Source organism: Candidatus Eisenbacteria bacterium (assembly GCA_016235265.1).
Classification (GTDB): domain Bacteria; phylum Eisenbacteria; class RBG-16-71-46; order RBG-16-71-46; family JACRLI01; genus JACRLI01.
In genome coordinates, this window is record JACRLI010000004.1 from 1 (window position 1) to 57,671 (window position 57,671).

At 71.1% G+C, this 57,671-nt stretch carries 44 protein-coding genes (1 of these 44 running past the window's edge); 12 read left to right on the top strand and 32 right to left on the bottom strand.

Annotated elements, in window-relative coordinates; translation table 11 throughout:
- The first annotated feature begins 294 nt into the window (after positions 1-294).
- The 9 genes from HZB25_02030 (at position 295) to HZB25_02070 (ending at position 11,025) form a co-directional block, all read left to right on the top strand.
- Complete coding sequence (locus tag HZB25_02030) at positions 295-1,548, top strand: NAD(P)/FAD-dependent oxidoreductase (GenBank protein MBI5835999.1); 1,254 nt, start codon at positions 295-297, stop codon at positions 1,546-1,548.
- A gap of 97 nt (positions 1,549-1,645) precedes the next feature.
- A complete protein-coding gene (locus HZB25_02035) occupies positions 1,646-2,335 on the top strand; it encodes a PTS sugar transporter subunit IIA (GenBank protein MBI5836000.1) in 690 nt (229 codons plus the stop codon).
- Complete coding sequence (locus HZB25_02040; GenBank protein ID MBI5836001.1) at positions 2,332-4,332, top strand: oxidoreductase; 2,001 nt, start codon at positions 2,332-2,334, stop codon at positions 4,330-4,332. The genes HZB25_02035 and HZB25_02040 overlap by 4 nt, the downstream gene beginning before the upstream one ends.
- Positions 4,329-5,237 carry an NADH-quinone oxidoreductase subunit H gene (locus tag HZB25_02045; GenBank protein ID MBI5836002.1) on the top strand — a complete coding sequence of 303 codons (909 nt, stop codon included), beginning with the start codon at positions 4,329-4,331 and terminating at the stop codon, positions 5,235-5,237. The genes HZB25_02040 and HZB25_02045 overlap by 4 nt, the downstream gene beginning before the upstream one ends.
- Position 5,238: 1 nt before the next feature.
- A complete protein-coding gene (locus HZB25_02050) occupies positions 5,239-5,901 on the top strand; it encodes a hydrogenase (GenBank protein ID MBI5836003.1) in 663 nt (220 codons plus the stop codon).
- A gap of 1 nt (position 5,902) precedes the next feature.
- Entirely contained in the window at positions 5,903-7,342 is a 1,440-nt protein-coding gene (locus HZB25_02055; protein MBI5836004.1) for a hypothetical protein, read from the top strand.
- Positions 7,339-8,826 (top strand): hydrogenase, encoded by a 1,488-nt coding sequence (locus tag HZB25_02060; protein ID MBI5836005.1) that lies wholly within the window; start codon positions 7,339-7,341, stop codon positions 8,824-8,826. The genes HZB25_02055 and HZB25_02060 overlap by 4 nt, the downstream gene beginning before the upstream one ends.
- A gap of 13 nt (positions 8,827-8,839) precedes the next feature.
- Complete coding sequence (gene nuoB / locus HZB25_02065) at positions 8,840-9,667, top strand: NADH-quinone oxidoreductase subunit NuoB (GenBank protein ID MBI5836006.1); 828 nt, start codon at positions 8,840-8,842, stop codon at positions 9,665-9,667.
- 26 nt (positions 9,668-9,693) lie between these two features.
- Positions 9,694-11,025, top strand: coding sequence for a tetratricopeptide repeat protein (locus HZB25_02070; GenBank protein ID MBI5836007.1), 1,332 nt, complete (start codon positions 9,694-9,696; stop codon positions 11,023-11,025).
- On the opposite strand, the gene HZB25_02075 is transcribed toward HZB25_02070, so the two are convergent.
- Complete coding sequence (locus HZB25_02075; protein ID MBI5836008.1) at positions 11,011-13,782, bottom strand: choice-of-anchor D domain-containing protein; 2,772 nt, start codon at positions 13,780-13,782, stop codon at positions 11,011-11,013. The genes HZB25_02070 and HZB25_02075 overlap by 15 nt on opposite strands.
- Positions 13,783-13,818: 36 nt before the next feature.
- On the opposite strand from HZB25_02075, the gene HZB25_02080 reads away from it, so the two are divergent.
- Complete coding sequence (locus HZB25_02080) at positions 13,819-14,766, top strand: DMT family transporter (protein MBI5836009.1); 948 nt, start codon at positions 13,819-13,821, stop codon at positions 14,764-14,766.
- Positions 14,767-14,840: 74 nt separating this feature from the next.
- Here HZB25_02080 and HZB25_02085 read toward each other — a convergent pair whose 3' ends face one another.
- The 25 genes from HZB25_02085 to rsmI all read right to left on the bottom strand — a co-directional run bounded on the left by HZB25_02085 (position 14,841) and on the right by rsmI (position 50,290).
- Entirely contained in the window at positions 14,841-17,000 is a 2,160-nt protein-coding gene (locus HZB25_02085; GenBank protein ID MBI5836010.1) for a hypothetical protein, read from the bottom strand.
- A complete protein-coding gene (locus HZB25_02090; GenBank protein MBI5836011.1) occupies positions 16,997-17,362 on the bottom strand; it encodes an STAS domain-containing protein in 366 nt (121 codons plus the stop codon). Before HZB25_02090 ends, HZB25_02085 begins: the two co-directional genes overlap by 4 nt.
- The gene (locus HZB25_02095; protein MBI5836012.1) at positions 17,359-17,865 is read right to left on the bottom strand and encodes a DUF4388 domain-containing protein; all 507 of its coding nucleotides are present in this window, start codon (positions 17,863-17,865) and stop codon (positions 17,359-17,361) included. The genes HZB25_02090 and HZB25_02095 overlap by 4 nt, the downstream gene beginning before the upstream one ends.
- Positions 17,862-18,788 carry a CDP-alcohol phosphatidyltransferase family protein gene (locus HZB25_02100; protein MBI5836013.1) on the bottom strand — a complete coding sequence of 309 codons (927 nt, stop codon included), beginning with the start codon at positions 18,786-18,788 and terminating at the stop codon, positions 17,862-17,864. Before HZB25_02100 ends, HZB25_02095 begins: the two co-directional genes overlap by 4 nt.
- A gap of 139 nt (positions 18,789-18,927) precedes the next feature.
- Positions 18,928-19,647 (bottom strand): glycosyltransferase family 2 protein, encoded by a 720-nt coding sequence (locus HZB25_02105; protein MBI5836014.1) that lies wholly within the window; start codon positions 19,645-19,647, stop codon positions 18,928-18,930.
- Positions 19,648-19,824: 177 nt separating this feature from the next.
- Positions 19,825-22,791, bottom strand: coding sequence for a pyruvate, phosphate dikinase (locus tag HZB25_02110; protein ID MBI5836015.1), 2,967 nt, complete (start codon positions 22,789-22,791; stop codon positions 19,825-19,827).
- A gap of 130 nt (positions 22,792-22,921) precedes the next feature.
- Positions 22,922-23,533 carry a hypothetical protein gene (locus HZB25_02115; GenBank protein MBI5836016.1) on the bottom strand — a complete coding sequence of 204 codons (612 nt, stop codon included), beginning with the start codon at positions 23,531-23,533 and terminating at the stop codon, positions 22,922-22,924.
- 32 nt (positions 23,534-23,565) lie between these two features.
- Positions 23,566-25,443, bottom strand: a complete 1,878-nt coding sequence (locus tag HZB25_02120) for a S8 family serine peptidase (GenBank protein MBI5836017.1) — start codon at positions 25,441-25,443, stop codon at positions 23,566-23,568.
- A gap of 254 nt (positions 25,444-25,697) precedes the next feature.
- Positions 25,698-26,684 (bottom strand): asparaginase, encoded by a 987-nt coding sequence (locus HZB25_02125; GenBank protein MBI5836018.1) that lies wholly within the window; start codon positions 26,682-26,684, stop codon positions 25,698-25,700.
- Between the two features lie 53 nt (positions 26,685-26,737).
- Positions 26,738-28,081, bottom strand: a complete 1,344-nt coding sequence (locus HZB25_02130; protein ID MBI5836019.1) for an acetyl ornithine aminotransferase family protein — start codon at positions 28,079-28,081, stop codon at positions 26,738-26,740.
- A 182-nt stretch (positions 28,082-28,263) separates the two neighbouring features.
- Positions 28,264-29,742, bottom strand: a complete 1,479-nt coding sequence (locus HZB25_02135; GenBank protein ID MBI5836020.1) for an aldehyde dehydrogenase family protein — start codon at positions 29,740-29,742, stop codon at positions 28,264-28,266.
- A 126-nt stretch (positions 29,743-29,868) separates the two neighbouring features.
- Positions 29,869-30,831: a hypothetical protein gene (locus HZB25_02140; GenBank protein MBI5836021.1), complete on the bottom strand. Its 963-nt coding sequence runs from the start codon at positions 30,829-30,831 to the stop codon at positions 29,869-29,871.
- Positions 30,832-30,834: 3 nt separating this feature from the next.
- Positions 30,835-33,330, bottom strand: coding sequence for a hypothetical protein (locus HZB25_02145; GenBank protein MBI5836022.1), 2,496 nt, complete (start codon positions 33,328-33,330; stop codon positions 30,835-30,837).
- Positions 33,331-33,351: 21 nt separating this feature from the next.
- The gene (locus tag HZB25_02150) at positions 33,352-34,920 is read right to left on the bottom strand and encodes a hypothetical protein (protein ID MBI5836023.1); all 1,569 of its coding nucleotides are present in this window, start codon (positions 34,918-34,920) and stop codon (positions 33,352-33,354) included.
- A gap of 442 nt (positions 34,921-35,362) precedes the next feature.
- Entirely contained in the window at positions 35,363-39,418 is a 4,056-nt protein-coding gene (locus HZB25_02155) for a T9SS type A sorting domain-containing protein (GenBank protein ID MBI5836024.1), read from the bottom strand.
- Positions 39,419-40,054: 636 nt separating this feature from the next.
- Positions 40,055-41,632: an ATP-binding cassette domain-containing protein gene (locus HZB25_02160; GenBank protein ID MBI5836025.1), complete on the bottom strand. Its 1,578-nt coding sequence runs from the start codon at positions 41,630-41,632 to the stop codon at positions 40,055-40,057.
- A 15-nt stretch (positions 41,633-41,647) separates the two neighbouring features.
- Positions 41,648-42,907, bottom strand: coding sequence for a nickel pincer cofactor biosynthesis protein LarC (gene larC / locus HZB25_02165; GenBank protein MBI5836026.1), 1,260 nt, complete (start codon positions 42,905-42,907; stop codon positions 41,648-41,650).
- Entirely contained in the window at positions 42,904-43,713 is an 810-nt protein-coding gene (gene larB / locus HZB25_02170) for a nickel pincer cofactor biosynthesis protein LarB (GenBank protein MBI5836027.1), read from the bottom strand. Before larB ends, larC begins: the two co-directional genes overlap by 4 nt.
- Positions 43,710-44,774, bottom strand: a complete 1,065-nt coding sequence (dusB, locus tag HZB25_02175) for a tRNA dihydrouridine synthase DusB (protein MBI5836028.1) — start codon at positions 44,772-44,774, stop codon at positions 43,710-43,712. The genes larB and dusB overlap by 4 nt, the downstream gene beginning before the upstream one ends.
- Positions 44,771-45,448 carry an MtnX-like HAD-IB family phosphatase gene (locus tag HZB25_02180; protein MBI5836029.1) on the bottom strand — a complete coding sequence of 226 codons (678 nt, stop codon included), beginning with the start codon at positions 45,446-45,448 and terminating at the stop codon, positions 44,771-44,773. Before HZB25_02180 ends, dusB begins: the two co-directional genes overlap by 4 nt.
- A complete protein-coding gene (locus HZB25_02185) occupies positions 45,445-47,049 on the bottom strand; it encodes a S41 family peptidase (GenBank protein MBI5836030.1) in 1,605 nt (534 codons plus the stop codon). The genes HZB25_02180 and HZB25_02185 overlap by 4 nt, the downstream gene beginning before the upstream one ends.
- A 13-nt stretch (positions 47,050-47,062) precedes the next feature.
- Positions 47,063-47,716 carry a dTMP kinase gene (locus HZB25_02190; GenBank protein MBI5836031.1) on the bottom strand — a complete coding sequence of 218 codons (654 nt, stop codon included), beginning with the start codon at positions 47,714-47,716 and terminating at the stop codon, positions 47,063-47,065.
- Positions 47,717-47,750: 34 nt separating this feature from the next.
- Entirely contained in the window at positions 47,751-48,917 is a 1,167-nt protein-coding gene (locus tag HZB25_02195) for an inositol-3-phosphate synthase (GenBank protein ID MBI5836032.1), read from the bottom strand.
- A gap of 30 nt (positions 48,918-48,947) precedes the next feature.
- On the bottom strand, positions 48,948-49,550 hold the full coding sequence (locus HZB25_02200) for a CDP-alcohol phosphatidyltransferase family protein (protein ID MBI5836033.1): 603 nt from the start codon (positions 49,548-49,550) through the stop codon (positions 48,948-48,950).
- Entirely contained in the window at positions 49,547-50,290 is a 744-nt protein-coding gene (rsmI, locus tag HZB25_02205; protein MBI5836034.1) for a 16S rRNA (cytidine(1402)-2'-O)-methyltransferase, read from the bottom strand. The genes HZB25_02200 and rsmI overlap by 4 nt, the downstream gene beginning before the upstream one ends.
- Before the next feature lie 170 nt (positions 50,291-50,460).
- Between rsmI and HZB25_02210 the strand changes: the two genes are divergently transcribed.
- The gene (locus HZB25_02210; GenBank protein ID MBI5836035.1) at positions 50,461-51,156 is read left to right on the top strand and encodes a zinc metallopeptidase; all 696 of its coding nucleotides are present in this window, start codon (positions 50,461-50,463) and stop codon (positions 51,154-51,156) included.
- Positions 51,157-51,321: 165 nt separating this feature from the next.
- Here HZB25_02210 and HZB25_02215 read toward each other — a convergent pair whose 3' ends face one another.
- The 5 genes from HZB25_02215 to HZB25_02235 form a co-directional block, all read right to left on the bottom strand.
- Complete coding sequence (locus HZB25_02215) at positions 51,322-51,603, bottom strand: integration host factor subunit beta (GenBank protein ID MBI5836036.1); 282 nt, start codon at positions 51,601-51,603, stop codon at positions 51,322-51,324.
- 565 nt (positions 51,604-52,168) lie between these two features.
- Positions 52,169-52,675, bottom strand: coding sequence for a hypothetical protein (locus tag HZB25_02220; protein MBI5836037.1), 507 nt, complete (start codon positions 52,673-52,675; stop codon positions 52,169-52,171).
- Positions 52,676-52,712: 37 nt separating this feature from the next.
- Positions 52,713-53,354, bottom strand: coding sequence for a hypothetical protein (locus HZB25_02225; protein ID MBI5836038.1), 642 nt, complete (start codon positions 53,352-53,354; stop codon positions 52,713-52,715).
- Positions 53,351-54,811 carry a sigma-54-dependent Fis family transcriptional regulator gene (locus HZB25_02230; GenBank protein ID MBI5836039.1) on the bottom strand — a complete coding sequence of 487 codons (1,461 nt, stop codon included), beginning with the start codon at positions 54,809-54,811 and terminating at the stop codon, positions 53,351-53,353. Before HZB25_02230 ends, HZB25_02225 begins: the two co-directional genes overlap by 4 nt.
- Position 54,812: 1 nt before the next feature.
- Positions 54,813-56,153, bottom strand: coding sequence for a hypothetical protein (locus HZB25_02235; protein MBI5836040.1), 1,341 nt, complete (start codon positions 56,151-56,153; stop codon positions 54,813-54,815).
- A 394-nt stretch (positions 56,154-56,547) separates the two neighbouring features.
- Between HZB25_02235 and HZB25_02240 the strand changes: the two genes are divergently transcribed.
- A complete protein-coding gene (locus HZB25_02240) occupies positions 56,548-57,162 on the top strand; it encodes a TIGR04282 family arsenosugar biosynthesis glycosyltransferase (GenBank protein ID MBI5836041.1) in 615 nt (204 codons plus the stop codon).
- A gap of 270 nt (positions 57,163-57,432) precedes the next feature.
- On the opposite strand, the gene HZB25_02245 is transcribed toward HZB25_02240, so the two are convergent.
- Positions 57,433-57,671 carry the 3' portion of a PEP-CTERM sorting domain-containing protein gene (locus HZB25_02245; protein MBI5836042.1) on the bottom strand. Its footprint extends 316 nt past the window's final position, so the window shows 239 of its 555 coding nt (coding positions 317-555); the start codon falls outside the window, past its right edge — the gene reads right to left on this strand; its stop codon occupies positions 57,433-57,435.

The following is a 57,671-nucleotide window of genomic DNA, read 5'->3' on the forward strand; positions in this document are numbered from 1 at the left end:
GCGGGGGGAGAAGGAGCGTTGGCAGTGCAAACACAGGTAGCGCTGGACGGGGCGTGGCTGGCAGTGTCTGGGGTGGAAGAAGCCGATCTTCTTGAATCGCCAGCCGCTTGTGTGGCAATGGAATGGGCAGGACGGGTTGGGGCAGTGGGGCGGACGGAAGGTGGCCATGCAGGGCCTACCCTGCAGGGTTCATGCTAGACACATTCTTCGAAGCACAACCGAAGCCGGAGGGGCGCGCCGCGGCGCGCCCCTTTCCGCGCCCGCCCCGCGCTTCCGCCCTGCTAGAATCCTCCCATGTCGAATTCCCGCGGAGTCGTGGTGATCGGTGCCGGCGCCGCCGGCCTGATGTGCGCCATCACTGCCGCGCGCCGCGGCGCCGGCGTGACCCTGCTGGAGGGCATGCCCAAACCGGGTGCCAAGATCCTCGCCTCCGGCGGCAGCCGCTGCAATCTCACCCACGACGAGGTGTTCCCGGAAGACTACAACGGCGGCTCGCGCCGCGTGGTGGCGCGGCTCCTGCGCGAATTCGACGCCCGCGCCACGCGCGAGTTCTTCGAGCGCCTGGGTGTGCCCACCAAGCTGGAGCCCACCGGCAAGATTTTCCCCGTCTCCGACTCCGCCGTGACCGTGCGTGACGCGCTGTTGCGCGAGGCCGCCGACGCCGGCGTGGAACTGCGCTGCGGCGCACGCGTGGCCGCGCTGGAGAAGGCCGCCGACGGCGGCTTCGGGATCCGCATGGAGGACGGCGCCGCGCTGTCCACACCGCGCGTGGCGCTGGCCACCGGCGGTCTCTCCTACCCCGCCACCGGCAGCCGCGGCGACGGGCTGGCGTGGGCCACGGCACTTGGCCACACGCTGGTGCCCGCCGTGCCTGCGCTGGTCCCGCTCACCTCGCGCGATCCCGACGCCCGGGCGCTCTCCGGGCTCACCGTGGAAGCGGAATTGATCCTGCGCCGCGGCGAAGAGGGCCGCGAACTGGCCCGCGCCCGCGGCTCGTTCCTGTTCACGCACTTCGGCTACAGCGGCCCCGCCGCGCTGGACCTGAGCCGCCACTACCTCCGCGCCCGAGCCGGGGGCCCCGCCGCGGTGACGGCCGCGTGGCTCCCGGGCGCCACGTTCGAGCAGGCCGACACCGACCTGCAGGCAGCGAGAGAGAGCGAGCCGCGCCGCGCCGTGGAAAACCTCCTCGCCGGCATGCTCCCCCGCCGCCTGGCCGAAACCCTGACCGCCCGCGCGGGCCTCGCGCGCAGCGGACTGTCGCACTCCGTGCTGCTCTCCGAGCTGCGCCGCGAGCAACGCCAGGCCCTCGCCCGCCTCCTCACCGCCTGGCCCCTGGACGTGGACGGCACGCTGGGCTACGAGAAGGCCGAGGCCACCGCCGGCGGCGTGGCGCTCTCCGAAGTGAACCCGTCCACGATGGAATCCCGCAAGTGCCCCGGGCTGTTCCTGTGCGGGGAGGTGCTGGACGTGGACGGACGCCTGGGCGGCTACAACTTCCAGTGGGCATGGTCGAGCGGCTTCGTGGCGGGCCGGGGCGTCGCCACCTAGGGCGGGCATGAACGCCCGCTGCACCTTGCCCGATCTCCCGCCCTGCGCTAGTGTGGCGGCATCATTTCACCGCACTCCAGCCACAGGACGTATAGCGTTGGAACTCTCGCTGGCCGATGCGGCCCGCATGCTGGCCCTGCCTGAACATACACTCTACTGGTGGGCGCGACGGGGGGAAGCCCCGGCGTACCTGGTGGGCGACCGCTACCGGTTCAACGAGGTCGAACTGCTCGAGTGGGCCGCACGGCGCAGCCTCCCGGCGCGCCCCGCGGCCGGGCCGCGCGACCCCGACGCCGTCCAGTTGAAGCCCGCGCTGGAGCGCGGCGGTATTCACCGCGCCGTGCCCGGCGGTGACCGGGCCGCGGTGCTGCGCGCGGTGGTGGACCGTCTCCCGCTGCCGGATGACTCGCAGCGGCCCCTGCTCCTGGAACTCCTGCTCAGCCGCGAAGACCTGGGCGCCACCGCCATCGGCGGCGGCATCGCACTCCCACACCCGCGCCAGCCGGTGCTGCTGGGGCGCGGCGAGCCGCGCGCGGCGCTGGCGCTGCTGGAGCGGCAGGTGGACTTCGGAGCCCCGGACGGCGAACCGGTGCGCGCCCTGCTGGTGCTGATCTGCGCCAGCGTGCGCGCCCACCTGGCGCTGCTGCGTTCGGCGGCGCGCGCGTTCAGTGACGCCCCGTTGCGCTCCCTGGTGCTGGCGTCGGCGGGCGACGAGGAACTGCTCCAGCGGCTCGCCCAGGTGGAATCCGCCGACGGCGCCCCGCCGGTGCCGGAGGCCGCGCCGTGAACCTCTTCCTCGCCGCCCTGGCCTGCCTGGCCGCCGGGACCGTGCTGCCCGCGCTGCTCTACACGCGCCCCCGGACGGCGCTGGCCGTGGCGCTGGCGTGCGCGTGGGGCGGGGCCCTCCTGGGCCTGCCCCCGGCGGTGGCGGCGATGCTGGGCGCGCCCGCGCTCCAGGTCCCCGTCGGCTGGACCACGCCGCTGGGCGTGTTCACCATGGGGCTGGACCCGCTCTCGGGCTTCTTCCTCGTGCCGGTGCTGGTGGTCACCGCGCTGGCGGCGCTGGCCGGCCACCACCGCCTGACGAGTGACATCGGCAGCCGGCGGGCGGTGATGGCCGCGTGCTTCTTCAACGCCCTCACCGCGTCCATGGCCCTGGTGCTGGTGGCGCGCGACGCGGTGTTCTTCCTGGTGGGCTGGGAGCTGATGTCGCTCACCTCCTACTTCCTGGTCACCTACGAGGACGACTCCGCCGAAGTGCAGCGCGCGGGCTTCGTGTACCTGGTCGCGGCGCACGTGGGCGCGGCCTTCCTGCTGGTCTTCTTTACGCTGCTCGCCGGTCGCGCCGGCTCATTCCTGTTCGACGCCTTCGCCGCGGCCGGCCCCTCGGTGCGGGAGCCGCTGCTGCTGCTTTCGCTGGCGCTGCTGGGATTCGGCACCAAGGCGGGGATCGCGCCGCTGCACGTGTGGCTGCCGCGCGCGCACCCGGCGGCTCCGGGGCACGTCTCGGCGGTGATGTCGGGCATCATGATCAAGATGGGCATCTACGGTCTGCTGCGGGCTCTCTCGTTCCTGGGCCCGCCCTCGCCCGGGTGGGGCTACGTGTTCCTGGCGCTCGGGGCGGTCTCGGCGATCGGCGGGGTGGTGTTCGCGCTGGCGCAGCAGGACCTCAAGCGCATGCTGGCGTACAGCAGCGTGGAGAACGTCGGCATCGTGTGCCTGGCCATCGGCGCCGCGCTGCTGGGGCGCGCCTACGGCAACGCCGCGCTGGCGGCGCTGGGCTTCGCGGGGGCGCTGCTGCACGTGTGGAACCACGCGGCGTTCAAGTCGCTGCTGTTCCTGGCGGCGGGCGAGACGGTGCATGCCACCGGCGAGCGCGACTTGAACAAGCTGGGCGGGCTGATGCGCCCGATGCCCTGGACGGGCGCGCTGTTCCTGGCCGGTTCGGTGGCCATCTGCGGCCTGCCGCCGTTCAACGGGTTCGTGAGCGAGTGGCTGATGTACTGGGGATTCTTCGCCGCGGGCCCGGCGCTGCCGGGGCAGCCGGCGGCGGTGTGCCTGGGCGCGGCGGTGGCGCTGGCGATGGTGGGCGCGCTGGCGGTGGCCTGCTTCGGCCGCGCGTTCGGCGTGGCGTTCCTGGGGCACCCGCGCTCCCGCACCCCCCTGCACCCGCACGAGGCCGACGCCGGCTCGCGCGCGGCCATGCTGGCCCTGGGGGCTGCCTGCGCGGCGCTCGGTGCGTTCCCGGCCCCGGCCTTGCGCGCCTGCCGGGCGGCGGTCGAGGGGCTCACACCGGGCCTGCCGTCGGCGCTGCCGGTGCTGGACGCGGCCGGCACCACCGCCGCGCGCGTGGGGGTGTTCGCCCTGGCGCTGGTGTGCGCGGCGGCGGCGCTGTTCGTGATGCGCGACCTGCTGCTGCGCGGGCGCGCCGTCTCGCGCGGCCCCACGTGGGGCTGCGGCTACGAGCGGCCCGCGCCGCGGATGCAGTACTCCGGAAGCTCGTTCGTGCAGCCGTTGCTGGAGCTGTTCCGCGACGTGGTGCCGCGACGGGTGAGCCGCGAGCCGGTGGAGGGGCTGTTCCCGGGCCGGGCCAGCCTCACGTCGCACCCGGTGGACCCCGCGGAACACCGCCTGTTCCGCCCCGCGTTCACCTCCCTGCCGGAGCTGCTGGCGCGATTCCGCTGGATGCAGCGGGTGCCGGTGCAGGCGCAGCTGCTCTACATCCTGGTGGGGTTGATCGCCCTGCTGGCGCTGGGACTCGGGGGCGTGCCGTGGGCACGCTGAGCGCGCTGGCCCAGCTGGGGCTGCTGCTGGCGCTGGCCCCGCTCACGCAGGGCGTGGCGCAGCGGGTGAAGTCGTGGATGGCCGGCCGCCGCGGCCCCGCGCTGCTGCAGCCGTACCGGGACTTGTTGCGGCTGTTCCGCAAGGGAGCGGTGTACAGCACCACCGCCACGTGGATCAGTCAAATGGCGCCGCCGGTGATCATGGCCGCAACGCTGGGGGCGTTCCTGTTCGTGCCGCTGGGCGCGCCGCGCGCGCCGCTGGCCTTCCCGGGCGACCTGGTGCTGTTCGCCTACCTGCTGGCGCTGGCGCGGTTCGCGCTCATCGCGCTGGCCATGGACGCCGGCTCGAGTTTCGAGGGCATGGGCGCCAGCCGCGAGGCGTGGATCGCCGCCATGGCCGAGCCGGCGCTGTTCCTCGCGCTGGGGGCGCTGGCGGTGATGTCCGGCGAGATCTCGCTCTCCGGCCTGCTGGCCAGCGGCAGCGGGGCGTCGCTGTACGGCGCGGGTCTCACCCGCGCCCTGGTGGCGGTGGCGCTCTGGCTGGTGCTGCTGGCGGAGACCAGCCGCATGCCGGTGGACGACCCCGCCACGCACCTGGAGCTCACCATGGTGCACGAGGTGATGATCCTCGACGTGAGCGGCCCGGACCTGGCGCTGTGCGAGTATGCCAACGCGGTGAAGCTCTACGGGCTCTCGCTGCTGCTCTCGCAGGTGGTGGTGCCGCCGGGCGCGGGCTGGGGCGCGCACCTGCTGGCGCAGCTGGCGGGCGTGGGCGCGTGCGCGGCGCTGGTGGGGGTGACCGAATCGCTCACCGCGCGCGTGGCCATGCGCCGCGTGCCGCAGCTGCTCATCGGCGCCTCGGTGCTGGCGGGCGTGGCCCTGGTGGCCGCGCTGGGGGCGCGCTGACATGCACGCAGCCATGAACATGTCGCCCCCGGCCGACGCCCTGCTGCTGCTGGTGCTGCTCATCGGCCTGTACATGCTGGACACCACCCGCCTGGCCAACTGCATCCGCGCCGGCGCGCTGCAGGCCGCCCTGATCGCGCCGCTGCCACTCATGCTGCACGCCGGCCAGGCGGGCCCGCACACGCTGCTGATCACGCTGGTGCCGCTGCTGCTCAAGTCCTTCGTGGTGCCGGCGTTCCTGTTCTGGACCGTGCGCGAGGCGCAGATCCGCCACGAGGTGGAGTTCCTGCTGGGGCCGCGCGCCACGCTGCTGGTGGCCGGGGCAGCGGTGGCCGGAGCGTTCGCCCTGTCCGAGCACGTGGCGCTGGGGGCCGCCGCGCACTCGCGGCTGCTGGGCCCGGTGGCGCTCTCCACGGTGTTCTTCGGAATGCTCATGCTGGTCACGCACACCCAGGCCATCTCGCAGGTGGTGGGCTACCTGGTGCTGGAGAACGGCGTACTGCTGTTCGGCCTGGCGCTCGCGGGCACCATGCCGTGGATGGTGGAGATGGGCATCCTGCTCGACGTGTTCGTGGCGGTGTTCATCATGGGCATCTTCGTCAACCGCATCCAGACCACCTTCGAGGGCGGCGACCTGCCGGCCCGCGGGCCCGAGGACGACTGAGATGAACCTCTGGTTGCCGGTGGCCGGCCCCGCCGCGGTGGCGCTGGTGACGTACTTCGTGCGCGGCACCGCCGCACGGCGAGCGATGCTGGTGCTGGGCGCGGCCGGCAACCTGGCCGCGGCCCTGGTGGTGTGGCTGGCGCCGGGCTCGGCCCGGGGGGACGAGTTGTTGCGCGCCGACGCGCTGGGCACGCTGTTCCTGGTCATCACCGCGGCGCTGTTCCTGGCCGTCGCGGTCTACTGCACCGGCTACGCCGCCACCTCGGGCACGCCCGTCTCCCGCGCCCGCGCCGACCGCTGGCTCGCGCCGGGGCTGCTGCTCTCCGTGGCGTCCATGAACCTGGTGGTGCTGAGCCGTCACTTCGGCATCCTGTGGGTGGGCGTGGAGGCCACCACGCTGGCCACGGCCCCCCTGATCCACCACCTGCGCACGCCACGCTCGCTGGAAGCCACGTGGCGCTATCTGCTGCTGTGCTCCGTGGGCATCGCCCTGGCGCTGCTGGGCACCTTCGCGCTGGGCATGGCCGCGGGGCCGGGCGACGTCTCGTTCCGCGCGCTGCAACTGGAGCACCTGGTGGCCCGGGCCGTCTCGCTGGATGCCGGCTGGCTGAAGGCCGCGTTCGTGCTGATGCTGGTGGGCTACGGCACCAAGATGGGCCTGGCGCCCTTCCACACCTGGCTGCCGGACGCCCACGGCGAGGCGCCCGCGCCGGTCTCGGCGATGCTCTCGGGGGCGCTGCTCAACTGCGCGTTCCTGGCGGTGCTGCGCGGCTTCCAGGTGTGCGCCGCGGCGGGCCTGCTGCGCTTCGCCTCGGGCCTGCTGCTGGCGGTGGGGCTGCTGTCGCTGGCGGTGGGCGCGGTGTTCGTGGTGGGCCAGCGCGACTACAAGCGCATGCTGGCCTTCTCCAGCGTGGAGCACATGGGCGTGCTGGCCACCGGCGTGGGCCTGGGCGGCATCGGCGTGTACGGCGCGCTGTTCCACGCGGTGAACCACTCGGTGGCCAAGGCGCTGATGTTCCTGGTGGCGGGCAACCTGCTCACCGCCTATCGCTCGCGGCGCGCCGAGGACGTGCGCGGTGCGCTCACCGCCTCGCCGGTGGAGGGCGTGCTGTGGGTGTGCGGCTACTTCGCCGTCTCCGGAGTCCCGCCGTTCGGAACGTTCTTCAGCGAGTTCCTGATTTTGCAGGCGGGCCTTTCCGGCGGCCACGTGGCGGCCGGCGTGACCTACCTGGCGCTCCTGGTGATCGTGGCCGTGGGGATGGCGGCGGTGATCCTGCCGATGGTGCACGGGCAGCCCCGCGGCGAGGTGCGCAGGTCACTGGGGCCGTGGCGTCGCGTGGCCCCCGCGGCGTTCCTGCTGATCGCGGCCACGCTGGGCCTGTGGCTGCCGCCCGACCTGCACCGGCTGCTGGCCGACGCCGCGCGGAGCCTGGCGCCATGAATGTGCTCACCCCGCTCGAGCTGTCCAACGGCGCGGCGTTCCCGCTGGCCGAAGCGCCCCCCATGGCGGTGGAGGTGTTCCGCGGCGAGGTGATCCGCGAATGTCGCGCCGATGCGCGCCTGGCGGCGCTATTTGGCCGCCGGCTGCCTTCCGGAGACCTGCGCCTTCAAGCGCTGCTGGCGCACGACGCCGAGGGCCGCCTCACCCTGTGTGGCACCGACCTGCGGGCGGGGGTGCTGGAATACCCCGCGCTCACGCCGGAGGCGCACGAAGCCCACTGGTTCGAGCGCGAGCTGGCGGAACAATTCCGCGCCCACCCCCGGGGCCACCCGTGGCTCAAGCCGCTGCGCGCGCACCCCGTCGCCGACGGTCCCGAATACCCCTACTTCGCCGTGGAGGGCAGCGGCATCCACGAGGTGGCGGTGGGGCCGGTGCACGCGGGGGTGATCGAGCCGGGCCACTTCCGGTTCCAGTGCGACGGTGAGCGCGTGCTGCATCTCGAGATCCACCTCGGTTACCAGCATCGCGGCGTGGAAGATCTGCTCGCGGGTGCCCGCGACATGCGCGCGGTGGCGCTGGCCGAGTCCATCGCCGGGGACAGCTCCGTGGCGCACGCCCTGGCACACTGCGAGGCGGTGGAGGCGCTGGCCGGCACCGAGCCGCCGCTGCGCGCCCAGGCGCTGCGCGCGGTGGCGCTGGAGCTGGAACGCGTGGCCAACCACGTGGGCGACCTGGGCGCGCTGTGCAATGACATCGGCTTCCTGCCCGGCGCGTCGTGGTTCGGCCGGATGCGCGGTGACGCGCTGGGCCTCAGCCTGGCGCTCACCGGCAACCGCTACGGGCGCGGGTTCGTGCGCCCGGGAGGGGTTTCGGCGGACCTGGACGCCGGCGCCGCCGCCTCGTTGGCCGCCGACGCGAAGCGCCTCGACGCCGAGGTCCGCGAGGTGGCCGAGGTGTTGTTCAGCTTCGGGCAGGCGCTGGCGCGCTTCGAGGGCACCGGCCCGGTGGACTACGAGACCGCCGAGAGCCTCGGCCTGGTGGGCCCCGCGGGACGCGCCAGCGGCTGCGACCGCGACGTGCGGCGCGACCATCCCTCGGGCTTCTACCGCTTCACCCACGTGCCCGTGGTGGTGCTGGAGAGCGGCGACGTGAACGCCCGCGCGCTGGTGCGCCGCCTGGAGGCGCAGCACTCGCTGGCGTTCATCCGCGAGACCCTCACCCACCTGCCCGCCGGACCGGTGCTGCGCGAGGTGCGACCGCTGCCGCCGGAGTCCGCCTCGGTGGCGCTGGTGGAGGCGTGGCGCGGCGAGGTGGTGCACCTGCTGTTCACCGGCGCCGACGGCAGCATCGAGCGCGCCAAGGTGGTGGACCCGTCCTTCCACAACTGGATGGGGCTGGCCATGGCGCTGCGCGGGGGCGACATCTCGGACTTCCCGCTGTGCAACAAGAGCTTCAACCTGTCCTACGCGGGACACGACCTGTAGGGGGCGCGCGACCATGCACCGCATGTTGAAGGCCCGCCTGGCCCAGCCCTTCGCGACGGTAAACCTGCCGGTGCCGCCGGCCGGGTTCCCGGAGCGCTACCGCGGCCTGCCCGCGGTGCGCCCGGAGCTGTGCCCGGCCGGCTGCCGAGAGTGCGCCGACGTGTGCCCGTCGCAGGCCATCGAGGTGGCGCCGCTGCGGCTGGACCTGGGCCGCTGCGTGTTCTGCGGCGAGTGCGCCCGCGCCTGCCCCGCGGACGCGATTTCGTTCACGCGCGAATCGCGCCAGGCAGTGAGCACACGTGAGGCGCTGGTGCTGGAGGGAGCGGCGAGCCCGGGCACGGCGGGCGCGAACCCCCCTGGAGCCGGCGGCTCCCCGGGCGCGCCGCCAGGTCAGCTCCCGCGCGAATTGCAGCTCGCCCACGCCCTGGACGAGAAGACCCGCTCCCTCTTCGGCCGCTCGCTGCGCCTGCGCGCCGTGTGCGCCGGCGCCTGCAACGGCTGCGACGCCGAGCTGGTGGCGCTGGGCAACGTGGTGTTCGACCTGGGCCGCTACGGGGTGCAGTTCGTGGCCTCCCCCCGCCACGCCGACGGCCTGGTGGTCACCGGGCCCGTGACCCGCAACATGGATGCCGCGCTGCGGGAGACATGGGAGGCGGTGCCCGAGCCGAAACTGGTGATCGCCGTGGGCGCGTGCGCCATCAGCGGCGGCGTGTTCCGCGAGAGCCCGGAGCAGCGGGGCGGAGTGCACGGCATGCTGCCGGTGGACCTGTACGTGCCCGGGTGCCCGCCGCACCCGCTGACTATCCTGGACGGTATCCTCCGGCTGCTGGGCCGGCTGTAGATTCCCGAACGCGAGGAGGGATGACCGTGGACCTGATCCGATTCGTGCTCTTGCTGGCGTGGTGCGCCCTCGGGCCGCAAGTCGCGACCGCGGGGAAGGCCGACGCCGTGTCCGCAATCCCAGTCACCGCCACCACCGGGGGCGCTGCCGCAGACGCAAGGGATGCCGGCGCCGCCTCCGCCGCGACGCCGATGCCGGCCGATTCCCTCTACCTGGCCGGGCGCGACTTGTTCATGCAGAACCGCATGCAGGCCGCCTACCCGCTGCTGGCGGAAGCCGCGAAGCAGCGGCCCACCGACCCGGACCGCCAGGCGTGGCTGGCCGAGACGCTTCGCCGCCTGGGGCGCAGGCCCGAGGCGGTGGAGGTCGCGCGCGCGGCGACGGCCCTGGCCCCGTGCCACTCGTTCGCGCTGGCCGTGCTGGCCGACTCCTACAATCCACAGTACGGAACCTGGGCGGACGCTTCGGCGGAGAGCGCCTGGGCCTGCGCGCGCAGGGCGGTAGGGTGCGACTCCACGGACGGCAGCGCATGGGTCTCGGCCTGGGTTCTGGCCCAGCAATTCGGCGACCGCGCGCTCGAGCGCCGGGGGTTGCGCGCCTTCGTCTCCAGCGGCTTCCTCACCCCGCCGCTGCTGGCCTACTCGCGCTGGGTCCTGCGCGACCTCCCGCCCAACGCGGTGCTGCTGGCCAACGGCGACATGGACACCTACCCGGTGCTGGCGCTCCAGGAGGCCGAGGGGCTGCGCCCCGACGTGGCGATCGTGAACCTGCCGCTGCTCAACACCCGCTGGTACATCCGCATGGTGCGCGACCGCTACGGGCTGCCACTGCCGTGCAGCGACGCCGGGGTGGACTCGCTGCAGCCCTTCCGGAGCGGGGGCGGCGAGGTGATGCTGATCGCCACGCAGGTGGCCCGCTCGTGGGTGGATGGAGTGAAGGCCGGCACGCTGCGCCGTCCGCTCACCGTGGCGCTCACCGTGCCCGAGCCGCCCGCCGACGCGGGCCGCTTCATGTTCTCCGGGCCGTACTGGCTGTGCATGCCGGACTCCGCCGGGGCCCGCGTGGACACCGCCCTGGCGCGCCGTTGCCTGCAGACCCTGGATCCCCGGGATTTCGCGGGCGATGCCGTCGGCCCCAACGACCGCAGCCCCATCCGCCGCCTGGGCACCCGCCGGCTGCCCTCCAACATCTCCGCTGCCGCCATTCGCTACATGGACGCCCTGCTGTACTACGACCGCCGCGACGACGCCGCGGCGATGCTCCCGTGGCTGGAGCGCTTCGCGCCCCTGGATCCGGAGCCCGGGCGCTTCAGGCAGGTGGTGGACGACTACCGGAAGAAGATCTCAGCGAAGGATTGAGCGCGGGGCGGGGATGCGCGGGGGGGCAACGGACCGGGTGACGCCGCGCGCCTGCGAGCCTGGCCGGGTGAATCCACGCAAGTTGCCCCCGGGTTCGCTCACGACCTGCGGCCCGTACGAGCCCTGCGTGGGGCCGAAGCGCTGGACGCGGTGGTTGTGGAGATCCGTCGCGAAGACGTATCCGGACGCCGAAATGGCGAGGTAGGGCACCCAGGAGAACCGCCCTGACTCTTGGCCGCGGCCGCCCCAGCGGGAAATCAACCCGCCGCCCCTGGTGTACTTGCTGATGGTGAAACTCGAAGTCGAGTAGTACCCCTTGCGGTCGGGGCCGTCTCCCACGTAGACGTTGCCCAGGGCGTCAAGCGCCACGGTTTGCGGTCCGCGCAGCTGTCCGGCGCCGATCAGTCCTGCGGTGCCTCCATTCTGCGCATAGATGTTCACTTGTTCCCGGTACGGTTCCGCAATGAACGCGACGCCATCCGGAGCCACCGCCATCCCGGCCGGACAGCACAATTGATTGTTGTCGGGCGACTGGCAGACCACGCCGGATCCGATCCACCATCCGCACATCGTGGTTGCCCCGTAGGTCCGAACGAAGGCCCCGGAGCCCGTGAACACCTGGACACCTGTGCTCGCGAGGAAATAGAGTCGGTCGAGGGGTCCCAGGGTCATGCCCTCGCCAGGTCCGTGATTCAACGTCCACGCAGACCCGAAGGTGAAATCTGAGCCAAATACCTGGACCCGGCCGTTGACGCTGCCGTTGTCCTCCACGTAGATCTTGTCCTTGCTGTCGACAGTCAGCCCAAAGGGCCGCGTGAACTGCCCGGCCCCCTCGCCCGGAGAACCGAAGCTCCCCACGAACTGCCCGTCCGCGGTGAATTTCTGAACCCGTGCCAGCACGGAATCGAGCACGAACACGCTGCCCTCCGAGTCCACCGCGACCGCAACAGGGGCCTGGAACTGTCCGTCGCCATTCCCCTGGCTTCCGAAGGAGAGGTACCCAGGCGCGAGCGTAGGGGCGGCGACCCTTCCGTAGCCAAGCAACTCGGTGACCGCGCTGCAGCCGGTTGCGGAAAGGCTCACGGTGGTCCAGAACTGTCCCGTGTCTGGAGGTGAGAACGAGATGATGAGCTTGCGGCTAGCGCCGCCACCGATGTTCAACACGCTGTCCGGGGACATGGAGAAGCCCCTGGTGTATGTGCCGAGCATGGGGCGAACGGTTAGGACCTGATCCCCGGTGTTGGTGATGGCGAGTTCCTGCTCGCTGGACGATCCGATGAGCAGCGTGTCGAATCGCATGTACGTGGTGCTGACGGCGCACCCGGGGGGACGCGGAGGAATCTCCCCATTGCCGCTCATCAGCACGCTCCCGCACGCGCCGCTTCCCATCGATAGGGCGCACGTCCGGCTGCCTCCCGCCTGCGGCGCGAACCGCACCGTGAACTTGGCAGAGTCCCCCGGCGAGAGGTTGTACGTCGCGCCGCCGATCACCGAGAACTCCGGGCAAGCCGCGCTCACCGAGCCGGTGACCGGTTGTGTGCCACCCGCCTTGAGCGTCACGATGCGGTCGGTGCTGAACCCCACCTTGACCGTCCCGAAGTCCACGATGGAGGGCGTCACCCGGCACGCCGGCGCGGATGTGCCCGTGCCCAGGCATCGTACCGTTCCGCAGTCGATCCCGCCCGCGGAGATGCGGCACGTGTCGGTCCAGCCCACCGCCTGCGGCGTGTAGCACACGGTGAACTTCTTCCACTCGCCCGTGATCAGGCTGTACGTGGAGTCGCCCAGCACGCGGTACAGCGCGCAGGAGCCGCGCACCGATCCGGTCAGCGTGCCACCGCCGATGTTGGTGACCACGAAGTCGCTGCAGCGGGCCTGTCCCACGCCCACGCTGCCGAAGTCCAGCGCCACCGGCGCCACCTGGCACACCGGGTGAATCGCCGCCACGCCGGTGCCGGTGGCCACCACGCTGCCGCAGCCGCCGTCGGTGAGGTCGATCACGCAGGTCTGCAGGCCCGTCGTGGCCCGCGCCGGCCGGGCCTTTCGCGGCGAGCCGCGCAGGAAGTCCCAGAATCGGCCGAGGGCCGCCGTGGCCGTTCCGCCCGCGGGCCCGCCCACGCCCGCCGGCCTGAACTTCACCGTCACGCGCGCCGATTCCTGCGCCGCCAGCGCGTAGCTCCCTCCGCTCACCACCGTGAATCCCGCGCAGGAGGCCGTCGCCGTTCCCCGCAGCACGCCCCCGCCGATGTTGCGCACCGTGAAGCCCAGCACCGACGAGTCGCCCAGCACGACGTTGCCGAAGTCCAACCGCTGGGGGCTCACCGCGCACGCCGGCTGCGCCACTGGCATCGCGGTCCCGCGCCCCGAAAGCGACACCGAGCACCCGGACGACCCCGTCCCCAGGTTCACCGCCAGCGAGCACGCGCGCACCAGCGTGTCGGCGGGAGTGAACCGCACCGTGAACCGCCTGCTCTGCGCCTGCGCGAGGCTGAACGAGTCTTCCCCCACCAGGGTGAACGGCCCGCACGCCGGGGCCACCGAGCCTGCGAGCGTCCCCCCGCCCGTGTTGGCGACGGTGAACTCCAATTCCGCCGAGTGCCCCAGCGAGACGAGCGGGAAGTCCAGCGAGGCGGGCGTGACCAGGCACATCGGCGGGTTCGGCGTCACGGTGCTGCTCTTGCCGCAGGCCAGCGAGAGCAGAAGGAAGCCGCAGAGGGCGGTGGAAACGGCGCGCAGGAAGCGTCGGCGAGCGCTCATGCCGCGATTGTCGCACCGCTCGGCCCGCGTGGGTAGATGCGTCCGCAATCGTGTTACACTCCCCCCTTAACAACACGGGAGGCCGCACTGCACTACGCCGGAGAAATCGCCGCCCTGGGCACCGCCATCTGCTGGGCCTGCGGCTCCAACTTCTTCGCCGCCGCCGGGAAGCGCCTGGGCTCGTGGCACCTGAACCGCCTTCGGATCACGGCGGCGGCGGTACTGCTCACGCTCTCGCTCACCGTGGTCAGGGGCTCGCCCCTGCCGCTGTGGGCCACTCCCTCCCAGGTCGGCTGGCTCGCACTCAGCGGGCTGGTGGGCTTCGTGTTCGGCGACAGCTTCTACTTCCGCTCGCTGGTGATCCTGGGCCCGGGCAAGGCGGCGCTCATCTCCTCGCTCGCGCCGGTGTTCACCGCCCTGATCGCGTGGCCGGTGCTGGGCGAAACGCTGGGGCCGCTTGCATTGGTGGGCATGGCGCTCACGCTGGGCGGCGTGGCGTGGGTGGTGCAAGGGAGGATGCACGAGGAGAGGCGCCACGCCGAGGGCTCGGTGTTCGTGGGCGTGGTCGCCGGGGTGCTCTCGGGACTGGGCCAGGCGGTGGGCTACGTGATCTCGAAGCTGGCGCTGCGCGAGGGGCTGGACCCGCTCTCGGCCACCGTGATCCGCGTGCTGGCGGCCACCGTGGCGGTGTGGATCCTGGCGCTGTTCGGCCGCGACGTGGTGCAGTCCGTGCGCGGCCTGCGCGACCGCACCGCCGCACTCACCATGGCCGCCGGCGCGTTCTTCGGCCCCTTCCTGGGTGTGACGCTCTCGCTGGTGGCGCTGAAGCACACCTCCGCGGGCGTGGCAGCCTCCATCACCGCGTTCTACCCGGTGCTCACCATCCTGATTTCGTCGAAGTTCCACCACGAGAAGATCACCGGGCGGATCGTGCTGGGCTCGCTGGTGTCGGTGGCGGGCGTGGTGGTCCTCTTCCTGAAATAGCAGCGCCCCGTCGAAGCGGGGCCCATGAGCCGGTGGATTGAATCGTCCGCGGCGAAGACCGCGTGGGCGCACCCCTAGGGCAACCCCCTCCGCCGCCGCACCCACCACTCGGTCCCGAACAGCAGCAGCGCCAGCGCGTAGGGCCACCATTCCCGGTGCAGCGCCAGCTCGCGCGAGCCCCTCGGTCGGCGGCTCTCCCGCTCCACGGCCCGGGCCAGCCCGACCGAGTCGGCGGCGCTGAAGAACTCCGCGCCCCCGGCCTGCGCGGTGCGGCGCAGCGCGGGGCCGTCCGGGGCGCTCTCGATCCACTCCTCGCCGGTGGGCTCCACGGCGGCCTCGGCCTGCGCCCGGGCGGCCTCGCGCCCGGCGCGCATCGCCCGGGCCACCAGCCGGTAGCGGCCGGGCTCCAGCGCGGCGGAGGCGCGCGCGCCGCCTTCCGGCATCGGCTCCACGGGCATCGCCGTGGCGCGGCCGTCTTCGCCCACGGCCTCCAGGCTCACGCGGTCGCCCGCGGCCTGGCCCGTCACTTCCACCTCCAGCGCCTCCCCCAGCTCCACCACGCGCCGCGACGGCCGCACGCTGAGCGCGGGGCCCGCGCCGGGCTCGTTGAGCCAGCGCCACACGCGGGACAAGAAAGCCGGGAACACGTCGCTCCCCCCCGGCGCGCCCTGCGCGGTGAAGGTCCAGCGGTACAGCTGTCCGGCGTTCAGGGCGAACACGCGCCCGCCGCTCGCGGGTCGCAGCGTGGCGCCGATCACCGCCGCACCGCGCGGGGACTGGAGAATGCGCTTCGCGCCGGGCCGCAGCGACAGCGGGTGCACGCCGGCGGCCGGCGGCAGGTCGGCCCAGCGCGCCAGCTGGGCGGGATCGGAGCCGTCCTCGCCGAACAACGCGTCGCCGCGCGATTCGGGGGCGGGCTCGGGAGCCAGCGCCGCGGTGCCGGCCTCGGCCTCGCCCTCCACCGCGAATGGCAGCAGCGGCGACACCGGCGTGCCGGTGTAGGATCGCAGTCCCGAACCGCCTCCATAGGCCCACAGCCCGGCGCCCGCACGCACGCGGGCAGCCACGGCGGAGAGCACCGCCGGAGCTCCGGGGGCTCCCTGCAGGTCGCCCAGGACGATCACCGCCGCGCCGTTGAGGCGCGTGGCCAGGCCCGCGGGCGTCACACTCTCGCCTCCGCCGGGCCGCACGTAGCCACCCCCGGGCCCGGCCATCCAGAATTCAGGCGCCAGGTCCGGCTCCTCCTCGAGCGAGCGGCGCAGGAACGAGAAATCGAAGCTGGGGGCGCCCTGCAACAGCACCACGCGCGCCTTGTCGGCGAGCACTTCCAGCGCGAAGAGGCGGCGGTTGTTGAGCGCGGTCAGTTCGCCCGGCACGGGCGAGAGGATCACGTCGTAGAAGTGCACGCCCGGAGTCTCGGGGGTCACGGTGAAGCTCAACTCGGTCTCACCCGCGCGCGGCAGGCGGACATCCTGGCGGGCCAGCGTGCGGCCCGCCTCGCGCAGCTCCACGGAGGCCGCCCGCCCCGCCAGACCGCGGCAGCGCACCGTGACGCGCACGGGAGTGGGGCGGCGCACGTAGGCGGTGGCGTTGGCGGCCACCTCGCGCAGCGCGGCGTCGGGCTCGGCGGCGGAGTCGGCGGCCAGCACCGTGATCACCGGCAGGCCCAGCCGCTCGGCGCCGGACCAGGGCTCCTGGCCCTGCGTCACCGCGCCGTCGCTCAGCGCCACGATCACCGCGGGGCGACCGCCGCTCAGACCGCCCGAGGCGGCCAGCACGTCGCCCAGCGCCGTGGCGCCGCGGAACGCCGGCCCGCCGACCGCCGCGCTCTCCGCCAGCGCGCGCGCGAACCCGCGCTCCACCACGTCGAACCGCCCGCCCAGCGCGCGGCGCAGCGCCGAGGCGGCCCGCGACGCGGCCTGCGCGCGGGTTGGCGCTCCACCCGGCCCGGACGCCAGGTCCATGCTCAGGGAGCGGTCTTCCAGGATCACCACGCGGAAGCGCCCCGAGGCCAGCTCGGGCCAGCGCACCACCGGGCCCAGCATCACGAGAAATACCAGCAGCCAGCCGGCCCCGCGCAGCGCCCGCAGCGCGCGCCGCCAGCCGGGGGAAAGCGGAGTGTCACCGGGGGGATAGGCCCACACCGCCAGCCCCACGGCGATGGCCAGCGCGGGGAGGAGCCACAGCAGCGAGGAGCCGGTGGAGAACGAGAGGGCGAGCGGGATGGCGGTCACAGCGTCGCGCCGGCCCGGATGGCGGCCAGCGCTTCATCGAGATCGGGGTGGCACGGCATCAACTGATCGAACTCCAGCAGACCGTAGACGTCCGCGACGTCGCGGGTGAGCCCGGACAGGTGGATGCAGCCCCGGCGGGTGCGCACGCGGCGCAGGGTGCCCACCAGCGCGCCCCAGCCGGCGGTGCTCATGAAATCGAGCCCGGAGAGCTCCAGGGCCAGGTGGTCGTGCCCGCGGTCCAGGGTGGAGTCGAGGGCCTTCTGGATCTCCACGGCGTTCTCGGAGTCCACCGCCCCGCGGATCCGCAGGACGGCGATCGGCGCTTCGAGCAGTTCGATGTCCACGTGGAGCTCGCGCCTCACGGCCTCACCCTCCCCAGGGATTCGGTTTCTTCGTCGAGCCGGCGAAGGCTCTCGAACAGCAGCCGGTCCAGCGGCGGGCGGTCCGGGTAGCGCGGCCCGCGCGCGGCCACGCCCGGGCGGAACTGGAACGTGCCGTGCTCCCACGCCAGCAGCCGGCTCAGCACGGCCAGCAGCTGATCCTGGAGCACTTCGGCCAGGGTGTCCGGGGCGACCTCCCCGGATTCCACCAGCACCTCCCCCAGCGGCCGTCCCGCGGCCAGCGCACGCAGGGCCGCGGATTCCACGGCCGCCCCGGTCACGCGCCCGGTGGCCCTCAACAGGTCCCCGAGCCGCGGCCGGTCCACGTCGGCCTCCACCGCGCTGATGCGGCCCTCCTCAAGATAGACGCGCGCCGCCGCCCCTCCGTTGCTGAGCTCCAGCGCGCCCGCCGAGCGGGTGTAGCCCAGGAACTGGAGCACGTCCGCGGGCGGGAACACCGACAGGTCCCCGGAGAGCGCCGTCACGGGTCCCTCCGGCGCGGCGGCTTGAATTCCACGTCCGCCATCACCCGCGGCGGGGCGGTCTTGACCCCGGTCAGCTTCACGTTGTACCAGCCCATGACCCCCACCTGCACCACGGCGGCGGCGGTCAGGAAGCCGATGGCCGTTTCCAGGAGCTGCGCCACGCGCGCGGTGGTCTCCGCGCTCCCGCCGGCAGCGATCAGCAGGTGGGTGCCCACGAGTGCGTAGATGAGCACGCCGGAGGCCTTCCCGAAGGCCGTGGGCTGGATGCGCACCGGCCCGCGCGCCACGTAGATGTAGAGCGCCCCGAACACCAGCAGGCCGTAGCGAACCAGCACCAGCGCCAGCACCCAGGCGGGCAGGAGGCCGCCCTGGTGCAACCCCACGATCATGCAGAGGTTGAAGAGGATGTCCACGACCGGGTCCAGCACGCGCCCCAGCAGGGTGCCGCCCATGGCCCGCGCCAGGAGCCCGTCCACGACGTCCGTGAGGCCGCCGAATACCACCCAGCCCAGCGCCAGGCTCCACTGGCCGGTGGAGGCGAACATCAGCACCCCGGGGGCCATGGTGGCGCGCAGCAGGGTCAGCCAGTCGGCGGCGCTCAGGCGCGAGCAGGCCACGCCCTCGGGGGTTCGGACCAGGGCCAGGTGGGCCAGGCACAGCAGGGTGGCGGTGAGCGTGGCGAGGGCGGAGGCGCGCAGGTAGGCCACCGCGAAGCCCGGACCCGGAGAAAAGGACAGCGCCACCGAGGCGAGCACGTGCAGGACGAACATCCCGGTGCCCACGGTGAGCACCGAGCGGGTGGCCTGCGGGTTGTTCCACACCCGCTCCCGCACCAGCGCGCCGACCCGTCGCACGTAGGTGGCCCAGGCCGCCCGGCTGTAGCCGGCGGCGCGCACGTCCTTGAGGTATTCCTCGACGAACATAGGTGTTCCGAGTCCCTCGGACCCCGCCCCGGCCCCGCTTCGACGCGCTGCGGTCGCAGGCGCCGGGGGGCTTCGGCGTGGGAATTGGGTGAGTATCCCCCAACCCGGCGCGGGATTCAACCGGGCCGGCGGGGAGGTCCTACTCGGCCCCCGGGCGGCCCCGGGGCAGCCCTCGCAGACCCGCCGCCAGCAGTGTCCACAGGATCACCCGCCCCGCGTGGAAGCTGCCGGCCAGACTGCCCGAGACCTTGGAGACCCCCGCGCGGCGCCGGCGGTAGCTCACCGGCACCTCCTCCACCCCGAGCCCCATCCGCAGCGTCAGCACCTGCATTTCCACGGTCCAGCCGAAGCTGCGGTCGCGCATCCCCAGGGCCAGCAGGGCCGGGAAGCGGATGGCGCGGAAGGGCCCCAGGTCGGTGTAGCGGTAGCCGTGGAAGAGGCCGATCCAGGCGGTGGCCAGGGCGTTGCCGAAGGCCTGCACCGGGCTCAGGGAGCCCGGTTCGGGGTTGCCGCGCACGCGGGAGCCGATCACCAGGTCAGCCCGCCCGGCCTCGATGGGCTCGAGCAGGCGGGCCAGCTCGCCGGGCTCGTCCGAGAGGTCGCCGTCCAGGAAGACCAGCACTTCGGGGGGGTTCGCCACCAGGTGCTGGATGCCGGTCCAGCACGCCCGCCCGTAGCCGCGACGGGGCTCGGAGAGCACCGTGGCGCCGGCGGCGCGGGCGGCAGCCGCGGTGCCGTCGGTGGAGCCGTTGTCCACCACCACCACCTCGCGCACGCGGCCCGGGGGCAGCGCTGCGATCACCCTCGCGATGGTGCCTTCCTCGTTGAGTGCGGGGATCAGCACCGCCACCGATGTCATGTCCCGGCCCTCCCCCTTCGCCCGCGCGGGACGCCACGACCGGCCGGACAGGAAGGCACGGTCGCCAGCGCGGCCCGCCCGGGCGGCTGCCTCGTGGAACTTCCGGATGCACGAAGCGGTGGCGGAGGGCATGCGACCCCTCCGCCACCGCATCCGTTTCCAGCCGGGACTGCCGTGCTAGCGCTGGTCGCTCCGGGCGACCGACTTCCCGCGCAGCACCGCGTGTGCGGCCGCCAGCAGGGCCAGCGGGACGCGGTACGGCGAGCAGCTCACGTAGTCGAGCCCGGTCTTGTGACAGAAGATCACCGACTCGGGGTCGCCGCCGTGCTCGCCGCAGATGCCCACCTTGAGGTCCCTGCGGGCCGCGCGGCCTTCCTCCACGGCCATTTTCACCAGCCGGCCCACGCCCACCTGGTCCAGCGACTCGAACGGGTCACCGGGCAGGATTTTCTCGCGCACGTAGAACGGCAGGAACTTGCCGGCGTCGTCGCGCGAGAACCCGAAGGTCATCTGCGTGAGGTCGTTGGTGCCGAAGGAGAAGAACTGCGCCTCGGCCGCGATCTGGCCCGCGGTCAGCGCCGCGCGCGGGATCTCGATCATGGTGCCGACCAGGTAGGGCACCTGGAAGCCGGTCTTCTTCATGACTTCCGCGGCCACCCGGTCCACCACCTGCTTCTGCATGCGGAACTCTTCCACGGTGCTGACCAGCGGGATCATCACCTCGGGGACGATCTTGCGACCGTCCTTGGCCACCTGGCAGGCGGCCTCGAAGATCGCGCGCGCCTGCATGGCGGTGATCTCCGGGTAGGTGAGCCCGAGGCGGCAGCCGCGGTGTCCCAGCATGGGGTTGAACTCGTGCAGCTCCTCGACCCGCCGCAGCAGCTTGGCGGACTCGCCGGCCTTGCCCAGCAGCTCCAGCGCGCGCTCCAGCACGCGCAGGCGCGCCACGCCGGCGGCCGGGAGGGCCTTCTTCTTCGCCTTCGCCTTCAGCGCCGCGAACTCCTTCAAGAGGCGGGCCTTCACCACGGCGGGCTTGAGATTCACGCTGGCGAACGCCACCGCGGCGGCGTCGCCGGCCAGCAGCTCCTCGCGCTTGGGCAGGAACTCGTGCAGCGGCGGGTCCAGGGTGCGGATGGTGACCGGGTAGTCGCCCATCGCCTTGAACAGGCCCAGGAAGTCCTTGCGCTGGAACGGGAGCAGCTTCGCGAGCGCCTCGTCGTACTGCTTCCTGGGGGCCGCCAGTTCCTTCTTGAGCGCGAGCATGTCCCGCTTCAGGCTCGCGGCGCGCGGGCCCTCGGACTTCTCGATCTCGCGCTGCAGGTTGAGCACCTGGTACTCGAGTTCCTTGGTCTTCGGGGCGGCCAGGATCATCTGCACCACCCACGGCAGCCGGTCGCTGTCGAAGAACATGTGCTCGGTGCGGCACAGGCCGATGCCCTCGGCGCCGAAGCGCCGGGCGGTCTGCGCGTCGCGCGGCACGTCGGCGTTGGCCCGCACCTTCAGCCGGCGGATCTTGTTCACGATCTCCATGAACAGCGCGAACTCGCCGGTGAGCTCCGGATCCACCGTCTTGGCAGCGCCCAGGATCACCTGGCCGGTGTTGCCGTTGAGGCTGATGAACTCGCCTTCCTTCACCAGCACCTTGCCCACCTTGAAGCAGCGGCCCTTCTCGTCCACGTCCAGCGCGCCGCAGCCCACGACGCAGCACTTGCCCATGCCGCGCGCCACCACGGCCGCGTGCGAGGTCATGCCGCCGGTGGCGGTCAGGATGCCCTGCGAGACGTCCATGCCGTGGATGTCGTCGGGCACCGTCTCGTTGCGCACCAGGATCACCTTGTGGCCCGCGCCCGCGCGCTCCACGGCGGCCTCGGCGGTGAACACCGCCTCGCCCACCGCGGCGCCCGGCGATGCCGCCAGCCCCTGCGCGATCGGATCCAGCGAGGCCTTGGGATCGAACTGCCGGTGCAGGAGCTGGTTCAGCTGTTCCGGCTCCACGCGCAGCACGGCCTCCTCATCGGAAATCAGGCCTTCCTTGACCATGTCCACGGCGATCTTCACCGCCGCCGCGCCGGTGCGCTTGCCGGTGCGGGTCTGGAGCATGAAGAGCTTGTTCTCCTGGATGGTGAACTCGAAGTCCTGGATGTCGCGGTAGTGCTTCTCCAGGCGGCGGGTGATCTCCACCAGCTGGCGGTAGGCCTCGGGAAGAGTCTCTTCCAGGGCTTTCTGGCCGGGCTTCTTGGGGTTCTTGCCGGCCACGCTGATGGGCTCGGGGGTGCGCACACCGGCCACCACGTCCTCGCCCTGCGCGTTGATCAGGTACTCGCCGTAGAACACGTTCTCGCCGGTGGACGGGTTGCGGGTGAAGCCCACGCCCGTGGCGGAGGTAACGCCCAGGTTCCCGAACACCATGGCCTGCACGTTGACGGCGGTGCCCAGGTCGTCGGAGATGCGCTCCTTGCGGCGGTAGTACACCGCACGCTCGCCGTTCCAGGAGCGGAACACGGCGTTGCGGGCGCGGTTCAGCTGGTCGCGCGGGTCCTGCGGGAACTGCCCGCCGCGCCGCTTCTGCACCAGCGCCTTGAACTCCTGCACCAGCTGCTTGAGGTCGTCCACGGTGAAGTCGGTGTCCAGCTGGATCCGGCGCTTCTTCTTCAGCGCGCCGATCACGTGCTCGAACTCGGACTTGTTCATGTCGAACACCACGCTGCTGAACATCTGGACGAAGCGCCGGTAACAGTCCCACGCGAAGCGCGGGTTGGAGGTGCGGCGCGACAGGCCCTCGACCGAACGGTCGTTGAGGCCCAGGTTCAGGATGGTGTCCATCATGCCGGGCATGGAGAACTTGGCACCCGAGCGGACCGACACCAGCAGCGGGTCGTCCGCGTCGCCGAGCTTCTTGCCCATCACGCGCTCGAGGCGCTCGAGGGCGGCGTCCTGCCCGGCCTGGAAGTCGTCGCCGACCTTCATGCCGTTGGCGTAGTACTCGTTGCAGATGCGGGTGACGATGGTGAAGCCGGGCGGGACCGGAACGCCGGCGCGGGACATTTCTGCGAGGCCGGCACCCTTGCCGCCGAGAAGGTCCTTCATGGATCCGTCGCCGTCGGCGGTGCCTTCCCCGAAGAAATAGATGCTCTGTTGGGACATGTCTCCCCCTTCTTCCTCCCCAGAACCACTCTGGCATGGAAACGTTTACGGTTCGGAATTGTAGACCGTTGGGGTGTCACCGGCAAATCGCCCGCAGGGTCGGCTCCGGGCTGTGGTGTAACCGACTGTACTATCGGTAGATACGCCTGAGCGCGCCCCACCGCGTCTGCCCGTCGGGCATCACCCCCCCGAACCGGGCGGAGGTGCTCGCGGGCGCGACGTCGATCCCGCGCACGGCCGGCCGGGCATCGAGGAACACCCACAGCCGGGCCAGGGGCAGGCGCAGTTCGGCGGTGCGCGCGGGGCGGCTGGTCCTCACGTGCAAGGTGCCCAGGCGGGCCAGCCGGGGAACGGTGCTCAGTCGGTCGGTTCGGATGTGGAGGTAGTAGTGGCTGCGGGACTGGCACTTGGAGCAGGCGCATTCCTCGTCGCACAGGAGCTGGGAGACGTTGCCGATGAGGCTGCGGTCGGGCTCGAAGTTGACCACGTCCACGGAGCGGCTCACCTGGCAGGCGGCGTCGGTGGTGCAGTCGTAGGCGATGTAGAACTCCACGCCCTCGAGACGCGCGGTGAGCGTGTCGAGGTTCATGTACAGCCCCACGCCGGCGGTGTCCCGGGGCTCGTAGGCGCGCTGGGGCACGGTGGCGGTGGACACGCCGAAACCCAGGCGGAGCGCGGGCGAGGCGGCGGCCCCGCTCGTCCACAGGGCCGCCACCAGCATGGCTGTGCGAAAGGCGATCAAGGCGGCCTCGCGGCGCCGCGGCGGGCGGCGGATTAGCGGAACAGCACCAGGCGCCGGGTGACGCTCAGAGTGCCGGACTCCAGGCGGTAGAAATAGAGCCCCGTGCCCGCGGGCCGGCCGTCGGCGTGGCGACCGTCCCAGGCAGCCTGGTGCGTGCCGGGGGCGGCGTCGCCGTCCTTGAGCGTGGCCACCAGGCGGCCGGCGGGATCGAACACCCGCAGGCGCACCCGCTGCTCACCGGCCACGCCGGAGACGGAGTAGTCGATCCGCGTGTTCCCGCGGAACGGGTTGGGCTGGTTCTGGGACATCGCCAGGCTCAGGCCGGGCAGGTTACGCACGCCGCCGCCGGAGTCCACCGAGGTGCTGACGAAGCTGGCGGCATCGTAGGCGCGCAGCAGTCCGTAGCCGGTGACGGTGTCCGGGCTGGCCGGGTGCGAGGCAGTCTGGCGCAGCGCGTCCAGTACTTGAAGCGGGTTGTAGCCGGGGTTCTTCTGCAGCACCAGCGCCACGGCTCCGGCGGTGATGGGCGTGGCGAACGAAGTGCCGCTGCCCGTGCCGAAGTAGGATAGGTCGCTGCTGACGCTCACCACCCAGTCGCGGGTGCCGCGTGCCATCACCTCGGGCTTGATGCGCCGGTCCCAGGTGGGTCCGAAGCAGCTGTAGCTGGAACGCACGCCCAGCGAGTCGGTGGCCCCCGCGCTGACCACGTTGAACCCGTCGGCCGGGGCGATGACCTTGTTGGAAGGGTAGATCGCCCCGCCGTCGTTGCCCATGGCGGTGATGCACACGATCCCGCGGGCGGCGGCGTAGTTGGCGGCCCGCGACGAGACGCGCGTGCGGCCGTCCATCTGCGCGTAGATGGCGAGGGGCGGGATGGAAGTGGTGTCGTAGGTGCTGTAGCCCAGCGAGCTGCTGATCAGGTCCGCCCCCAGCGAGTCGGCCCACTCCACGCCGGCCAGCCAGTGGTCCTCCTCGATCGGCGTCTCGGTGGGCACCCACTCGGTCTTGCCCAGGATGAAGCGCGCGTTGTACGCGGCACCCAGGTAGCGGCCCGGGTAGTAGCCGCCGATGAGGCTCAGGCAGTACGTGCCGTGCGAGTCCTGCCCGGCGGAGTCCTGCCCCGCCTCGTTGGCCACCACGGTGTCGCCGTGGATGAAGTCGCGCGAGTGGGCCACCTGCAGCACATGGCCGGGGTAGTTGAACGCCGAGTGCGTGGTGCGGAAGCCGGAGTCCAGCATGCAGATCAGGACGCCCTCGCCGTGGAAGCCGGCGTCGTGCAGCTTCGGGATCTGGTGCAGGTTGAGCTGCTTCCAGGTCACGCCGTACTGGGTGGAGTCGATCACGGCACCCGCGGCGGGCGCGGCGGGACGAACCGGGGAGAAGGCACCCGGGCCCACGGGCGACCAGCCGTTGGCGGGAATGTCCGGAGCGCCCTCGGCCACGTCGCCCCGGCGGTAGCTCTCCACCACGTCCAGCCGGTCCACGCATGGCAGCGCGGCGATGGCGCGCAGCTGCGCCGGGGTGGCCGAGACGCTCATGGAGTTGAACCAGCGGCTCACCTGGCGCTGGCGCGCGCCGGTCGCGCGCACCTCGCGCACGTGGCGCCCGGACACCGGCAGGTCCATGTCGTCCACCACCGGGCCGGTCATGATCTTGGCGCGGCGCCACAGCGTGCGGTCCGGCAACTCACTCTCCGCGCGGCGCAGCGCCTCGGCGCGCTCGGCGGGCGTGGCCAGGCCCTTGTCGCGGAAGTACACCCAGGCGTGGATCTCGCCGCCCCGTGGACGGCCGGCGGCTTCCTGCAGGCGGGCACTGAAGGGAGCGGGAGCCGCGGCCAGGATGCGCGAAGGAACCGGCACGAGGGCGAGGCAGGCAAGTGCGGCTACGGCCAGGATCCGAAGTCGAAGCATGGGTTTCCTCATCGTCCTGGCCCGCCCGTTGGGGCGGGCGACCGGGGGGCTGGGGAAGCCCCCAGAAAATGCAATTATAGCAGGAACTTGCGGTATTTTCAAGGGGCGGGCCATTCCGGACTGGAAACGGTGTATCAGGAGTGGCCGCGCCCCACCTATGGAGGCAGATTCCCTGCCGGACTCGGGCGGGGTGCCAGTGCCAGGACTTCTTCGACCAAACCTCGGCACCCTCTCCCGGGTACGGCGATCCCCGCTCAGGCCCCGCCGGCGCCCCGGATTTCCCCTACCACCCGATCCCTGAAGTTCCGCACTTCCGGCCGTGCAAACCGTTCCAGCCCGGCCGGGATGGGCCAGCCCAGCGCGCCCAGCAGATCGAACAGCGCGGCCGGAACCGCGCGCATGTTGCCGTCCTCCACCTTGAAGGCCAGGCCTCGCCCGGTGGGCACGTGACCCACGCAGTACACCGCCTCGGCCCCGATCTTCACGATGTACCCACCCCCCGACGCGCGCATGAACTCGGTGTCCAGCTTGCCGGGCCCACCCACCATGTCCGGCTCCGCGCGCACGGCGTCCAGCAGTCGCGCGACGGTGGCGGAGGGAGCGCCGTCGGGACCCAGGCCGCGGATGAAGCGCGCGTAGCTGTGCGCCATGGACAGCAGCGGCACGGCGAAGACCGGTGCGCTGCAGCCGTCCACGGCCACCGCCACGTCCCCGGGGCCCATTCCGGCGTAATCGGCGACGATGCGGCGGATCTCCACCTGGTGCGGATGCTCCGGGTCCAGGTAGGTCTCCACCGGCCAGCCGCGAAAGCGGGTGGCCAGCAGCATTCCCGCATGCTTCCCGGAACAGTTGTGGCAGGCGGCGGTGGGCTTGCGGCCGCTGTCGGCCAGCTCGCGCGCGGCGGCCGCATCGGTCGGGGCGTGCGTGCCGCACTGCAGATGCTCCACGCCCAGGCCGGCGCGGGAGAGCATGTCCAGCACGGTGGCCACGTGGAGGGCGGTGCCGCTGTGCGAGCCGCACGCGATGGCCAGCTCGCGCGGGCCCAGGCCGAAGTGATCGGCGGCGCCGGATTCCACCAGCGGGAAGGCCTGGAACACCTTGGAGGCGGAGCGGTAGTAGGTTACGCGGTGCGGGTCGCCGAAGGTGGCGATCAGGCGAGCGCCGTCGCTGGCGGCGGCGTGGACCACGTGGCGGCTCTCCACGAGGGCGCCACGGGTGACTTCCAGGACGCGCGGGTCGATTGTTGCGGCAGAGGGGCGCCCACCGGGGCGCCCCTCCTGTCCGTGCCTGCCGTTCACCGGGTCTTCTTCTTCTCCGCGGCGGTGAGCACCTCGTCGAAGATGGAGAGCGAGGTGGCGATCTCGTCGCGCGTGATGACCAGGGGCGGCGCGAAGCGGATCGAGTTGGGCCCGGAGCCGAGCAGCAGCATGCCCTTGCGGAAGGCGCGCTCCACCAGCTCGTCGCGCATCTTCCCGTCGCCGGCCATGCCGCTGCGGTCCTTGACGATCTCCACGCCCACCATCAGGCCGCGGCCCTGCACCCAGCCGATGCTGCGGTGCCGGGCCTCCAGCTCCTTGAGGCCCTCCATGAGCTCCACCCCGCGGCGCTCGGCGTTCTTCATCAGCCCGCCCTCGATCAGGTCCAGCGTGGCCAGCGAGGCCGCGCAGCACACCGGGTTGCCGCCGAAGGTGTTGCCGTGCGATCCCGGGGGCCAGTCCATGAGCGAGGCCGGCGCCAGCATGGCCGCGAGCGGCATGCCCGAAGCAATGCCCTTGGCCACGGTGATGATGTCCGGCTTCACGCCCCAGTGCTGGATGGCCCACCACTTCCCGGTGCGGCCCATGCCGGCCTGGACCTCGTCCAGCACCAGCAGGATGCCGTACTTGTCGCACAGCTTGCGCAGCTCCTGGAAGTAGCCGGGGGGCGGCACCACGTAGCCGCCCTCGCCCTGGATGGGCTCGACCACCATCGCGGCGCAGTCCTCCGGCGGCAGGACGGTGCGGAAGATCTCCTGCTCGATGAACTTGACGCACGCGAACTGGCACGCCGGGAACTTGAGGTTGAACACGCAGCGGCGGCAGTTGGCGTAGGGTACGTGCACCGCCTGCGGCGTGAGCGGCGCGAAACCGCGGCGCTGGGTGGCCTTGCTGGCGGTGAGCGCCAGGGCGCCCAGGGTGCGGCCGTGAAATGCGCCCAGGAAGCCCAGCAGCAGCGGGCGGCGGGTCTTGAAGCGCGCCAGCTTGATGGCGCTCTCCACGGCCTCCGTGCCCGAATTGCACAGGTAGGTTCGCGCCGGGCCGCGCGTGGGGCTCAGCTTCGCGAGCCGCTCCGCCACCTGGATCTCGGGCCCGTAGTAGAAGTCGGTGCCCGACATGTGGAGGAACTTCGCAGCCTGCTGCTGGATCGCGCGCACCACCTTCGGGTGGGCGTGGCCGGTGGCGCACACGGCGATGCCGGCGTTCATGTCCAGGAACTTGTTGCCGTCCACGTCCCACAGCCAGGCGCCCTTGCCGCGCTCGACGACCATGGGATAGCTGCGGGTATACGACGGGGAGAGACTGCGGTGGTCACGCGCCAGCCAGGCGCGCGCCTTCGGGCCGGGAAGGCGGCCCTTGATCAACGGGGTGGAACCGGTCATGACGACGACCCCCTTCAGGGAGGAACTCGGCCAGCCGCGGCAACGGGGCGCGCCCGCCGCGGGACGACGGGGACGTGCGGGATCCGCACGAAGCGATCACCGCCGCGCGTCGGGGGGCCGCCACTGCATCCAGCGCCGCGCGCCGCAGGCGCCGGGCCGGGCTGGGTTGGGGAAGGACAGGGTCATGCGTCGATCTGGGCTTTCTGCAGCCTGCCGCTGTAGTCGATGTACACGGTCTTCCACTCGCTGAACACGTCCAGCACCGCGGTGCCGGCCTCGCGGTGACCGTTGCCGGTCTCCTTGACGCCACCGAAGGGCAGGTGCACTTCCGCGCCGATGGTGGGCCCGTTCACGTACACGATCCCGGCCTCGATGTCGCGGATGGCGCGCTGCGCCAGGTTCACGTCCCGAGTGTAGATGGAAGAGCTCAGTCCGTACATGGTCCCGTTGAGGATCTCCACCGCCTCCTCCCCCGAGCGGCAGGTGAGGATGCTCAGGACCGGGCCGAAGATCTCCTCCAGGGCGATGCGCATGCCGGGCTTCACCTGGTCGAAGATGGTGGGCTGGAAGAAGTGCCCCTTCGCCAGCGCGCCCTCGCGCGCGGCGGCGCCGCCCAGCAGCAGTCGCGCGCCCTCTTTGCGGCCGATGTCCACGTAGGCACCGATGGCGGGAATGCGGCCGGCGTTCACCACCGGCCCCACGTCCACGGTCTCATCCAGGCCGTCGCCCAGCTTCAGCTTCTTCGCGCGCTCCACCAGCCGCTCGGTGAACTCCTTGGCGATCTTCTCGTGCAGGATCAGCCGGCTGGTGGCGGTGCAGCGCTGGCCGGTGGTGCCGAATGCGCCCCACAGGGCGCCCTCGAGCGCCAGGTCCAGGTCGGCGTCGTCCATCACGATCTGCGCGTTCTTCCCGCCCAGCTCCAGCGAGCAGCGCTTGAGCGTGGTGCCGCACTGCGCGGCGATCTGCTTGCCCACCTCGGTGGAGCCGGTGAAGCTCAGGACCTTGATCTCCGGGTGGCTGACCATGGGGGTGCCCACCTCGGAGCCGCTGCCATGGACCAGGTTCACCACGCCCTCGGGGACCCCGGCCTGCTCCAGCGACTCCACCAGCAGCGTGGCGCTGGCGGGGGTGTCGCTGGCGGGCTTGAGGACCACGGTGTTGCCGCACACCAGCGCCGGGAACATCTTCCAGGTGGCGATGGCCATCGGGAAGTTCCACGGCGTGATGAGCCCGGCCACACCCACGGGCTGGCGGATCGAGTAGCCGGTCTTGTTGGGCAGCTCGCAATGGGTGGTCTGCCCGAACAGGCGGCGGCCCTCGCCGGAGGCGTAGAAGGCGGTATCAATGCCCTCCTGCACGTCGCCGCGGGTCTCCTTGATCACCTTGCCCATCTCCCGCGTCATGACGCGCGCCAGCTCCTCCTTGCGCGCGCGCAGCACCTCGCCCACCTTCAGCAGCAGCTCGCCGCGCTTGGGGGCGGGCACCAGACGCCAGGAGCGGAACGCCTTCGCGGCGGCATCCACGGCGCGGCCCACGTCCTTCGCGTCGGAGGACGGGTAGGTCCCCACGATTTCATCGTGGTCGGCGGGATTGCGGTTCTCGAAATTGCGGCCGGTGTGGGAGTCCACCCACTTCCCGCCGATGAAGTTGCGCGTCTGCATGAAGGTCACCTCGCGGTTCGGCGCCCCGGGCGGGGCGCGGCGGCCAGCGCGAACGGTCACGCGGAAGGCGCCACCAGCGGTGGCGCCCTCCTTGGACCTCGTCACAAGTTCGGTTGGACCGGGCGATCAGCGGATGATCGTGAAGCGGCTCACGCGGCTCCGGCCCCGGCCATCGAGCGTCTCCAGGCGGTAGAGATAGATGCCGGAGCCCACCTCCTGCCCCTGGCCGTTCTTCACGTCCCAGTCCTCCCCGTTGTCGGAGGCGCTGTTGTGCTCCAGCGTGCGCAACAGCGCGCCGTCGGCCGTGTAGATCTCGATCTTCACGTGCACGGGAAGGTTGGTGAAACGAATCTTGCGCCGCCCTACCACGTCCCAGTCCGCCCGGAAGGTGTACGGGTTGGGGACCACCCGCACCTGGTCCAGGTCGTCCTTCACGGGCGCCCCGGTGGGCCGCACCGGCCCCACCATGTTCGCGCCGCGCGGCGTCAGGTCCTCGCCGTTCTCGGTGGTGTCGCAGATGGTCACGGCGTAGAAGTAGTCGAACCCGTTCTTCGGGCCCGCCAGCGTGCTGCGCACGTACGAGGTGTCGAACTGCGGCAGGCCGTTCCGGAACCCGGAAAACAGCGGGATGCGGTCGAAGCTAAGGACGCTGTCGGGGTCGATGAACAGGCCCACGCCCGGCAGCCGGTCGTCGCGAAACGTCCACAGGCGGCTGGTGGAGCCGTTGTCCGGGTTGCGCACCGAATTGCCGAAGGTGCGGGCCGGGCGCAGCACGTAGCGGCGCAACAGCACCATGTTCGCGGTGTCCGGCCCGATGGACCGGTAGACGCTGTAGCCGCCGAAGTCGGCCCGCTGCCTCTCCATCGAGGTGTCGCGGTCCCACATCAGGAACGCGTTCTGGTCGTAGTTCCGCATGGAGGCGACGCTGGTGTCCAGCACGTCGCCCGCGAAAAGCGGCCTCAGCGCGAACCCGCGCACGTTCAGGTTCGGCCACCCGGTTTGCGCCGCGGCCGGCACGGCCGCGGCCGCCAGGGCGCACCACAGGAGCGCCGCCAGCAGCCGGGTCTTCACGGGAATCGGGGAAGGCATCGCTCAGCGTCTCCTGTTCTTGGCGGCATCCGCGGTCGCCGAGAGCCGGGCCGGGCCGGACTGGAGGCGGCGGAGCTCCGGGATCCTTGCGGCGTTCGCGTTCAACTCGTTGTTGCGCTCCAGCGTGAGTTGCGTGCCCTGGGGCGGGCACGCCCCGCGCCAGATGTTCCAGCCCTTGGTGGAGAGCACGATGTCCGCCACCTGGCGCACCTCTTCCCGGTGCATCAGCGGGAGCTCGAAGCCGAAGTAGTAGAGCTGGTAGGGCGCGCTCACCTTCGCGGAGCTGCCCGTGGTGAGCGTGGTGCCGAGCTTGTACCAGGCGCACACCGAGCTGTCCACCCACATGGAGGTCTGGCGCGCCACGTAGTTCACCTGGGCGCGCCGGCCCAGCGAACGGTACAGCCCGATCGGCTGCCATGTGGAGGACTCCGGGAAGGCCGGGCGGTACTGGGTCGGGAAGTCCCGCATGCACTCGTTCGTGGACGGGTACGGCATCAGCGTGGTGAGGGGATTCCACCGGTTGGTGGGCAGCGCGACGACCCGGCCCACGTCAAACGTCATGGCCGGCAGGGTGCGGCGCTCCTCCCCGAAGGCGGTCTGCCGGATGAACGGCACCGGCCACGGGTCCATGCCCCGCATGCGCACGTCGAAGTCCGTGCCCGCCCTGCCGGAGCCGTCCGTGGTGAACATGGTGTCCGGCCCGTGGATCCCCAGCACGTCCACGATGAAGTGGTTGTTGTCCTCCACGTTGGCGTCCTGCGGTATGAAGGGGTACGAGCCGATGGCGCCCGCGCCCTTCTGCCCCATCAGCCACTTGGCGAACCCGCCACCGCTGCCCCAGATGCAACCGCCCGCCTGCAGCCAGGTGTACAGGTTGTTCGAGATGGTGGTGCTGGTGACCAGCTGCCGCAGGGCGTAGTCGAAGCCGGCCCCCGGCGTGGGCAGCGGCACCTGCCACACGATGACCTTGTAGTGCGAGAGCGTGGACAGCGAGATCCCGAACCGGAGCCGGTTGGTACCCAGGTTCAGGATCACCGAATCGCCCTGGGCCACCGGCCGGCATTCGCCGGCGGCATTGGTGCGGAAGTCAACCCAGTAGCGGTCCGTCTCCAGGACGTCCCGCCAGAACTGCTCCTGCTCCACCCCGGACAGGCCCGGCCCGTTCACGTTGTCCAGCGGCAGCGTGGTGTTGTCCAGGACGAACAGGAGCGGGCGGTCGAACGTGACCGGGATCACCTCGATCTGGACCACGCCGATGCTCGAGGAACCGGCGTCGTCGAAGACCTGCACGTAGAAGTAGTGGATCCCCTTGTCGGGGAACCCGCTGATGATGGCCGAAGTGGACCGCTCGTCCGGCGAGGTCCACACGAACCCGCCCTTCTGCGTCACCGTGGGCGAAGTGGCGGTCGGGTCGTCAATGTCCAGCGCGTAGCGGTAGTTCGCGACCTTGCCGCCGTAGCCGCTGGCCGTGGCGCCCCACACGAAGCTCAGGTCCACGTTGGGCGGGACCTGCACTGAGAGCGGGTTCGACAGGTCGAGACCGCTGAAGGACTTTCCCTGGGACCCGGCGAAGAGCTGCAGGGTGGGCCGCGCCGCCGTGGGCAGCGAGGTGAAGATCGCCACGTTGCGCCCGATCGAGAAGTAGTTGACCTTCTGCCTGCGCTCCTCGCCCGGCTTGTCCACCAGGGGGGTCGGGACCGGGTCCTCGGCGCCCGCCTCGTCAATGGACTTCACCACGAGGAGGTACGTGTGCCCCGAAGTCAGCTTGAAGGTGTAGCTGGTGGTGTCCCCGCCCACGTAGAAGTTGCGCCCGGGTGCCGGCGGCTCGTTCATGGTCGCGCGGATGAGCGCGTCGGCGCCCGCCACGTCAATCACCTGCGGCCGGGGCGTGATGTCCTTGAAGAAGATGTGGAAACGGACCGGGAGGCGCTTCGGGTCGGTGGCGTCCAGGTCCTGGCCGTGCCAGCGCGCGGTCATGCTGGGCCCGACCACCCCGAACTCGCCGTTGGGGAAGTCCAGCGCCGTGGTGGGTGCCACGGTCAGGGCGTTGAAGTAGCGCACTTCCCAGGGGGACAGGCCGCCCTCGTTGTCCACCGCGCGGATGAAGAACTCGGCCCCGCCAAGGAAGATGGGATTGCGGGGCGCCAGGGAATCGCCGACGGGAATGGCCAGGCTGTCCACCGGGAACTGGAGCGTGACCTCGTGCAGCTTGGTGGTCTTCCACCTGGCGCGGTCCGCGAGACCGGTGTCCGCAGGGCTGGAGCAGTACTCGTAGTGGTCCACGAAGCCGTCCGGGTCAAACGCGGACCAGCAGAAGTGGATGGAGAAGGGCTGGGTCAGGGGGTTGGTGCGGTCGGAGTTGACCGCCCCGCAGGTGATCTGCACCGCCGGAACCTTGTTGGCTCCCAGCAGCCCCTCGAACGCCTTCTTTCCGCAGCCCGGCGCGATCCCCGCGAGGACCAGGACTCCGAGCGCCAGCGCAATGTTCCGAATTCGCATGTCCAAGACTCCCATTGAAACCTACCGCTTGCTCTTCACGAAGAAGGGGATCCGGAGCTTGGCCTGCCGCCCATCCGCAGGGAGCTGCCCGCTGAGGAAGTCGTTCACTGTGACCTCGAGGATGTGCAGGCCCGCGGTGGACGGAACGGAGAAAGCCGGTGATACGGAGCTGGCCAGGGTGTAGGTCACCGGGGTGGCGGACTCGGGGTCCAGGGTGAAGGTGTATTCCGCCCCGTACCCGCTGCCGCTGATCGGGGTGTTTCCCGTGGGGTCGTTGCCGTCGAAGCCCAGGGCGACGCAGGTGAGGCTCTGCCCCACGTACACGCTGTCCACGACCAGGGTGTCCGGCAGGGTGAACGGGAACCGCTGGTTCGGCCCGTAGGTGAGCTTGACCAGCGGCGCCTTGAAGAACGGGCGGAACCCGCACACCACGGTGATCTTGGAGCCCTTCGGGTCCACCTGGCCCTGGTAGTCGAAGCCGCGCACGATGAAGCTTCGCACGCCGGCGCGGAAGTTCTCGGCGGAGGACTTGAACTCGAACGGCGCGTGCAGGTACGGCTCGAACACCTCGATGGAGCCCGAGGGCGGCGTGGAGGGCGTGGGCGGGGGCTGCGAGCCGCCGCCACCCATGAGGCTGTTCTTCACCTGGACCGAGAAGCCCCGGATCTGACCGTCGCGGTCCCAGCCACCAAAGGCGATCCGGATGTCGCTGCGGCGCGAAATGGTGTCGCCGTCGGTGTGCGCGTACACCTTCCCGTCCCGGACCTCCTGGAAACGGCGCTGGATGGGCCGCAGCTCCGCCGGCAGGGCCAGCGTGTTGGGGTCGGTGAACCAGGTGCCCGGCGCGAAGTTGTACGAGAACACCCGCAGCGTGTCGGGCGCGCCTCCGGCCCCGGTCTCGCCGAGCACCGCGTCCACCCCGCGGATGTGGAACTCGTTGCGACCCGGCAGCAGCTTGTCGGCCGGGTAGGTGATGCTGGTGTCGGTGGTGAAGACGTAGCTGGCCCCGATGCGCACCTTGAAACCCACCACCTCGGCCTGGAACGGATTGCGCTTGGGCGCGGCATGCCACTTGAAGTGCACCGAGCTGCCCAGCGGGATGGTGTCCCGGGGAGCGATGTTGGTGTTGCGGCTGGCGTCCGCCAGCTGGATGTGCGCGCCCCCGGGTGTGATCGCGTAGGACTCGTCCAGCACCGGCTCCGGCAGGTAGCGGTCCTCGGCATTCAGGATCACGTGGGCGGGGTTGAAGTCCGCCTTGAACTTGTCGTCCACGGCGGTGACCCACAGCGTGTGCGGGTAGCGCTGCGTGTTCGCGGTGACCGTGAACGTGAAGATGCTGTCCGTGCGCGTGGTGAAGTGGCTCGGGTCCTGGAAGTCCGAGATGCCCGGGACCGCGTTGGTGTCGGTGACGATGACCGAGTAGCCGATCACCTTGCCGTCCGGGTCCGAGCCGTACCAGTGGGCGTGATAGCGGTACAGCACGGCCGTGGGAATGCCGCCCTCGGGCGTCTTGATGAAACTCGTGTCGAAGGGGGTGGCCACCAGCACCACCCTCGGGGAGCGGTTGATGGTGTTGGTAGCTTCCGTCATTTTGCGGCCACAGCCCCAGGCGCCGAGCACAGCAAGCGCCAGGAGCGCAAAGACGAGAATCCGGCTCTGCTTCATCCGCTCTCGATCTCCAGAAGGAATGAGAAGCTTGGAGGGGTACCGAGGCTACCGGGTGTACCAGCCCCACCGGAGCCACCACACAGTACAGAGGGTATCGGAAAGCTAGCAGAGCCCCCGACCGGTGTCAACCACCATTCCCCCCCGCGGTCTCGTTCCCGGGACCCGCACCGGCTTGTGGAAGAAGCGCTTAGCCCGCCCGGCCGGGTTATCCACCGGGGCCGGCGGACGCCCCCGATCCGGAGACAGCCGGGGCAGCAGGGGCAGAAACCGAAGGGCCGGTGCCTTTCGGCACCGGCCCCCGGTGAAGCGTCGAAGCTGTTTCAGGGTGCCGGCCGCCCGGTTGCCCGGATCGCCGGCGGCTCCCTTACTTCAGCATCAGCATCTTCTTGTTGGACTCGAAGTCGCCGATCTTCAGGCGGTAGAAGTACACGCCCGAAGCCAGGGAGGCACCGTTCGCGTCCTTACCGTCAAACGCGATCGAGTACTCACCGGCGTCCTTCTTGCCGTCCACCAGGCTGCGCACAACACGGCCCGAAACGTCGAGGACGTTCAGGGACACGTTGCTGCTACGACCAACCGAGTAACGGATGTTGGTCGCACGCACCGGGCGGAACGGGTTCGGGGAGTTCTGGAACAGGGCGTTCGGGAAGCGGCCCGATCCAGGCTGGACGGCCGTCGGGGAGACCGGGTCCGGACAGAACCGGCCACCGATGTCCGAGAACAGTCCGTCGTACACCGTACGCATCTGGTAGATGCGGCCGTACGAGTCGTGACACGACACGTTGCGGACGCGCGGGAAGTCCAGAGCGTCGATGAGGGTCTTCGAGGTTCCGGTCGGGTTCGCAGCGACGTCGTTGATCACGCCGGCGCTGAGGCTCCCGATTGCGTACACCTGCGACGAGAACGACGTCGCCAGGTCAGTCCTGGGCGGGATCACGTCGTAGTTGTACAGACACAGGTTACCGGTGACGGCAGTCTGCTGCGCCGGGTTCCACGGGGCGTTGCCCGCGAGGATCGTCGGACAGTCGTTGACGTCGCCGGAGATGGTGCGGTAGTTGAACAGCGCGTTGCCGTTGTCCACCGCGCCATCGATGATGCCGAGGACGTCGCTGGCAAACAGGCGGGACGGGCTGCCGGTCGGACGCTGAACGTTGAGGCTCAGCGCGATCTGCGTTCCGTTCAGCCACAGACCCTTACGGCCACCGCTGGTCTCCAGCCAGGCCTTCAGGAGCTGAACGTCGGCGTTGGCGTCACCGTCGTTCTGGCCGTCGGCCAGGGACGAGGTGCCGAGCACGCCGGAGTTGTAGTAGATCTGGCCGTAGCCAGTCAGGTTCTTCACACTCGGACCGCTCGAACCCACGAACGTGTAGGTGGCGTTCGCGAGACGAGCCTCGTAGTTACCGATCCCGGTCTCACCGGAAGACGGCGCCTGCGAGGTGTAGTCATCCACGAACGGAGCGATGCCAAGCGTGTCGAACGTGTTGTGGTACGAGAAGTAGCACTGCGACAGGCCGAACGAGTGGTCCACGAACAGGACGCACGGACGGCCGTTCTGGTGGATCACTTCGTTGTGGGCGCCGGTGATGGTGCCGGTGCCGTTGCCGCCCATCCAACCGTAACCACTCCACGCCGGCGTGCCGTAACCCTGCGTCGGGTCGGCCCAGGCGTTCGGCAGGATGCGGTACATGAAGTAGCGCGCCCCGGTCGAGTACACGAAGTTCGTGTCAGGAGCCAGGTTCGGGCCCATCAGGTTGTCGTAGTACGCGCTGCGGTAGAAGTACTCGATGATGGTTCCCGGAGTGAACACGTAGCTCGGGAAGATGTTCTCGTGTTCAGTCGAGGGCACGCCGGAGTTCTCGGCCAGCCACGCGCCCGCGTTCGGGCCCGCGGTCGGGTCAACCAGCGGCAGGTTGTGCGCAGCGACGCCACGGAGCGCAACGTCGTTCTCGTGGATCGTGGTGGCCCAGTACTGCGGGCTGGCGCCAGGACCCTGGAGAGCGTTGTTGGCCGTCGAGTCCCAGCTGTCGTACTCGGCGGTGTCCATCTGGACGCTGTTCCAGACGTACCACTTCCAGCTGCCACCGTGACCGCCAGCGGTACCGTAGGCACCGTTGTTCGCGATGTAGCTCGTGAAGAACGGGTCGGCCATGTTGGTCAGCGGGCCGGGCAGGACGCGGAACACGCAGTCCATGCGCGCGGTCCGCGCGCCGAACGACGACTGCACGAGAACCGAGTCACCCTGGTTCACGCCGCGGCCGTTGTCGGTGTACGGACGGACCTGGTTGGTCACGCAAGCGGTCACGACCGCGGTCTTCGCGTCGATCAGAGCGCTGCTGACCGGGATGTTCTTGATGTAGAAGTCGGCGCTCGCCGGGTCGTTGGCGCGGATCGCACCGACGGCATTGCGGCGCTTCTGCATGTTCAGGTACGGGGAAATGGAGTTGTCAACCGGGTACGCGTCCTGCCAGAACTGCCAGTCGAACAGCACGATCGCCGGGGCATCCGGGGCGTTCCACATACCGACACGGATGTTGTCCCACAGCGGCGAGAAGTTCGCGTGGCAGGTTCCGGTGCCGCCACCGAAGGCGTAGCACAGGACCGGGGTGCCCACCAGGATCTGGAGGTAGGTGACGGTGGTCGTCGGCATCAGCTGCGACTGCTCGAAGTTGTTGACGAAGCAGTTGGGCTGGTCGGTGTAGTAGATCACCGGGTCGCGCTGCCAGGCCGACCAGGCGTAGGTCGTGCCGGCCGGGTTGGTGCCACCACAGGGGGTGGTGCCGTTGAAGCCCGGCTGGTAGCGCAGCCACAGCCAGAAGAACGCCGCGTCCGTGATCGGCAGGTACGCGTAGATGTCCGCCTGGACCGAGCAGCCCGCACGGCCGAAGCCGGGCGTGCCGGTGAGGGTGATCGGCGGCGAGTACGTGGCCTGCTGCTGCTCGCCGTTCACGTACGGCCAGTTCTGGGAGTACTTGTCACGCGGGTTCGTGCCCGGAGAAGTTCCGTTCTGGTCGAACTGCGCCAGGACGTTGTTCAACAGGTTGCACTGGGTGGTGATCGAACCCGGGACGCCGCAAGCGTCCGCGTACTTGGCTTCCGGAGAGCCCACGTCGTAGAACAGACCGCCAACGTTCGGGTCGTTGTTGCCGACGTTGATGATCTTCGAGTAGATCGGCAGGACCTTGCCCGAAGGCTTCCAGCCCTGCAGGTTGCCCGCGGTGTTGAACGTGTAGGCGTTGCCGGCGCCGTTGCCAAGACCGTCGCCCTGGCCCGCGGCGTTGCTGAAGTAGATCTTGTCAACCACGGCCGCACCGAACTTCGAGCCGCCCGGCTGGTCAACAGCGCCGCTGTAACGCACGGTGCCGCGCTGGTCCGAGCCGCTGGTGTTCGTGCGAACGCGGAACACGACACGCGCCTGCGAACCGATGCCCAGCAAGCCGCCACCGAAGCCGGTGGTGGTGTACAGGGTGCCGGTCGAGTCGGAACGGCCGGTCCAGCCGAGACAGTCCAGAGCGGTGCAACCGCTGATGGTCGCGCTCAGGTTGTTACGGGTGGCGTCGTTCTTGAGCAGGTCGTCAATGTCGGAGTCGGTCGGGATCGCCGAGCCGTAGGGAAGAGCGACCGTCGGCGTGCCAACCCACACGGACAGAGCGTCGTACAGCGAGCCGTTCTGCAGCGGGGTGGTGGTGTCGAGGGTCGTCGGGTCGATACGGTAGTCCATGTCGGTCGCGTACAGGAACGACATGGTGGTGCCGCCCGCGCTGATGGCGACGTCGTGGGTGATGTACTGGTCCCACAGGTCGCCGTAGCCCGGGAAGTTGATGGAACAAGCGGGCGTGGTGCGGTAGTCGTGAAGCACCTGCGCCGCCACGTCCTTGTCCATGCCGCACCACAGCGAGCCGGCGCCTTCCAGGTTCTGGTTGGCAGTCCAGCCCGTGCGCACCGGAACCGCCACCATGTCCTGCTGGTGCCAGTACGGAGCGGCGAAGCTGTAGTTGTTGGTCGAGTACGGGTGGTTACCGTAGTTCAGGAAGAACTCCGGACGCTGTGCCGGCGGACGAGTGCCGCCCGACAGGTACGGCGTGTGGAGGCCGGTCCAGCCCTGCCAGGACTCCACGGAACCCGCGGTGGCCTGCGTGCCATCGGGCTTCCGGTCGAAGTCCCACTTCGCCAGGGCATTGAAGCCGCCCGGCGGGTAGTAGTAACCAACGGTTCCCGGCGTGCCGCCGGTGACGAAGCCGTACCACACCGTGTCAATGACCGCGGCGCGGTACTGTCCCGGTGCCAGCTTGTTGAACTGGCCCGAGCCCATCCGCATCAGGTGGTCGGCGGAAATCGGGCTCTCCGTGTCCTGCGCCCACACCGCGGAAACGAATCCCGCGAGCAGGAGCAGACTCATGAGAGCGACAGCGAGTTTCTTCATTGCTACCTCCGTCGTCGCAATGCTGTTTGGCCTTGCGGACATGCTGCCGTGTTGCGAGCGGGGTTTTCCTGGCGTTCGACCCGGACCTGCGAGGGAACCGGGATGACGCGCAGGAGGCACGAATGAAAAACGCCCTGTCCATCCCTCCTTTCGTCCCGAAATGGAAATGCCGATCCGAAGCAAGCAACGTGTCGTGCTACTACGGTTCCTGCGACCTAGGAATATGGACAACTTCAGGTTACGGAACGCGAAACAACGCTCTTGAAACAAGGGACTCGATCGGCAGACAACGCGCTGCCAGTCGCCGGACGCAAGCAAATGCGCCGACCACCGGGCAATGCAGCACACTCAGATGTTCGAGCTCCGATGCAACGCCATGCCCAGACCCTTATCTAACTGTTTGTTTCCGTGTATGTTAGCGGATACGGGGACGCATCGGAGCCAGATCCCCGATGCGGGAATGCCCACCAAAAATACGTTAAGAGTATAAACGAGCGGGCCTTGCGTGTCAAGGAATATATGGAAACCCGCACGCCCCCGGGGGCCGTGGGCACGGGCCACCCGGATTTGTGCAACAGCTTACATAATTGCCACGGAGATGTCAAGGAGTGGTTTCAGGAGGGCGCTGCGAGGGTCTTACGGCCCCCCCTCGGGCCCCGGTCCGCGCACAAACCCGTAAGCCCATGGAAGGTGAAACCCTAAGTCTGCCGGGCGGGGGGGTTCAAGCGCCGCCGGGACCGGTCTGCCCGCACCGATGCCGACCCAGTGCCGGGACGGAATCTCCGGAACGTCCAGGTCGGAGCTGAACAACCACACCGTGCGCTCCCGCGACTGGGCCATGAGCCAGCCCGCCACCGCGGCGGAACCCGGTCCATCCAGGCCACACAGGGGCTCATCCAGGAGCAGCAGTGCCGGGTCCAGCGCAGCGAGGCTCGCCAGGGCCACCCTGCGGCGCTCGCCGGAGCTGAGCGCCAGGGGCGGGCGGTCCAGGAACTCCGCGGGCCCGAGACCCAGGGACGACAGCAGGTCCGCGGGAGCTGCGGCCCGTCCCGCGAATCCCCGCGGGGGCGTCAGCTCCTCGCGCACCGACGGCTGGCCGAGCTGGTCCTCGGGGGATTGGAAGGCCATCGCCGAACGGCAGCGTCGCGAATGAGCCGGACCGTCCCAACCGATCGCGCCTCCCGCGGAGCCCGACGCGGGGCGCAGCAGTCCCGACAGCGCGCGCGCCAGCGTGCTCTTGCCCGAACCATTGCGCCCGTGGAATGCCGCCAGTCCGGAGTCGGGCACACCCAGGTCCAGGGCCTCCCACACCGTCGTCGCTCCCCGCGCCAGGCGCGCTCCCCGCAGCCAGGCCAGCGCGGTGGAACCGGGGCCGCCCACGGCCGCGGCCGTGCCCAGGTCCGACAGATCGAGTTCTGCCGGCGGCGCCGGCCGGAGCCCCGCCGCCAGCGCGATCGCGGGATCCCCGAGGCTGGCGGGCGACACCTCGCGAATGCCTGCCGCGCGCGGGTCCAGCAGCCACACGCGGTCGGCGCGGCTGGCCTCCGCGGCCGAGGTGGTCGCGGTGAGCAGCCCCAGCCCGCCCGCCTTCAACTCCCCGATCCGGCGCAGCCAGTCCGCCCGGGCAAACGGGTCGAGCTCGGCGAGCGGCTCGTCCGCCACCAGGAATCCGGGACCCGGAAGGATCACCGAAGCCAGCGCCACGCGACGGCGCTCGCCCGCGGACAGCGCCGAGGCGGTGCGATGGGCCCAGCCGCCGCCGGCCCCGGCCGCACTGCCGGCCAGTTCCCCCAGCGCGGCCGTCACCCGAACGCGGATCTCCGCGGGGGGCACGCCGTGCCACTCCAGCCCCGAGGCCAGCTCGTCGGCCACCGTGGCGCCCAGCACCTGTTCGGCGGCCAGCTGGGACAGGTAGCCCAGCCCGCGGCGGAACGCACGGTCTCCGGGAAGCAGGTCCCCGCGGCTCGTCCCCCCCGCCGCGGCGGAAGCCGGGTGACCCGGACAGATCCGCACCGTTCCGGAGTCGGGGCGCAGCAGGCCGGCCGCCGTGCGCAGCAGCGTGGACTTGCCGCTGCCGTTGGGCCCGGCCAGGCACACCCACTCGCCGCGGCGGACTTCGCCGGACACATCGAGGGGCCGGGGACCGGGGGAACCGGGATGGGTGTGGGTGAGCCCGTCGAGGACCAGGCGGGCGTCGGGGGAAAGACCCAGCATGGGCGGATCGCCCGGTCAGCGCGACGCCGGGGGGCTCGCGTCGCCGGGGGAGCCGCCGGGGCCGCCGGAAGGCGGGCGCGTGAGCGGCGGAGCGCTCGAGCCGCCTGACGCCGCCGCGAGGGCGGCCTCGTACACCTCCGCCAGCGGTCGGCCGTGACGCCGCGCCAGGGTGGCGCAGTCCTCGTACTCGGGCGCGAAGCGATCGCGCGCGTCGCCCGGGCCGGCGGGCACGCGGGCGCGCTTCACCCGCACCGGTCCGAACGCGGTTTCCACGGTGATCACCTCGCGCTCCAGCTCCAGCCGCGCCTCGGTCCGCCGGCGGACCCCCAGGGTGGTGGAGTGACGCAACAGCTCCACCGACAGGGCCGACTCCAGCGCCGGTGGCACGATCGCCGTCACCTCCACCCCGGGTCGGCTCTTCTTCATGGTCACCGCGGTGAAGTACACGTCCAGCGCCCCGCCGTCGAAGAGCCGCTCGGCCAGGAACGGCAGGTGCTCGGGACTCATGTCGTCCACCGTGGCGGAGAGCACCGCCACCTCGCCCGGGCGGGCCGCGGAAGGCGCATCGGCCAGCAGCAGGCGCAGCAGGTTGGGCCGGTCCGCGAACTGCCTCGTGCCCGCCCCGTGGCCCGCGGCGCGGAGGACCGCACCCGCGGGCAGCGGCTCGCACCGGCCCAGCGTGGAGAGGATCGCGGCCCCGGTGGGCGTGACCGTCTCGCCCTCGGTGACCACCATCTCGACGGGCAGGTCCATCAACAGCGCCACCGTAGCTGGCGCCGGCAGCGGGATCCGCCCGTGCGCCGCCTCGACGAACCCGCGCCCCAGCGGCAACCGGCCGAACCGCACCTCCTCCACCCCCAGCAGGTCCAGTCCGATCACCGCGCCCACCACGTCCACGATGGCGTCCACCGCGCCCACCTCGTGGAAATGCACCTTCTCCACCGTGGTCCCATGCACCCGGGCCTCCGCCGACGCCAGCCGCCGGAACACCCCCAGCGCCCGCTCCCGCACGCTCCCCGCCAGCCCCGAGCCGGCCAGGATCTCCTCGATGTGCCGCAGGTGCCGGTGCGGCTGCGCCGCCGCCTCCAGCTTCACATGCACCGTGGAGCACCGGATCCCGGCCCGCTCCGCGTGTCCCAGTTCCAGCTCCCACCCCGGCACGGAGAGCTTCCCAAGCTCCGTCACCAGCCGCTCCCGCGGCACCCCCGCGTCCAGCAAGGCCGCCAGGATCATGTCCCCCGACGCGCCGCCGATGGGATCGAAGTAGGCGATCATCTCCGCCGCCCCCGTGTCCGGGGCAACCGACGGGCAGCCTCGGCAGGAGCCTTGCCGGCGGGGAGGTGATTAATGAGGTTCGCCGTGAACCCCGCCCCGAATCCGTTATCGATGTTCACCACGCTCACCCCCGACGCGCAGGAATTCAGCATCCCGAGCAGCGCCGCGACGCCTTGGAAACTGGCCCCGTAGCCAGTGCTGGTCGGCACCGCGATCACCGGCCGGTCGGTAAGACCACCCACCACGCTGGCCAGCGCCCCCTCCATGCCCGCCACCACCACGATCGCCTGGGCCCGCGACAGCCGCGGCGCGTGCGCCAGGAGGCGGTGCACACCCGCCACGCCCACGTCGTAGATGCGCTCCACGCGGTTGCCGGTGAACTCCAGGGTGAAGGCGGCCTCCTCGGCCACCGGCACGTCGGAGGTGCCCGCCGAGATCACCAGCACCGTGCCGTTGCCGGGCGGCGCGGCCTGCCGCGCGAATCCGAAGATGCGCCCGGGCTGGTTCCACTTCCCGCGCGGGTGGCGCCGCTTCAGCGCCCGCGCCAGCGCCGGTTCCAGCCGCGTGACCAGCAGGTTCGCTCCGGCCGTCACGATGTGTTTCGCGATCCGCTGCACCTGTTCCGGGGTCTTGCCCGCCGCCAGCACCACCTCGGCGTGGCCGCAGCGCAGCTCCCGGTGGTGGTCGAGCGTGGCCTCGCCCAGGGACTCGAAAGGCAGGTGACGCAGCTGCTCCAGCGCCTCGCCCACGGTGGCCTCGCCGCGGCGCACGGCCTCCAGCAGCTCCCGGATCCGGCGCGGGCTCACGGCGCGGCCTCCGCGGCGGGGGCCGCGGGACCGGCGGCGTGCGCGGGATCGCGCGGCGCGAAGGGCTCCGGATGCGCCTCCCCTTCCGCGCCCAGGCCCGCGAGGTGCTCCAGGTAGCGCTCCAGCACCGCCTCCATCTCGGCGGCCGAGCGCGCCTGGTGCAGCTCGTTGCGGACCGCGTGCGCGTCGCGCTCGCCCTTGAGGTAGCCGGGGATGTGCTTGCGGATCTCGCGGATGGCCACGCCCTCACCCTTGTCCTCGATCATATACTCGAGGTGCAGCAGCAGCGTGCGCACGCGCCCGGCGATGGCCGGCACGGGCGGCGCCGCGCCGGTATCCAGCAGGCTCAGCGTGCGCGAGAAGATCCACGGGTTGCCCAGCGCGCCGCGGCCCACCATCACCGCGTCGCAGCCGGTCTCGTCGAACATGCGCCGCGCGTCCTCGGGCGCCAGCACGTCGCCGTTGCCGATCACCGGGATGGACACCGCCGCCTTCACGGCGCGGATCACGCTCCAGTCGGCGCGGCCCTTGAAGCCCTGCGCGCGGGTGCGTGCGTGCAGCGCCAGCGCCTGCACCCCGCAGCCCTCGAGCAGCCGGGCGGTCTCGACGGGCGTGGCGGTCTTCTCGTCCCAGCCCAGGCGCATCTTGGCGGTGACCGGCAGCGACGTGGCGCACACCGCCGCCTTCACCACGCTCTCCAGGCGCGCCAGGTCGGCCAGCAGCGCGGAGCCGGCGTGGCGGTCCACCACCTTGCGCACCGGGCAGCCCAGGTTGATGTCCACCAGGTCCGGGCCCAGCGCCGCGGCGCGGCGGGCGGCTTCGGCCACCGTGCCCGGATCCGAGCCGGCCAGCTGGATGCCGTAGGGCCGCTCGCCGGGGGTGAAGCGCATCAGGCGGCGGGTGGTTTCGTTCTCGCGGATCACGCCGTCGCTCACCACCATTTCGCTGTAGGTGGCGCCCGCGCCCTCGCGCCGGCACAGGCGGCGGAACGCGGAGTCGGTGATCCCGCACAGCGGCGCCAGCAACACCCGCGAGGGCAGCTCCAGCGGGCCGATCCTCACCGCGCCCCCGGACCGGCGGCCACGCCGTTCAGGGAAAGCGCGTGGATCACCTCGTCGAAGTCCTCGAAGCGCTCGCAGGCCCGCCCGCGTTCGGCCAGCAGGCGGGCCAGGATGTCGCGGGCGAACACGCGGTCGGCGGCCAGCGCGCCGCACACGTCCGAGTGCGCGTCGCCGATCATCACCACCGGCGAGTGGTCGCGCCGGAACTGCTCCACGTGGTGGCCCTTGCAGTTGCCGCAGCGGCCGCAGCCCAGGCCCTCCCAGGGGAACTCGGGGCGGATGCGGTCGGCCTCGAACACCGCGCGGTTGGCGCGCACCGGGACTTCCTGCAGGCCGTGGCGGTCCAGGATGCGCCGGATGTAGACGTCCAGCCCGTCGCTGGCCACGATCATCTCCACGCCGCGTGCCCGGGCCGCCTGCCACAGCCGCGCGAAGCCGGGCTCCACTTCGAAGCGGTCGGCGAAGCGGTGCACCTCCTCGCGCGTGGCGCGGATCATGGCGCACTCGCGCGAAAGGCACTCGCGCGAGCCCATCTCGCCGGAGTCGTAGGCGCGGATCAACTCCGCCCACTCCCCGTTCCGGGCCGGCGGGACAAAGGCCTCGAAGAAGCGGTCGCCCACGTCCTGCAGCACCACCGTGCCGTCGAAGTCGCACACCAGCGCGGGGCCCTTCACCGGGGCACCCCCGCCGCCGGAGCGCCCGCCGCCGCGCGGGCGTCGGCGGCCGCCCGGGCCAGCAGATCGCGCGCGCTGGTGGCGCGCTGCAGCAGGCGCAGCGCCTCGCGCGCCGCGGGGTCGGTCTCCAGCACCCGGCGCTGGCCCTCGGAGGGGCCGCGGGTGCGGCGGATGATCTCGGCCTCGGCCAGCCCCAGCAGCCTCTCGCGGTCCGCGCCCCAGGTCTTCATCGGGGCCGCGCCCACCGCGGCGCGCACCGAGTCGCGGAACACCCGCTCATCCACCCCGGTGAGGGCCAGGGAGCCTTCGCGGCCACGGGCCAGGTAGTGGGTGGCGAACCGGAACAGCAGCCCCTTGCGCGCCACCTCGCTCATCAGTTCGGAGAAGGACGTGTCGGGCACGCTCACGTCGGGCACGATGCCGCCGCCCCCCAGCACCTCGCGCCCGGCGGCGGTGCGGTAGCGCGGGCGCGGCCCGCCGGGGCGGGCGCGCAGGACGGCGCTCTCGGTGGAGTCGGAGCCCTCCAGCTCGGTCAGCGCGCGGTCGTGGTCCTCGCGGTGGATGGACCGGCCGCTGGGTGTGTAATAGCGCGCCACGGTGAGCTTGATGGCGGTGGAGTCGTCCACGGGATAGACCGACTGCACCGAGCCCTTGCCGAAGCTGGTGAAGCCCACCACCGCGGCCAGGTCGTGGTCCTGCAGCGCGCCGGCCACGATCTCCGAGGCGCTGGCGGTGCCGCCGTTGACCAGCACCACGATGGGATACGGCCCGCGCACGGTGCGGGCGCGGGAGCGGAACACCTTGTTCTGTTCGGCCACCCGGCCGCGCGTGGACACGATCACCCTGCCCGCCGGCACCCACTCCTCGGCGATGGCCACCGCCTGGTCCAGCAGGCCGCCGGGGTTGTCGCGCAGGTCGAGCACCAGCGAACGCATGCCCATGCGCTCCAGGCTGTCGAGGGCGGCATCCACCTCGTCGTGCGAGCGCTCCGCGAACTGGGTGAGCCGGATGTAGCCCACCCCCGGCGCGGCCAGGAACGCGTAGGGCACGGTGCGCACGTCAATGCGCGCGCGCTGCAGCACGTACTCCTTCTCGGACTCGCCCTCGCGCGCCACGGTGAAGCGGACCCGGGTGCCCGCGGGGCCGCGGAGGTGCCGCACCGTCTTCGTGGTGGTCCAGTCCTCGGTGGACTGGCCCTCGATCTCCACGATGCGGTCGGCCGGGCGCAGCCCGGCGCGGGCCGCGGGCCCGCCGTCCAGCGGCGAGATCACCGTGGGGAAGTGGTCGCGGATGCTGACCTCGATGCCCAGGCCCTCGAACTGGCCCTGGGTGCCCTCCTCCAGGTTGTCGAACTCGGAGCGGTCCAGGTAGGACGAGTGCGGATCCAGCGTGCGCAGCATGCCGCGCAGCGCCCCGGCGGTGAGCTTGTCCGCGGACACCGGGTCCACGTACACGGAGCGCACCCGCTCCAGGGCGTAGGAGAACTCTTCCAGGTCGCCGCCGCTCCCGGCGGGGTTGCCGGAGCGACGGCCCCAGCCCCAGCCCAGGGCGAACACGGCCCCCAGCAGCGCCACGAAGGCGACGAGTCGAAGGATCTTCATTCCAATGGAAAGTCTACGATGAGCGGGCGGTCTGCGGGCGCAAAAATCCGCGCCGGCGCAGGAAGGTCTCGACGGTCTCCAGCACCCGCTCGCGGACCTGCTCGGGGGTGCCGGTGGCCGGGATGCGCTTCACCCGGGCGGGCTCGCGCTCGGCCAGGTCGGCGTAGGCGCGCCGCACCCGCCGGTAGAAGGCCGCCCGCTCCACCTCCAGGCGGTCCAGGCGCCGGCGGGGCCGCCGGCCGAGGCGCCGGAAGCCCTCCTCGGGGGGGAGGTCGAAGAACAGCGTCAGGTCGGGCTTCAGTCGGCCGGTGGCGAAGCGGTTGAACGCCCCCACCACGCCCCGGGGGATGCCGCGCCCGCCGCCCTGGTAGGCGAAGGTGGCGTCCGAGAACCGGTCGCACACCACCACCTGGCCCTGCAGCAGCGCGGGCTTGATCCGCTGCTCCACGTTCTGCGCCCGCGCGGCCAGGTACAGCAGCATCTCGGTGTTCGCACCCATCTCGCGGTGGCGGCGGTCCAGCAGCACGCGGCGGATGCGCTCGGAAATGGGCACGCCGCCGGGCTCCCGCGTCCACAGGACGGAGAGCCCCAGGCGGCGCAACCGGCGGAGCAGGATGCGGCCCTGGGTGGTCTTACCGGAGCCCTCCACCCCTTCCAGGGTGATCAGGGCGCCCCGGGCGGGCCTCCGTGAGGGCAAGGCGCTATCCGCGCTTCGCCCGCGGGCGCTTCGCGGACTTCTTCGCCGCGCCCCGGGCGGCCTTCTTCGCGGGCCTGGCAGCCCTCGCCGGGGCCTTCAGCGCGTACTTCTGGATGAACTCCTCGGTCATGGCGCGGGCCACGTCGTCGGTGAACTGCACCGGCGGGGACTTCTTGAAGTACGACGACGGGCCGACGAGCGCGCCCTTGAGCCCGTGGTCCATCGCCAGCTTGGCGCAGCGCACCGCGTCAATCACGATGCCCGCGGAATTGGGCGAGTCCCACACCTCCAGCTTCATCTCGAGGTTCAGCGGCACGTTGCCGAAGGTGGTGCCTTCCATGCGGATGTGGCACCACTTGCGGTCCTTGAGCCAGGGGATGTAGTCGCTGGGGCCCACGTGAATGTCGTCGCTGGCCAGCTCGTAGGGGATGATGCTGGTCACCGCGCGGGTCTTGGAGATCTTCTTCGACTCCAGCCGCTCGCGCTCCAGCATGTTCAGGAAGTCGGTGTTGCCGCCGAAGTTGATCTGGTAGGTGCGGTCAATCTGCACCGCACGCTCCACGAACAGCTGCGCCAGCACCCGGTGGGTGATGGTGGCGCCCACCTGCGACTTGATGTCGTCGCCGATCACCGGCAGGCCGCGCTTCTCGAAGCGCTGCTGCCAGTACTTCTCGCGGGCGATGAACACCGGGATGCAGTTCACCAGGCCGCAGCCGGCCTCCAGGATCTGCTCCACGTACCACTTGGTGGCTTCCTCGCTGCCCACCGGCAGGTAGTTGATCACCACGTCGGTCCTGGTGTCGCGAAGCAGCTTCACCACGTCCACGGTGGAGCCGGGGGCCTTCTGGATGATCTGCGAGAGGTACTTGCCCAGCCCGTCGTGGGTCATACCGCGCATCACCGGCACGCCCAGCCTGGGCACGCTGGCGAACTTGTAGGTGCAGTTGGGCGGCGAGTAGATGGCCTCGGCGAGGTCCTTGCCGACCTTGTTGCGGTCAATGTCGATCGCGGCGCTGAACTCCACGTCGCTGATGTGGTAGCCGCCCAGGTTGACGTGCATCAGGCCGGGAATGCGGTCCTTCTCCCGGGCGTTGCGGTAGAAGTGCACGCCCTGCACGAGCGAGGAGGCGCAGTTGCCCACCCCGATGATCGCAACACGAACTTTCGCCATGAACCCTGCCTCCGCGTGGTGAAGAAGTATCTAGCGCAGCGCCCGACCCACGTGCGCCAGGCGCTGCGCGAACGTCACAAAGTTGAGCACCGAGAGCGCGGCCAGGGCCCACGCCCACGCCGGCTCCCAGAACACCGCCACGATCGCGGCCGCGATGAGCAGCACCATGCGCTCGGTGCGCTCCATCAGGCCCACGCGACAGTCCGCGCCCAGGCCCTCGGCCCGCGCGCGGACGTAGCTCACGAGCAGCGAACTGGCCAGCGCCAGCACCGGGAGCGTCACGTCCCAGCGCGGCCCGGCCCACTCGCGCACCAGCGCCAGCCCGCGCCACGCCGAGCCCACGTACACCGCGGACTCCCCGGCGCGATCCAGCGTGCTGTCCAGGAACGCGCCGAGGCGCGTCTCCCCGGGACCGGCGCGGGCCACGGCACCGTCCAGCGTGTCGCACAGGCCCGAGACGATCAGGAGCGCCGCGGTCCAGTCGTACCGGCCCTGCGCCAGCGTGACCGCCGCCGCCACGCTGAGCGCGAAGCCCGTGACCGTGACGTGCGTGGCGGTCACGCCCGCGCGGTGCAGCACGGCGGCGGGACCCGCGATCAGCGCGCGGACTTGTTCCTTCAGCGGCAGGTTCAAGCTTCGTCCGGGTCGTCCGGCCCGCCGCGCGACTTCCGCATGGACCGGGTGTGTCCGCCGATGACCACAGCGATCTCGCCGCGGGGCTCGGTCTCCCGGAAGCGCGCCGCCAGCTCGGGCAGCGTGCCCCGCACCACTTCCTCGTGCATCTTCGTCAGTTCCCGGCACACCGCGGCCGGCCGGTCGCCCAGCTCCGCGGCGGCGTCCTCGAGAAAGTCCGCCAGCCGGTGCGAGCTCTCGTAGTAGATCAGCGTCCCCTCGTAGTCGCGCAGCTCCGAGAGGTCCCTGCGGCGCCCGGCCGACTTCCGCGGCGGAAACCCACGGAACAGGAACTGGTCGGTGGGCAGCCCACTCACCTGCAGCGCGGTGACCGCCGCCGAGGGGCCCGGGATGGAAACCACGGGGATCCCGCGCGCCACCGCCTCGCGCACCAGCCGGAACCCGGGATCGCTGATGCCCGGCGAGCCCGCGTCGGTGATCACCGCGATGCGCCGGCCCTCTTCGAGGGCGCGCATCACCGGCTCGAGGCGGCGGGCCTCGTTGTGCTCGAAGAAACTCGAGAGGGGCTTGGATATCGCGTAGCGGTCGAGCAGCACCCGGGCGCGCCGCGTGTCCTCGGCCAGGATCTGATCCACTTCTCCCAGGACCCGCACCGCGCGGTGGGTGATGTCCTCGAGGTTCCCGATGGGAGTTCCGATAAGGTAAAGGCAACCGGCGGCACGATTCGAATCAGCGCACACTAGCACACCTCCGCGGGGAGCGGCAACACGGGGGGGCCTCCAGGCGGTCCCGCCCGGGGGCGCCGGCCGCACCCGCGTTGACATTGCCGCCCCCATGTCCCACCGTCACTTGCGAGGGGCGCAACTTTCGCCCCGCCCCGTGCGTCCAAGGTTGCGGAGGTGACCCGACCATGTTCATGCCTTTCTTCGATTCCACGATGCTCCTGGTGCTGCCGGCGCTGGCACTCGCGCTGTTCGCGCAGTGGAGGGTGAAGTCCACCTTCCGGCGCCTGAGCGAGGTGCCTTCTGCCGCCGGGCGCACCGGCCGCGAGGTGGCCGAGAGCCTGCTCGCCGCCAACGGCATCAGCGGGGTGACGGTCCAGGAGGTGCCGGGGCAGCTGACCGACAACTTCGACCCGCGCAACCGCACCGTCAACCTGTCCGAGGAAATCTACAACGGCACCTCGGTGGCGGCGCTGGGCGTGGCCGCGCACGAGATCGGCCACGTCATCCAGCACGAGCAGGGCTACGCGCCCATCCGCATGCGCGACGCCATCGTGCCCGTCGCGGGCCTGGGCTCCAACCTGGCCTTCCCGTTGTTCCTCATCGGGATGCTCTTCGGCCGCGGCATGGGCGTGTGGCTGATGGACCTGGGCATCGCGCTGTTCGGCATGGCGGTGCTGTTCCACGTGGTCACGCTGCCCACCGAGTTCGACGCCAGCAAACGCGCGCTGCAGCAGCTCGAGGGCCGCGGGATCCTGGCTTCCTCGGAGATCGGCGGCGCGCGCCAGGTGCTCAATGCGGCCGCGCTCACCTACGTGGCGGCGGCCACCATGGCGCTGCTGCAGCTGCTGCGCCTGGTCCTGATCCGAAACTCCCGCAACTGATTTCCCGCCCGCGCCGCGCGCGGGCCGGGCCTGGCGAAGCGCGCCACGCGCCGGAGGGCGGCGTCGAAATCCCGCGGGGCCACACCCGCGGCCCCGTAGCGAACGAGGGGAAGAGGACGAGCCTCTTCCCCTCCGCATTTCCGGCGCCGACTGCCCGGCGCGCACTCAGCCCTGCTGCGAGACGATTTCCTTCAGCTCCTTGGAGACCTTGAACAGCGGCACACGACGCGCAGGCACCGGGACGGACTCGCCGGTGCGGGGATTGCGCGCGAGGCGCGGCTTGCGATCCTTCACCTTGAAGGTCCCGAAGCCCCGGATCTCGATGTGCTGGCCACTCGCCAGGGACTTCGAAACCGCGTCCAGGAACGCATCGACGGTGTCGGCCACGTCCTTCTTGGTGAGACCCGTGCGCTCCGCAATCTCATCCACGATATCGGCTTTCGTCATCGCCACTCTCCTCTGCCGGGGCTTTGGGGGCCCGGCGCAAGACCGGGGACAGCGCGCCGCGGTCCCGCGGCCGGTCTTCTCTGGTTCCTTCGCCGTTCATCCTATGCAGTTCGGCGGACCTGTCAAGCTAAGTCTAAGAGCAGCAACGTGCAATGCGCGGGGATGCGGAATGCCGCCGCGGGCCCGGGGCGCCCGGATGTGGCGCTCCCGGGCCTGTCGGCCGACGGGTGGCTAAGTCTAAGTTGTTAGGAATGTTGAACTTGGCGCTCCGGGGCGGGGTTCGGCTGGCACGCCGGTTGCGATAAGGGGGGCAGAGCCTCGAACCGGCTCGGCTAGGACGGCGGGGGTGTGGTGGCGCACTGACGACAAAACGCCATCGACCACACCAGAGCGACCCACATCGCTGCTGCCCACCCCCGTCCGTCCCTGCCGAGCGGGATCGCCGAGGTGAACCTGCGCAAAGAAGCGGGGCCGCCGGGACCGGCCCCGCTTCCTCTTTCCTGGTTGCGACCGTCGCCTTCTCGCGCGGTGCTCCCGCGGCCGCCCGGACCCGTGATCCGCCCGCCTACGAGTCCTTCTCCTCCGGCTCGCTCCACTCCGTCTCGCCGTTGACCAGCGAGATGTCCGCCGATTCCAGGACTTCCTTCGCCTCGTCCTCGCGCGTGGGGGGCACCAGCAGGTCGTGCTCGCCGCTGGGGGCGGTGCTCAGCGTGCCGGGCGCGAAGCGCACCGCGGGGATGTGACTCTGGTCGAGCAGCTGGCGGCGCGCCTCCACCTCCCACTCCTCGCTGCTGGAGAACACGCTGGTCCACGGCGAGGTGTCGGCGGCGCCCAGGTCGCTCTCGCACACGTAGCGCCCCTCGCTCTCCTGCGCGCACTCCTCGCAGATGGGCGATTCACACGCCACGCAGTGCGCGATGGCCTCGCGCCTCGGATGTTCCGTGCAGGTCTCGCCCATCTCCGGCACCACCGCGCCGCAGTGCGGACAGTAGCCGTGCGAAGGGTCGAAGATGGCCGCGCAGTTCTCGCAGGTTTCGGGGCTGGATTCGCTCTCGTTGAATTCGTCGCTCATCGGACCTTTCCCCTCGTGGGGGCCTCGCGGCCCCGCGTCAGGGTGAGATGACCTTCGCCCGCACCTGCGGCGGGCTCACATTGAGGTACGGCGAGCCGGGGCGCAGCGCCACCGTGCCCTCGCTGCCCGCGGCCTCCCGGCGCGGGTGGAAGGGCTCGGTCGGCACCCAGGACATCCGCGCCAGCAGGGACGCGGGGCCGTCCACGTTCACACTTTCGGGTTCCGCGCGGCACGCCAGCGCGGGGTTCCTCGATTCCGTCACCACCCGTACCGGCAGCCGCGCGCGCTGGCGGCGGTCCATCTGCAGCGCCAGCGTCTCGGGCTCGGCCACCTGGGCGGCGCTCACGGTGATGCCCGGGGGCAGTTGCACGTCCCGCGGGCTCAACAGGTGTCGCACGCTGCCCGGGCCGGCCTCGGCCAGGTCCACCTGCACCCAGGTGCCGCGCAGCAGCGCCAGGTAGATGTCGCGGCCGCGGCCCCGGAAGCTCACCAGCGCATCCCCGGGCACGCGGCCCATGGCCACCAGCGAGTCGGAGAGATTCACCAGGCGCAGCGGCACGCGGAACTTGAGCTCCTGCTCACGGTCGGTGGCCACGTGCAGGAACACCAGCATCGCCAGGAGCAGCGACATCATCTTGATGCCCAGGTTGCCGAACAGCCACCGCAGCAGCGCCATCATGATTCGTCCGCGTCCATCTCGGCGGCATCCGCTCCCGGTTCCGTCGCGCCCGCTCCCAGTTCATCCGCGCCGGCCCCCGGTTCCGCCGCGCCCGGACCCACCGCCAGGCCGTAGCGTTCCATCCGCGAGTACAGCGTGCGCCGGGTGAGACCCAGCAGCCGCGCCGCCTGGCTCTTGTTGCCCTGGGCCCGCGCGATCGCCTTCAATATCAGGTCCTTCTCGAGGTCCTCGAGAACCAGCCCGCCCGGCGGGAAGTCCACGTCCAGCCCGCCCGCGGCCGCGGGCCGGGCCGCCAGCGCCGGCAGGTGCTCCACCCCGATCGGGCCGGGCCCGGCGGTGATCACGATCCGCTGCACCAGGTTCTCCAGCTCGCGCACGTTGCCCGGGTAGGCGTACTCGATCAGCCGCTTGCGGGCCTCGGGCGAGAGCGTCTCCAGGCACGCGCCGTGCTGCTTCAGGAAGTGCTCCAGCAGCAGCGCCACGTCCGCGCCGCGCTCGCGCAGCGGCGGCAGGTGGATGGGGAACACGTTGAGCCGGTAGAACAGGTCCTCGCGGAACTCCCGCTTGGCGATGGCGCCCTCGAGGTCGCGGTTGGTGGCCGAGAGGATGCGGCAGTCGGACACCAGCGGCTGCGTGCCGCCCACGCGCAGGAACGTCTTTTCCTCCAGCACCTGGAGGATCTTCACCTGCAGCGCCGGGGTGATGTCGCCCACTTCGTCGAGGAAGATGCTGCCGCCGTGCGCCAGCTCGAAGCGCCCCGGCTTCTCGCGCACCGCCCCGGTGAAGGAGCCCTTCTCGTGCCCGAACAGCTCGCTCTCGAGCAGGTTCTCCGGGATCGCGCCGCAGTTCACCTTCACGAACGGCCCGGAGGCGCGCGCGCTGCGGAAGTGGATGGCCCGCGCCAGCACGTCCTTGCCGGTGCCCGATTCCCCCCGCAGCAGCACCGTGGCGTCGGTGGCCGCCACGCGCTCCGCCAGCGCCATGGCCTTCTGCATGGTCTGGGAGCGGCCGATCACCTTCTCGAAGCCGGCGATGCTGCCCAGCGACTCACGCAGCAGCTCGTTCTCGCGCGCGAGCCGCTCCCGCTCGCGGCGGTCCTCCACCTTGGCGCCCACCTTGCGCACGCGCACCCGCAGCTCGTCGAGCTGCACCGGCTTGTTCAGAAAGTCGAACGCGCCGTCGCGCATGGCCTGCACCGCGGCGTCCACGGTGGCAAACGCGGTGAGCAGGATCACCTCGGTGTCCGGGTGGTCCCGCTTGATGATGCGCAGCAGCTCCAGCCCGTCGGGGGGCTCCATGCGCAGGTCGGTGATCACCAGGTCGAACCGCCGCGCCGCCAGGGCGCCCACCGCCCCCGGGCCGGAGTGCTCCACGCGCACGGCGTGGCCCTCCTCGGCCAGGGTGTCACCCAGCAGCTTCGCCAGGCGGGGCTCGTCGTCCACCAGCAGCAGGTCCAACTCACGCCTCCGACGCGGGAAAAGTCAGGCGAAACGCCGTGCCGCGGCCCACGCGGCTGTCCACTTCGACCCGGCCGCGGTGCTCGCGGACGATCCGGTCCACCACCGCCAGCCCCAGCCCGGTGCCCCGTTCCTTGCTCGAGTAGAACGGGTCGAAGATGCGCCGCAGCGCGTCCTTCGGGATGCCCTGCCCGGTATCGCGCACCTCGCACTGCCAGCCCCGGTCGCGGCGCTCCAGCGACAGCGTCAGCTCGCCGCCTCCGGGCATGGCGTCCTGGGCGTTCAGGACCAGGTTCAGCAGCACCTGGCGTATGCCGGCGGGGCTGCCGCGAAGCATGGCCGGTCCGTCGGAGGCGTAGCGGGTCGCCACGCGGATGCCGCGCTTGCCCAGCTCGGGCTCGCACAGCAGCCGCACGCGCTCCATGGCCTCGCGGAGGTCCAGCTCCTCCGGCGCGGCGGGGTCGCTGCGCGCGAAATCCAGGTAGGTGGACAGGATGCCGTTGAGCCGCTCCACTTCCTCCGGGATATATTGCCAGATTTCGTCGTCCGGCGGGGCGTTCTTCAACCGCTCCGCGGTGGCCCGCACGATGGCCAGCGGATTGCGGATCTCGTGGGCCATGGTGGCGGCCAGCTGCCCCATGGTGGCCATGGTCTCGCTGCGCCGGGCCCGCTCCTCGGCCGCGATCAGCCCGCGCGTGGCGCGCGCGAAGAAGACGCCCAGCAGCAGGATCGCCAGCGTGGATACCACCGCGACCCCCCAGAGGTCCCGCCGCAGCCGCTCCAGCCCCTCGAAGAAGCCCGCATCGGCCTCCACCGCCAGCACCGCGCGGACCCCGCCGGAGTCCGGCGCGACCGGCGCGTAGGCCGCCTTGTATCGCCGCGCGCCGAGCGCGAACACCGCGCTGGCCGAAGGCCGCCCCAGCAGGGCCTCGGCCGGGGCGGCGCGGTCGAAGGACAGCGAAGGCTGCCGAGTCTCCAGCGGCGGGTCCGCGTCGAGGTCCAGCAGCGTCTTGAGCTCCCGGTCGAAGAGGAACACGGTGCGGATCCAGCCGGTGCTCTCGCGGGTGCGCTGGAGCTGGTGGCGCAGCGTGGCATAGGCGTAGCCGAACTCGCCGTTGTCCAGGAGATCGCGCAGTTCGTCGGAAGTGATGCGGGATGCCGCGGTCACGGCCACCGCGGTGAGGCTGCGGCTGAGTTCGCGCTCCCAGGTGGTCCGGATGGTGCGGTAGTAGAACCAGCCTGCGGCGTTGACCACCAGCAGGACCAGCACGAGGAAGAACAGCGTCCAGCCCAGCTGGACGACGTGAAGGGGGATCTTGGGGCGCGGGGAGTGGACTTTCATGGCTGCCCGGCATACTGAGCGGCGCGGGAGACTCGCTCAACCAAAAAAAAAGTGGGCGGCTTTCGCCGCCCACGGGACACCGGACGCTGGCCGCTTCTCGTCCGGCATCTTTCTGTTTTCTAAAGCGGAAGTGATCCCCGCCTCGAAGTCGTTCCGTTTGCTCGCCGGCACTCCGATCTACTGGCGCCCCGGCAGTTCCTGGTCTCGAGCTTGGCAGGGAACCTCACGCACCTTGTTCCCGACCTAATACCTCAGATGCGCTGTTTTCAAGGTGGATGCGAAGATTTTTCGCCCCCTCCCGAAGAAATCTTGCTAGGCTACAACTTGTTATATGCAAAAGACTTGCGCTGATTTCCATATCGCGGTCATGGCCCGGGAGCCGGTCCCCGGGCGGGTGAAGACCCGCCTGGCGGCGGCCCTGGGGCCGGTGCGGGCGGCGGAGTTGTACGGGGGGTTCCTGGCGGACACGCTGGGGCTGGTCACCCGCTTGCGCCTGCCCGCGTCGGTGTTCACCACCGGAGGGCGGCTGGCGGGGTTCCGCGAGCTCGCCCCGGCCGGCACGAGCTGGGTCCCCCAGGGATCCGGCGACCTTGGGGCGCGCATGCGGCGCGCCTTCGCGGCCTGCTTCCGCGCCGGCGCACGTCGCGTCGTGATGCTGGGCACCGACAGTCCCGGGCTGCCTGCGCGTCACGTGCGGGCCGCGTTTCGCGCCCTCGACCGCTGCGACGTCGTGCTCGGGCCGGCCCTCGACGGCGGGTACTACCTCGTCGGCCTGGATCGGCCCCGCCCCGAGCTGTTGCGTGGCATGCCATGGGGCGAACCGTCCCTGCTGGAGGCGACCGCCCGGCGCGCACGCGAGACCGGCGCGGGCCTGGCTCTCACCGATCCCTGGTTCGACGTGGACAATGCGCGCGACCTGGCGCTGCTCAGGGACCTGGCGGCAAGGGGAGAGTTCCGACCGAGGCCTCGGCACACTCTGAGAATCCTGGAGAAGTTCGCGAGGAGCTGAGGGCGCAGGGGCGAGCCTCGGCGCGGGAGCAAGCTTCGGCGCAGGGGCGAGCCTCGGCGCGGGAGCGAGCTTCGGCGCAGGGGCGAGCTTCTGCCCAGCGGCGGGCTCCGGCGCAGCAGCGGGCTTCGGTCCAGCGGCGCACCGACCCTGCGAAACGAGAGGCGGACCGCCGGGTCACCGTGCGGTCCACCTCCGTGTTTCCGTGTTCGGATGACGCCCTGGTGATTCTCCGCTCGATCGCCCGGCGCGCCGGCCGGGAACTCGAGCTGCCTAGACCTTCCGGCGCAGCGCCAGCAGCGCCACTCCGCCGAGCAGCATCAGGCCCAGCGTGCCGGGCTCCGGCGTGCACGCGGCCTTGAACGCCACGGTTCCGTCCGGGAACGGGTTGCCACCCGCGGTCATCGGCGGGATGTGGTAATCGCGGATGGTGATCGAGTGCGTCCCGGATCCGAACACATGCAGGCCGTTGCTGAACCTGCCGTCCGCGAGTGCCAGGTCGGGATCCCCGG

Bases quoted from the DNA above. Each gene is read 5' to 3' on its own strand.
- HZB25_02030 (MBI5835999.1), top strand. From the start codon at position 295: ATGTCGAATTCCCGCGGAGTCGTGGTGATCGGTGCCGGCGCCGCCGGC.
- HZB25_02050 (MBI5836003.1), top strand. From the start codon at position 5,239: ATGCACGCAGCCATGAACATGTCGCCCCCGGCCGACGCCCTGCTGCTG.
- HZB25_02055 (MBI5836004.1), top strand. From the start codon at position 5,903: ATGAACCTCTGGTTGCCGGTGGCCGGCCCCGCCGCGGTGGCGCTGGTG.
- HZB25_02060 (MBI5836005.1), top strand. From the start codon at position 7,339: ATGAATGTGCTCACCCCGCTCGAGCTGTCCAACGGCGCGGCGTTCCCG.
- nuoB (MBI5836006.1), top strand. From the start codon at position 8,840: ATGCACCGCATGTTGAAGGCCCGCCTGGCCCAGCCCTTCGCGACGGTA.
- HZB25_02075 (MBI5836008.1), bottom strand. From the start codon at position 13,782: ATGAGCGCTCGCCGACGCTTCCTGCGCGCCGTTTCCACCGCCCTCTGC.
- HZB25_02080 (MBI5836009.1), top strand. From the start codon at position 13,819: ATGCGTCCGCAATCGTGTTACACTCCCCCCTTAACAACACGGGAGGCC.
- HZB25_02100 (MBI5836013.1), bottom strand. From the start codon at position 18,788: ATGTTCGTCGAGGAATACCTCAAGGACGTGCGCGCCGCCGGCTACAGC.
- HZB25_02105 (MBI5836014.1), bottom strand. From the start codon at position 19,647: ATGACATCGGTGGCGGTGCTGATCCCCGCACTCAACGAGGAAGGCACC.
- HZB25_02110 (MBI5836015.1), bottom strand. From the start codon at position 22,791: ATGTCCCAACAGAGCATCTATTTCTTCGGGGAAGGCACCGCCGACGGC.
- HZB25_02120 (MBI5836017.1), bottom strand. From the start codon at position 25,443: ATGCTTCGACTTCGGATCCTGGCCGTAGCCGCACTTGCCTGCCTCGCC.
- HZB25_02130 (MBI5836019.1), bottom strand. From the start codon at position 28,081: ATGACCGGTTCCACCCCGTTGATCAAGGGCCGCCTTCCCGGCCCGAAG.
- HZB25_02135 (MBI5836020.1), bottom strand. From the start codon at position 29,742: ATGCAGACGCGCAACTTCATCGGCGGGAAGTGGGTGGACTCCCACACC.
- HZB25_02140 (MBI5836021.1), bottom strand. From the start codon at position 30,831: ATGCCTTCCCCGATTCCCGTGAAGACCCGGCTGCTGGCGGCGCTCCTG.
- HZB25_02145 (MBI5836022.1), bottom strand. From the start codon at position 33,330: ATGCGAATTCGGAACATTGCGCTGGCGCTCGGAGTCCTGGTCCTCGCG.
- HZB25_02150 (MBI5836023.1), bottom strand. From the start codon at position 34,920: ATGACGGAAGCTACCAACACCATCAACCGCTCCCCGAGGGTGGTGCTG.
- HZB25_02155 (MBI5836024.1), bottom strand. From the start codon at position 39,418: ATGAAGAAACTCGCTGTCGCTCTCATGAGTCTGCTCCTGCTCGCGGGA.
- HZB25_02160 (MBI5836025.1), bottom strand. From the start codon at position 41,632: ATGCTGGGTCTTTCCCCCGACGCCCGCCTGGTCCTCGACGGGCTCACC.
- larC (MBI5836026.1), bottom strand. From the start codon at position 42,907: ATGATCGCCTACTTCGATCCCATCGGCGGCGCGTCGGGGGACATGATC.
- HZB25_02185 (MBI5836030.1), bottom strand. From the start codon at position 47,049: ATGAAGATCCTTCGACTCGTCGCCTTCGTGGCGCTGCTGGGGGCCGTG.
- HZB25_02195 (MBI5836032.1), bottom strand. From the start codon at position 48,917: ATGGCGAAAGTTCGTGTTGCGATCATCGGGGTGGGCAACTGCGCCTCC.
- HZB25_02210 (MBI5836035.1), top strand. From the start codon at position 50,461: ATGTTCATGCCTTTCTTCGATTCCACGATGCTCCTGGTGCTGCCGGCG.
- HZB25_02215 (MBI5836036.1), bottom strand. From the start codon at position 51,603: ATGACGAAAGCCGATATCGTGGATGAGATTGCGGAGCGCACGGGTCTC.
- HZB25_02220 (MBI5836037.1), bottom strand. From the start codon at position 52,675: ATGAGCGACGAATTCAACGAGAGCGAATCCAGCCCCGAAACCTGCGAG.
- HZB25_02225 (MBI5836038.1), bottom strand. From the start codon at position 53,354: ATGATGGCGCTGCTGCGGTGGCTGTTCGGCAACCTGGGCATCAAGATG.
- HZB25_02235 (MBI5836040.1), bottom strand. From the start codon at position 56,153: ATGAAAGTCCACTCCCCGCGCCCCAAGATCCCCCTTCACGTCGTCCAG.